Origin of the sequence: Acetobacter sp. DmW_136, from assembly GCF_008690365.1 — a bacterium.
GTDB classification, from domain to species: domain Bacteria; phylum Pseudomonadota; class Alphaproteobacteria; order Acetobacterales; family Acetobacteraceae; genus Acetobacter; species Acetobacter oryzifermentans.
The window spans coordinates 1-57671 of sequence record NZ_VHON01000008.1; the positions used below are offsets into that span (position 1 = coordinate 1).

The 57671-nt window shown below is 51.9% G+C and carries 51 protein-coding genes and 2 tRNA genes (1 of these 53 running past the window's edge); 36 read left to right on the plus strand and 17 right to left on the minus strand.

Going from position 1 to position 57671, the window contains the following annotated elements; translation table 11 throughout:
- Positions 1 to 365 precede the first annotated feature (365 nt).
- Entirely contained in the window at positions 366 to 929 is a 564-nt protein-coding gene (locus FKW31_RS04225) for a DedA family protein (protein WP_231621146.1), read from the minus strand.
- A gap of 368 nt (positions 930 to 1297) precedes the next feature.
- On the opposite strand from FKW31_RS04225, the gene FKW31_RS04230 reads away from it, so the two are divergent.
- Together FKW31_RS04230 and cysE are read left to right on the plus strand one after the other, a co-directional pair.
- Positions 1298 to 2548: a UbiH/UbiF/VisC/COQ6 family ubiquinone biosynthesis hydroxylase gene (locus FKW31_RS04230; RefSeq protein WP_081461448.1), complete on the plus strand. Its 1251-nt coding sequence runs from the start codon at positions 1298 to 1300 to the stop codon at positions 2546 to 2548.
- 2 nt (positions 2549 to 2550) lie between these two features.
- Positions 2551 to 3420: a serine O-acetyltransferase gene (gene cysE / locus FKW31_RS04235; RefSeq protein ID WP_003625733.1), complete on the plus strand. Its 870-nt coding sequence runs from the start codon at positions 2551 to 2553 to the stop codon at positions 3418 to 3420.
- 84 nt (positions 3421 to 3504) lie between these two features.
- Here the strand turns inward: cysE and FKW31_RS04240 are convergent, their stop codons facing one another.
- The gene (locus FKW31_RS04240) at positions 3505 to 3843 is read right to left on the minus strand and encodes a P-II family nitrogen regulator (RefSeq protein WP_003625731.1); all 339 of its coding nucleotides are present in this window, start codon (positions 3841 to 3843) and stop codon (positions 3505 to 3507) included.
- Positions 3844 to 4121: 278 nt separating this feature from the next.
- On the opposite strand from FKW31_RS04240, the gene FKW31_RS04245 reads away from it, so the two are divergent.
- A complete protein-coding gene (locus FKW31_RS04245) occupies positions 4122 to 5462 on the plus strand; it encodes a UDP-glucose/GDP-mannose dehydrogenase family protein (protein WP_006116447.1) in 1341 nt (446 codons plus the stop codon).
- 135 nt (positions 5463 to 5597) lie between these two features.
- Complete coding sequence (locus tag FKW31_RS04250) at positions 5598 to 5843, plus strand: hypothetical protein (RefSeq protein WP_035350564.1); 246 nt, start codon at positions 5598 to 5600, stop codon at positions 5841 to 5843.
- A gap of 90 nt (positions 5844 to 5933) precedes the next feature.
- Here the strand turns inward: FKW31_RS04250 and FKW31_RS04255 are convergent, their stop codons facing one another.
- Positions 5934 to 6185 (minus strand): hypothetical protein, encoded by a 252-nt coding sequence (locus FKW31_RS04255; RefSeq protein ID WP_035350566.1) that lies wholly within the window; start codon positions 6183 to 6185, stop codon positions 5934 to 5936.
- Positions 6186 to 6224: 39 nt separating this feature from the next.
- Positions 6225 to 6893, minus strand: coding sequence for a uracil phosphoribosyltransferase (gene upp, locus FKW31_RS04260; RefSeq protein WP_006116450.1), 669 nt, complete (start codon positions 6891 to 6893; stop codon positions 6225 to 6227).
- Positions 6894 to 6976: 83 nt separating this feature from the next.
- Here upp and FKW31_RS04270 point away from each other — a divergent pair, with 83 nt between their 5' ends.
- From FKW31_RS04270 to FKW31_RS04310, 9 genes are all read left to right on the plus strand, one after another.
- Positions 6977 to 8362: a glycosyltransferase family 1 protein gene (locus FKW31_RS04270; RefSeq protein WP_150177907.1), complete on the plus strand. Its 1386-nt coding sequence runs from the start codon at positions 6977 to 6979 to the stop codon at positions 8360 to 8362.
- A gap of 59 nt (positions 8363 to 8421) precedes the next feature.
- Positions 8422 to 8907 (plus strand): xanthine phosphoribosyltransferase, encoded by a 486-nt coding sequence (gene gpt, locus FKW31_RS04275; RefSeq protein WP_006116452.1) that lies wholly within the window; start codon positions 8422 to 8424, stop codon positions 8905 to 8907.
- 58 nt (positions 8908 to 8965) lie between these two features.
- Positions 8966 to 9042: transfer RNA gene (locus FKW31_RS04280), tRNA-Pro, on the plus strand.
- Between the two features lie 23 nt (positions 9043 to 9065).
- Complete coding sequence (locus tag FKW31_RS04285; RefSeq protein ID WP_035350573.1) at positions 9066 to 9371, plus strand: ETC complex I subunit; 306 nt, start codon at positions 9066 to 9068, stop codon at positions 9369 to 9371.
- A gap of 36 nt (positions 9372 to 9407) precedes the next feature.
- Positions 9408 to 9484: transfer RNA gene (locus tag FKW31_RS04290), tRNA-Arg, on the plus strand.
- 87 nt (positions 9485 to 9571) lie between these two features.
- A complete protein-coding gene (locus FKW31_RS04295; protein WP_193562041.1) occupies positions 9572 to 11320 on the plus strand; it encodes a glycosyltransferase in 1749 nt (582 codons plus the stop codon).
- Between the two features lie 187 nt (positions 11321 to 11507).
- Positions 11508 to 12254, plus strand: a complete 747-nt coding sequence (locus FKW31_RS04300) for a DUF4422 domain-containing protein (protein WP_081461449.1) — start codon at positions 11508 to 11510, stop codon at positions 12252 to 12254.
- A gap of 241 nt (positions 12255 to 12495) precedes the next feature.
- Positions 12496 to 13647: a UDP-galactopyranose mutase gene (gene glf, locus FKW31_RS04305; protein WP_063354306.1), complete on the plus strand. Its 1152-nt coding sequence runs from the start codon at positions 12496 to 12498 to the stop codon at positions 13645 to 13647.
- 154 nt (positions 13648 to 13801) lie between these two features.
- The gene (locus tag FKW31_RS04310; protein ID WP_150177909.1) at positions 13802 to 15976 is read left to right on the plus strand and encodes a hypothetical protein; all 2175 of its coding nucleotides are present in this window, start codon (positions 13802 to 13804) and stop codon (positions 15974 to 15976) included.
- 74 nt (positions 15977 to 16050) lie between these two features.
- On the opposite strand, the gene FKW31_RS04315 is transcribed toward FKW31_RS04310, so the two are convergent.
- On the minus strand, positions 16051 to 17877 hold the full coding sequence (locus FKW31_RS04315; RefSeq protein WP_150177910.1) for a glycosyltransferase family 2 protein: 1827 nt from the start codon (positions 17875 to 17877) through the stop codon (positions 16051 to 16053).
- Between the two features lie 279 nt (positions 17878 to 18156).
- On the opposite strand from FKW31_RS04315, the gene FKW31_RS04320 reads away from it, so the two are divergent.
- The 9 genes from FKW31_RS04320 to hflX all read left to right on the plus strand — a co-directional run bounded on the left by FKW31_RS04320 (position 18157) and on the right by hflX (position 29424).
- On the plus strand, positions 18157 to 19131 hold the full coding sequence (locus tag FKW31_RS04320; RefSeq protein ID WP_150177911.1) for a glycosyltransferase family 2 protein: 975 nt from the start codon (positions 18157 to 18159) through the stop codon (positions 19129 to 19131).
- A 61-nt stretch (positions 19132 to 19192) separates the two neighbouring features.
- Positions 19193 to 20347 carry a bifunctional 2-C-methyl-D-erythritol 4-phosphate cytidylyltransferase/2-C-methyl-D-erythritol 2,4-cyclodiphosphate synthase gene (locus FKW31_RS04325; protein ID WP_035350588.1) on the plus strand — a complete coding sequence of 385 codons (1155 nt, stop codon included), beginning with the start codon at positions 19193 to 19195 and terminating at the stop codon, positions 20345 to 20347.
- A gap of 84 nt (positions 20348 to 20431) precedes the next feature.
- On the plus strand, positions 20432 to 21502 hold the full coding sequence (dusB, locus tag FKW31_RS04330) for a tRNA dihydrouridine synthase DusB (RefSeq protein ID WP_006116461.1): 1071 nt from the start codon (positions 20432 to 20434) through the stop codon (positions 21500 to 21502).
- Entirely contained in the window at positions 21499 to 22608 is a 1110-nt protein-coding gene (locus FKW31_RS04335; RefSeq protein ID WP_006116462.1) for a nitrogen regulation protein NR(II), read from the plus strand. The genes dusB and FKW31_RS04335 overlap by 4 nt, the downstream gene beginning before the upstream one ends.
- 56 nt (positions 22609 to 22664) lie before the next feature.
- Positions 22665 to 24107 (plus strand): nitrogen regulation protein NR(I), encoded by a 1443-nt coding sequence (ntrC, locus tag FKW31_RS04340; RefSeq protein ID WP_006116463.1) that lies wholly within the window; start codon positions 22665 to 22667, stop codon positions 24105 to 24107.
- A 9-nt stretch (positions 24108 to 24116) separates the two neighbouring features.
- Entirely contained in the window at positions 24117 to 26381 is a 2265-nt protein-coding gene (locus FKW31_RS04345; protein WP_150177912.1) for a PAS domain-containing sensor histidine kinase, read from the plus strand.
- Positions 26371 to 27762 carry a sigma-54 dependent transcriptional regulator gene (locus FKW31_RS04350; protein WP_006116465.1) on the plus strand — a complete coding sequence of 464 codons (1392 nt, stop codon included), beginning with the start codon at positions 26371 to 26373 and terminating at the stop codon, positions 27760 to 27762. Before FKW31_RS04345 ends, FKW31_RS04350 begins: the two co-directional genes overlap by 11 nt.
- A gap of 77 nt (positions 27763 to 27839) precedes the next feature.
- Positions 27840 to 28124: an RNA chaperone Hfq gene (gene hfq, locus FKW31_RS04355; RefSeq protein ID WP_003624011.1), complete on the plus strand. Its 285-nt coding sequence runs from the start codon at positions 27840 to 27842 to the stop codon at positions 28122 to 28124.
- Positions 28078 to 29424, plus strand: coding sequence for a GTPase HflX (hflX, locus tag FKW31_RS04360; RefSeq protein WP_035350592.1), 1347 nt, complete (start codon positions 28078 to 28080; stop codon positions 29422 to 29424). Before hfq ends, hflX begins: the two co-directional genes overlap by 47 nt.
- Before the next feature lie 59 nt (positions 29425 to 29483).
- Here hflX and FKW31_RS04365 read toward each other — a convergent pair whose 3' ends face one another.
- The 3 genes from FKW31_RS04365 to FKW31_RS04375 all read right to left on the minus strand — a co-directional run bounded on the left by FKW31_RS04365 (position 29484) and on the right by FKW31_RS04375 (position 33683).
- On the minus strand, positions 29484 to 30116 hold the full coding sequence (locus FKW31_RS04365; RefSeq protein ID WP_150177913.1) for an NUDIX hydrolase: 633 nt from the start codon (positions 30114 to 30116) through the stop codon (positions 29484 to 29486).
- Positions 30117 to 30204: 88 nt separating this feature from the next.
- Positions 30205 to 32820 carry an ATP-dependent chaperone ClpB gene (clpB, locus tag FKW31_RS04370; RefSeq protein WP_150177914.1) on the minus strand — a complete coding sequence of 872 codons (2616 nt, stop codon included), beginning with the start codon at positions 32818 to 32820 and terminating at the stop codon, positions 30205 to 30207.
- Between the two features lie 254 nt (positions 32821 to 33074).
- The gene (locus FKW31_RS04375) at positions 33075 to 33683 is read right to left on the minus strand and encodes a superoxide dismutase (protein ID WP_063354301.1); all 609 of its coding nucleotides are present in this window, start codon (positions 33681 to 33683) and stop codon (positions 33075 to 33077) included.
- 194 nt (positions 33684 to 33877) lie between these two features.
- Here FKW31_RS04375 and FKW31_RS04380 point away from each other — a divergent pair, with 194 nt between their 5' ends.
- Positions 33878 to 34732 carry a squalene/phytoene synthase family protein gene (locus tag FKW31_RS04380; protein ID WP_150177915.1) on the plus strand — a complete coding sequence of 285 codons (855 nt, stop codon included), beginning with the start codon at positions 33878 to 33880 and terminating at the stop codon, positions 34730 to 34732.
- On the opposite strand, the gene FKW31_RS04385 is transcribed toward FKW31_RS04380, so the two are convergent.
- On the minus strand, positions 34681 to 35556 hold the full coding sequence (locus tag FKW31_RS04385) for an NAD(P)-dependent oxidoreductase (protein WP_006116471.1): 876 nt from the start codon (positions 35554 to 35556) through the stop codon (positions 34681 to 34683). The two genes, FKW31_RS04380 and FKW31_RS04385, sit on opposite strands and share 52 nt — an antisense overlap.
- Before the next feature lie 224 nt (positions 35557 to 35780).
- Here FKW31_RS04385 and FKW31_RS04395 point away from each other — a divergent pair, with 224 nt between their 5' ends.
- On the plus strand, positions 35781 to 36401 hold the full coding sequence (locus FKW31_RS04395; protein ID WP_150177916.1) for a sulfite oxidase heme-binding subunit YedZ: 621 nt from the start codon (positions 35781 to 35783) through the stop codon (positions 36399 to 36401).
- A gap of 64 nt (positions 36402 to 36465) precedes the next feature.
- Here the strand turns inward: FKW31_RS04395 and FKW31_RS04400 are convergent, their stop codons facing one another.
- Positions 36466 to 37923, minus strand: a complete 1458-nt coding sequence (locus FKW31_RS04400) for a SulP family inorganic anion transporter (RefSeq protein WP_150177917.1) — start codon at positions 37921 to 37923, stop codon at positions 36466 to 36468.
- Positions 37924 to 38107: 184 nt separating this feature from the next.
- On the opposite strand from FKW31_RS04400, the gene lpxB reads away from it, so the two are divergent.
- Positions 38108 to 39295, plus strand: a complete 1188-nt coding sequence (lpxB, locus tag FKW31_RS04405) for a lipid-A-disaccharide synthase (RefSeq protein ID WP_006116474.1) — start codon at positions 38108 to 38110, stop codon at positions 39293 to 39295.
- A 6-nt stretch (positions 39296 to 39301) separates the two neighbouring features.
- Here lpxB and hisI read toward each other — a convergent pair whose 3' ends face one another.
- The 5 genes from hisI to FKW31_RS04430 all read right to left on the minus strand — a co-directional run bounded on the left by hisI (position 39302) and on the right by FKW31_RS04430 (position 44400).
- Entirely contained in the window at positions 39302 to 39721 is a 420-nt protein-coding gene (gene hisI / locus FKW31_RS04410; RefSeq protein ID WP_006116475.1) for a phosphoribosyl-AMP cyclohydrolase, read from the minus strand.
- Positions 39718 to 40593: a folate-binding protein YgfZ gene (locus tag FKW31_RS04415; RefSeq protein ID WP_150177918.1), complete on the minus strand. Its 876-nt coding sequence runs from the start codon at positions 40591 to 40593 to the stop codon at positions 39718 to 39720. Before FKW31_RS04415 ends, hisI begins: the two co-directional genes overlap by 4 nt.
- Before the next feature lie 82 nt (positions 40594 to 40675).
- The gene (gene asnB / locus FKW31_RS04420) at positions 40676 to 42436 is read right to left on the minus strand and encodes an asparagine synthase (glutamine-hydrolyzing) (protein ID WP_150177919.1); all 1761 of its coding nucleotides are present in this window, start codon (positions 42434 to 42436) and stop codon (positions 40676 to 40678) included.
- Positions 42437 to 43498 (minus strand): glycosyltransferase, encoded by a 1062-nt coding sequence (locus FKW31_RS04425; protein WP_150177920.1) that lies wholly within the window; start codon positions 43496 to 43498, stop codon positions 42437 to 42439.
- Positions 43495 to 44400: a glycosyltransferase family 9 protein gene (locus FKW31_RS04430; RefSeq protein WP_193562042.1), complete on the minus strand. Its 906-nt coding sequence runs from the start codon at positions 44398 to 44400 to the stop codon at positions 43495 to 43497. The genes FKW31_RS04425 and FKW31_RS04430 overlap by 4 nt, the downstream gene beginning before the upstream one ends.
- A 148-nt stretch (positions 44401 to 44548) precedes the next feature.
- Here FKW31_RS04430 and FKW31_RS04435 point away from each other — a divergent pair, with 148 nt between their 5' ends.
- From FKW31_RS04435 to FKW31_RS04455, 6 genes are all read left to right on the plus strand, one after another.
- Positions 44549 to 44944 carry a hypothetical protein gene (locus tag FKW31_RS04435; RefSeq protein WP_150177922.1) on the plus strand — a complete coding sequence of 132 codons (396 nt, stop codon included), beginning with the start codon at positions 44549 to 44551 and terminating at the stop codon, positions 44942 to 44944.
- A gap of 156 nt (positions 44945 to 45100) precedes the next feature.
- A complete protein-coding gene (locus FKW31_RS04440) occupies positions 45101 to 45796 on the plus strand; it encodes a tetratricopeptide repeat protein (RefSeq protein WP_089179268.1) in 696 nt (231 codons plus the stop codon).
- A 4-nt stretch (positions 45797 to 45800) separates the two neighbouring features.
- Positions 45801 to 47198, plus strand: coding sequence for a PQQ-binding-like beta-propeller repeat protein (locus FKW31_RS04445; protein WP_150177923.1), 1398 nt, complete (start codon positions 45801 to 45803; stop codon positions 47196 to 47198).
- A 13-nt stretch (positions 47199 to 47211) separates the two neighbouring features.
- Positions 47212 to 48630 (plus strand): ribosome biogenesis GTPase Der, encoded by a 1419-nt coding sequence (gene der, locus FKW31_RS04450; RefSeq protein WP_193562043.1) that lies wholly within the window; start codon positions 47212 to 47214, stop codon positions 48628 to 48630.
- A 93-nt stretch (positions 48631 to 48723) separates the two neighbouring features.
- A complete protein-coding gene (locus tag FKW31_RS15990) occupies positions 48724 to 48900 on the plus strand; it encodes a hypothetical protein (protein WP_157884514.1) in 177 nt (58 codons plus the stop codon).
- Positions 48901 to 48930: 30 nt separating this feature from the next.
- Complete coding sequence (locus tag FKW31_RS04455; protein ID WP_063354290.1) at positions 48931 to 50322, plus strand: MFS transporter; 1392 nt, start codon at positions 48931 to 48933, stop codon at positions 50320 to 50322.
- A 35-nt stretch (positions 50323 to 50357) separates the two neighbouring features.
- Here FKW31_RS04455 and FKW31_RS04460 read toward each other — a convergent pair whose 3' ends face one another.
- Positions 50358 to 51767, minus strand: a complete 1410-nt coding sequence (locus FKW31_RS04460; RefSeq protein ID WP_006116485.1) for a glutamate--cysteine ligase — start codon at positions 51765 to 51767, stop codon at positions 50358 to 50360.
- Positions 51768 to 51836: 69 nt separating this feature from the next.
- A complete protein-coding gene (locus FKW31_RS04465; RefSeq protein WP_150177925.1) occupies positions 51837 to 52610 on the minus strand; it encodes a 16S rRNA (uracil(1498)-N(3))-methyltransferase in 774 nt (257 codons plus the stop codon).
- A 108-nt stretch (positions 52611 to 52718) separates the two neighbouring features.
- Here FKW31_RS04465 and ubiA point away from each other — a divergent pair, with 108 nt between their 5' ends.
- The 5 genes from ubiA to FKW31_RS04490 form a co-directional block, all read left to right on the plus strand.
- On the plus strand, positions 52719 to 53636 hold the full coding sequence (ubiA, locus tag FKW31_RS04470) for a 4-hydroxybenzoate octaprenyltransferase (protein WP_089179265.1): 918 nt from the start codon (positions 52719 to 52721) through the stop codon (positions 53634 to 53636).
- Positions 53637 to 53642: 6 nt separating this feature from the next.
- Complete coding sequence (locus FKW31_RS04475; protein ID WP_150177926.1) at positions 53643 to 54338, plus strand: outer membrane lipoprotein carrier protein LolA; 696 nt, start codon at positions 53643 to 53645, stop codon at positions 54336 to 54338.
- Positions 54339 to 54442: 104 nt separating this feature from the next.
- The gene (locus tag FKW31_RS04480) at positions 54443 to 55804 is read left to right on the plus strand and encodes a replication-associated recombination protein A (protein ID WP_150177927.1); all 1362 of its coding nucleotides are present in this window, start codon (positions 54443 to 54445) and stop codon (positions 55802 to 55804) included.
- Between the two features lie 16 nt (positions 55805 to 55820).
- The gene (locus FKW31_RS04485) at positions 55821 to 56807 is read left to right on the plus strand and encodes an RluA family pseudouridine synthase (protein ID WP_089179263.1); all 987 of its coding nucleotides are present in this window, start codon (positions 55821 to 55823) and stop codon (positions 56805 to 56807) included.
- A gap of 32 nt (positions 56808 to 56839) precedes the next feature.
- On the plus strand, positions 56840 to 57671 hold the beginning of the coding sequence (locus FKW31_RS04490) for an AsmA family protein (RefSeq protein ID WP_150177928.1). 1322 nt of this gene lie beyond the right edge of the window; only the first 832 of its 2154 coding nucleotides appear in the window; the start codon lies at positions 56840 to 56842; the stop codon falls past the right edge of the window.

The following is a 57671-nucleotide window of genomic DNA, read 5'->3' on the forward strand; positions in this document are numbered from 1 at the left end:
GTAACCTTCTTTTTTCCTGCATGGTGGCCTTTACCGCTGCCATGCACGCCGCCTTGGTAAGCCATGCCGCCAACGCAGAAGGCCCAGCCTCCTACTGTGCCTGATCCTTTTTCTCGGTAGCCAAACATCCATGTCGCAGGCAGTGGCGGTGCAAAAACTCTGTATTGTTGCCCCATGAATTTTCACGCTGCCAAGGTGACCATTTGTGGCCAAGAAGGCGACATATCAGGCGGGATCTAAACCATCTCATATTGTGTGCTTTCTTTACCTTACGTGTTTGCCAATGGAATTTGGAAAGCGTGCAGAGGCAAAGGCATTTAGGGTAAAAATTTATAATTTTCTAGGGTAGTATCAGCATACACCTTTCAGGCTGGGGGGAACTGGCCTGTCTTGGCTTCAGCAAGGGCGCGCTGCATAAGCTTTTTCTCGTTCTTTTTAAGGAAGATGGCGCTCCCGATAATGCAGATAATCCCAATAACGCCCACGCATGTTCCGACTGTTCCGGACAATTTGGTAATCTGATTGCCCAGAATGTACGTGCCAATAGCATAGCCACCAGCCCAGCAAGTGCCACCAAGGGCATTAAACAGCATAAAGCGCGGCCAGCGCAATTGGCAGGCTCCTGCAAGCAATGCCACAAACACGCGTGCAACAGAGATAAAGCGCCCAAAGAAAACAATGGCATCGCCATGATGGTGAAACAGATATTCCCCTAACAGGAGGCGATCTGCTGTCAGGCCAATTTTTGCGCCATGTTTCTGTAAAAGCGGTAGCCCAACATGGCGCCCGATCAGATAACCGAAATTATCTCCGATAATGGCCCCCAAAATCGCAGCCGCAGTAATGCCCTCAATACCCAGATGGTGGGTTTTAAGGCTGTAAAGCGCAGCCGTGATAATGCAGGTTTCTGCTGGTAAGGGCAGGCCCATGCTCTCCATCATGACAATGATGGTGATAATTCCATATCCATAATGCTGCAGCAGATAGTCGAGATGCTCAAGCAGGGGAAATAATCCTTAGAGTGTTCAATGAAGCGTGAAAAAGCTGGCAAACCATGATGGAATCCAAAAAAACGGGCTAGTGACTTTCGCGCATGGCAAGATTGCACCTTCAGCCATTATGGATTTGCTGGGTGTTATGTGGATTTTCAGGAGAACCTAACTACCTGTAATGTCATGACTTTTTTGGTTGTTTGATACAAATTCATTACAAGAGCAGGGGGCTGGTGTATAGACTGTTCCTGAATTGGAGAAGATGCGCCCCAACGTGTGGCGCTTATGAGCTAAGGAACGAACCTATGCATCAGACAGCCCATGCTGAGCCCGCAGCGGCAGCACACGCGCAGATGCCCATTTCAGATGTAGATGTCTGCATTATTGGTGCTGGGCCTGTTGGGGGAACCTTGGCGTGCCACTTGGCGCAGGCGGGTATCAAAGTGGCTGTGGTGGACAAGGCGGATCTGCCGCCCATGGAAGACCCAGATTTTGATGGCCGGGCCTATGCTATTGCTGCTGGCCCCAAAGCGTATCTGGAAGAAGCCGGTGTGTGGGAGGCTCTGCCTCTGCCATCCTGCCCGATTGAGGATATTCTTGTAACGGATGGGCGGCCGGGTGAGCCCGCATCACCGTTATTTCTGGAGTTCACGCGGGAAGATGCCAATCAGCCATTTGGATGGATGATTGAGGCACGCTCTTTGCGTGTAGCGTTAAACGCCAGCCTGCACACTACGCCAGAAATTACACTGCTGGCCCCGGCTGAAGCCAGTATTGTGCGGCATAAGGAAGGGGCAACAGTAACCCTGCATGACGGGCGCAGTTTTAAGGCAAAGCTGATTGTGGCGGCTGATGGGCGTAAAAGCCGTTTGCGCTCTCAGGCTGGCATTCCGCTTACGCGCTTGTCTTATGGGCAAACGGCTATTGTTTGCGCCATTGCGCATGAATTCCCGCATGATAACAGCGCGCTTGAGCATTTCCTACCCGCAGGGCCATTTGCGCAACTTCCTTTGCCAGGGAATGAAGAACACCCTTACATGTCCGCTATTGTCTGGAGCGATCATGATGGCTTGGCAGAGCGTTTTGCCGCATTGCCGGACGATGTGTTTGCCATGCAGCTTCAGCGCCGGATGGGCAATAATCGTTTAGGGCAGGTCAAGCCTGTGGGGCGGCGGTGGACGTATCCTCTGTCTGCCCAGTATGCCCAACGTTATACGGATACCCGCATGGTTCTGGTGGGAGATGCCGCGCATGGTATCCATCCCATAGCCGGGCAGGGGCTTAATTTGGGTTTTCGCGATATTATTGCGCTAAGCAAGATTTTGATTGCAGCACATCATCACGGCAAAGATCTGGGAGCGCCTGAGTTGCTGGCGCGTTATCAGGCAGAATGCCGCCCAGCCAACATGCTTATGCTTGCAGCAACCGATGTGCTGGACAGGCTGTTCAGTAACAATAATCCAGTTTTAAGGTTTGCGCGTGATGTGGGTATTGCGGGGGTGAACCGTTTGCCCGCCTTGCGTAAAGCCTTTGTAAAGCACGCTATGGGATTGTAAAAATGGATGCAGCAACGCATGACGGCGCTCAGGCTGCCGTTAAAGCCAGCCATTTTGATGAAGACAGCTCAATCTGCGCGCCTCAGCTAAATGTTCTGTGGCAACAGATGACACAGCAGGCCTGTGTTTGCCATGATCCGTTGGTGAAAGGGTTGCTGGCGACGGGCGTGCGTAGTCATTCGGATTTTTCTTCTGCACTGGCGGCGTTGATCGGGCGCAAGTTGGGGGATCGGTCTGTGGCATCCGATGCTTTGGCGGAGCTTGTTAAAGAAGGCTTTGATGCAGAGCCGGATATTGTATGTGCCGCCGCGGCTGATCTACTGGCGATTCGAGAAAGAGATCCCGCCTGCCCGGATTTTGTAACGCCGTTTCTGTTCTTTAAAGGCTATCAGGCAGTTCAAACATATCGGGTGGCGCATTGGTTGTGGGCAGAGGGGCGGCGGCATCTGGCGTTACATCTGCAAAGCCGCGCATCGGAGTTGTTTGCTGTCGATATTCACCCATCAGCGCGCCTTGGTCGGCGTATTTTATTCGATCACGGTACGGGCATTGTTGTAGGGGAAACCTGCATTATCGAAGATGATGTTTCCATTCTGCAAAACGTCACACTGGGTGGCACAGGCAAGCATTCTGGAGACAGGCACCCTAAGGTGCGGCGTGGCGTGTTGATTGGTGCCGGTGCCAAGGTTTTGGGGAATATTGAAATTGGTGAGGGTGCCAAAATTGGAGCTGGTTCCATTGTGCTGGAACCCGTGCCGCCCTTTACAACGGTTGTAGGTAACCCAGCCCGTAAGGTTGGTGTGCGCCATACCGGGCGCATGCCCGCCCTGAATATGGATCAGACACTGCCGCCAATTGATTATATTATTTGATTGGAAGCAAAAGGACATTACTGAAGGGAATATATTTTCCTTCAGTAATGTATTTTTAAAGTAACGTAGCGCGTGAAAACTTTCTTACAGAGCACTTTCGCCAGATTCTTTGGTGCGAATACGAACAGCGCGTGAAATATCACTTACAAAAATTTTGCCATCACCAATTTTGCCAGTATGCGCTGCTGTGGCAATGGCCTCCACAACCATGTCTTCCATGTCATCTTTGATAACAATTTCAACCTTGATCTTGGGCAGAAAACTGATGCGATATTCTGCACCACGATAAATCTCGGTCTGGCCGCGTTGCCGACCAAAGCCCTTCACTTCAGAAACTGTTAACCCCTGAATACCTAAAGGGGCCAGAGCTTCGCGCACGTCATCAAGTTTGAAAGGCTTGATAATCGCAGTAACCAGTTTCATGCGCTCTTTACTCCATTAAATGTCCGTCTATTCCGTTTCGATAGTGACATATTAAATTGACTTGCGCTAGGCGAATATTTGGTGAGCGTAAATGTGAAGGCTCCACTTGGCGTATAGGCGCATGCCTTTCATTTTTCGGGGTGTAAACGGGGTAAAGTAACAGACAAAAACCAATATTTACCTTTTCACATTGCGTATGTTGGCTGCACAGGGCATTGATGCCGCTGTTGAGTTCCCCTGATATTTGTACATAAAGCAGGGTGTGACCTTATGGCAGGATGGGAGAGTTGCTCGTGCGTATAGCCATGATTGGTGGCGGATATGTTGGACTGGTTTCCGGCGCATGTTTTGCTGAATTTGGGCTGCATGTTGCTGTGGTGGAAACAAATCCAGACCGCCTTTCTGCTTTGCGCGAAGGTCGTATCCCTATTTATGAACCGGGCTTGGATGTGTTGGTTGAAACCAATGCACGTGCCGGACGCCTGACTTTTGGGGATGATATTGCACAGGCTGTTGCTGGCGCAGAGGCTGTTTTTATTGCCGTGGGCACGCCGCCACGGAATGGGGATGGTGCAGCGGATCTGCAATATGTACACGCAGCGGCCCGGCAGATTGCACAAGCTCTTACCGGCTATGCCGTTATTGTCACCAAATCTACAGTGCCAGTGGGCAGTAGCCGTAGAATAGCTGAAATTATTCGCGCCACCCGCCCGGATCTGGATTTTGATGTAGCCTCCAATCCTGAGTTCCTGCGTGAGGGCAGCGCTATTGATGATTGTATGCGCCCAGATCGGGTTATCATCGGGTTGGATCAAAAACAGCCAGAACGCGCACGCCGTGCCGAAGCTGTTATGCAGCGGGTTTATGAACCGCTGAAGAAAATTGATGCACCATTGGTCTTTACCGGTCTGGAAACGGCAGAGCTGACCAAATATGCGTCCAACTCCTTTTTGGCCATGAAGATTTCTTTCATTAATGAAATGGCCGATCTGTGTGAAAAATTAGGGGCCAACGTGCAGGAGCTGGCTTACGGAATGGGGCTGGATGATCGTATTGGCAGCCGCTTTTTAAATGCTGGCCCCGGTTATGGTGGTTCCTGCTTCCCCAAAGATACGCTGGCTCTTTCCCGCATCGCGCAGGAAGCCCAAAGCGGGTGTCGTTTAGTAGAAACCACAGTGCAGGTGAATGAGGCTCGTAAAGCTGCCATGGCGGGCCGCATTATTGCGGCGTGTGGTGGTTCGGTAAACAATAAGACCGTGGCTGTACTGGGCCTGACCTTCAAGCCTGAAACAGATGATATGCGGGAATCAGCTTCCATTCCCATTTTGCACCGTTTGGCTGAGGGCGGGGCACGCTTGCAGGCTTATGATCCGGTTGGCATGGATGCCGCCAAATCTCTTTTGCCACCAGAAACAACATACTGTGAAAATGCGTTGGCAACCGCACAGGATGCTGACGTTTTGGTAGTTTTAACAGAGTGGGAGCAGTTCCGATCCATTTCACCAGATGCTTTGGCGCAACGTATGCGAAATAAAATTATTGTAGATTTGCGCAATATTTTTGATCCTGCTGTTATGCGTGAATCTGGTTTTTCGTATCTGTCTGTTGGGCGTCCGTAACGCCATACAGCAGCGCAATACTTAGAAAGCCGTGGCCTAGCGTAAGGGCCACGGCTTTTTTATGGAACCTATTTTAATTGCACTTGCAATTTTTATGTGAACAAATATAGAACAGAAAAAGCTGAGGAGGGTCTCATGTCTTTGTCTGAACATATCGTTTTTCAGCCATTTGTTTGGCGGGGCACGAAGTTAGAAGGTGGATCTGCCATTCTGTGCCGTAATCTGGAAGATGCGCATCGCCGGATAGAAAAGGTGCGAGCAGGCGTTCTTTCTGTGGCCGGAGCACTGGTGGTGCGTATGCAGGTGGATGAAGAAGCTGGTGATTATGGAGAACCAGAATTTTTGGAACGTATTGGCAGTGTGCCAGAAATTGATGAGTAAGTTTGGTAATAAATGAAAGCCCTATTCCAGTAAGACACAGAAGTTGCAGGAATAGGGCTTTATGAAAAGTGTAATGTAACCGTTGAGATATTACGGTGAGCCGCCAGCCCCCGTTCCCATGTAAGGCCCGCTTGCTTTAGATGAGTCTGGGCGGTAGCCATCATTTTCATCTAAGGCAGGGCCACCATGGGGGTTTTCATCTTCATCTTCAATAATGGGCGGAGGGGCCTTCTGGTGCGCCTTGTCATGGAACAAGGGGCTGCTGTCTGATGCTGGCTGTTCATGGCAGGCAGTAAGAGCAAGCAGAAGGCCAGCAAGAACGGTAGCGGATTTCAATTTCATATCACGTATCCACAAAAATGCATGCCAAGGGGCAAGCGCTTAACGTGTGCCAAAAAGGCGATCACCAGCATCACCCAAGCCGGGAACGATGTAACTGTGTTCATCCAAACCGCGATCAATAGAACATGTCATAATCTGCACGTCTGGATGCGCTTTTTGCAAGCAGGCAATGCCTTCTGGGGTAGAAAGCAGGCAGGTAAACAGTAGCTTGCGTGCTCCTTTTTCCTTCAACCGCGTAATGGCGGCTGCCGCGCTGTGCCCTGTAGCCAACATGGGATCAACAACAATACAGCGGCGGGAAGAAACCTGAGAGGGAAGCTTAAGATAATATTCTACAGCTTCCAGTGTTTCGGGGTCACGGTACAAACCAATATGGCCAACCGGTGCAAATGGCACCAAGTCCAGCATGCCATCTAAAAGCCCATTGCCAGCACGCAGGATGGAAATAAAGCACACATCTGGCCCAGCCAGTTGCTCACCCATCATGGGTTCCAGAGGCGTTTGGATTTCTACTGGCTCTAATGGCAACTCGCGGGTGGCTTCGTAGCACATCAGCAAGCTTAGTTCGCGCACAAGCCGACGAAAACCGGCAGTAGAGGTTTCTGCGCGTCGCAAATGGGTCAATTTGTGCTTGATAAGCGGATGATCCAGCACAAGAGGGGGGAGGGGAGTAACAGCATGACTTGTCATGCAACCCTCTATAATCATGGAAAAGCGCGTCTGCCACGTTTTCTTGCAGATGCAGAATATGTTTTATCCAGATCGTGCGGTTAGAAAAAAGGAAGGCCATCATGAAGCGTATCTGGATGGATGTGGAAGATCTGTTTGCCTTTGCACAAGCAGGTGCACGGCTTACGGGTATTCAACGCGTTGTGCTGGAAATTTGTGCAGCTTTTATGGTTGATCCGCGTATGGCTGGCCACATTGGTTTTGTGCGGCACACTATTCAGGGTACAGGCTTTGTGGTGGTGTCTTGGGCGCAGGTGCAGGCGGTTTGGCAAGCCCTGAGTGGGCAGGGGGCTGGGCAACCAGAAAGCATGCAGATACGCAGCCTTTCTACTTCACACCTTACAAACCAAAGTTTGCTTCAAAAATGTGGGCAGCATGTGCCAGTTTCTGTACGCGTTCCTGCTGGTAAGCTGATCAGAAATACCCAGAGTGCGATGCAGGCAGGAGGAATGCTTGTGCGCGGCTTATGGGAACTGGCTTCTCATAATTTGCACAAAAAAGATGATTTTAGTGCACAGGAACAAGCTTTTTCTCCTCAAAAGGGGGATATCCTGCTTTCGCTAGGGGCATCATGGTCTCATGCCATGTATCAAAAACTGTTGCGGCAGTGTCGGCAGCAATACGGCATGCGTATTGGGGTTTTGGTGCATGATCTGGTGCCGCTTTTGTGGCCAGAATGGTGCCAGCCCGGTTTGCCTGCTGTATTTCGGCGTTGGTATGAGCAGGTTGTGCCGGAATGCGATGTTATTTTTGCGAATTCCGAATCTACCCAGAAAGATGTGTTGTCTTATGCACAACGCAGCGGCAAGCCGCTTTCTGTTCCCGTTATTGTAGTGCCTATGGGGTGCGGGTTTTCTAAGGCAGATCCGGCAAGCGCACCTCCTTCTGTTCAAGAGCAGATAAAGCAGTTGGGGCCTTATGTTTTATGTGCTGGCACACTGGAAGTGCGTAAAAATCATGCGCTTTTAGTAAGAGTATGGCGGCGGTTGTTGCAGGAACGGCCAGCCAATACCGTGCCGAAGTTGGTGATTGCTGGCGGGCAGGGGTGGCTGGTGGACGATCTGTTGCAGCAGCTTGAAAATAGCGCGTGGCTGAATGGGCACGTTGTGTGGGTAGATAGGCCATCTGATAGCTGTATGGCGCAGCTTTATAAGCAGGCGCGGTTTACAATTTTTCCTTCATTTTATGAAGGCTGGGGCCTACCGGTGACAGAAAGCCTACATTGGGGAAAGCCCTGCTTGACGTCTGCTGCGTCTTCCCTGCCAGAAGCAGGGATGGGGCTGACAGAAATGTTTGACCCTGATAACGCATCGCAGGCATTGGAGCTTGTACGTAACGTTCTGGATCAGCCGCAGCGCCTGGCAGCTATGGAGCAACAGATAAAGACACGTTTTCGGCCCATAGGTTGGAGCCGAGCCGCCGAGACTTTGTGGCAAACAGTCATGTAATGACCCGACGGCACGACAGAAGCATTGTTTGCAGAATGGATGGAAAAGGGAACGCTTGAATGGCTGTGAATTATGCCACGGTAACATGGGATCAGTTGCATCGTGATGCACGTGCGTTAGCAGAGGCGCTGATGCCTAAAATGCCCATTAAAGGCATTGTGGCGGTAACACGCGGAGGGTTGATTCCCGCAGCTATTGCTGCGCGTGAACTAGGGTGCCGTCTGATAGAAACCATTTCTGTCGTGACGTATGATGAAGAAAATATGGGCAAGCCCCAGATTATTAAGGAGCCCGTTGCCGCCGGTGATGGAGAAGGTTTTCTGATTATTGATGATCTGGTTGATTCTGGTGTGACGGCCCGTGTGGTGCGTGAAAAACTGCCCAAAGCCTATTTTGCATGCCTGTATGCCAAACCTGCCGGTAAGGAACTGACAGATCTGTTTATTACAGAAGTGCCGCAGGATACCTGGGTTTTGTTCCCGTGGGATACGGCGCCTTTGTTTGTGCCACCGCTGGCAAAAAGCAAAAAAAGCATGGTTGACTGATTTTTTATCATCAGAGGGTTGCCATACTCCGAATAGGCGCTTAAACAAGCGCTCAGTTCGGGGCGTGGCGCAGCCTGGTAGCGCGCGTGTTTTGGGTACACGAGGCCCCCGGTTCGAGTCCGGGCGCCCCGACCATAAATAAAGCGGGAGGCAACATCATGCCAGCGCGTATTTATAGGCAGTCAAAGCCTGCTGGTCAGTCAGGTTTGGCTGGCACCAGAGAGTGGGTTTTTGAATACGGTCAATCTGCTCCACGTAAGCAGAGCGCCCTTATGGGGTGGACTGGTAGCGCAGATCCACAATCTCAAATACATTTGTATTTTGATAGCCGTGAAGCTGCGGAAGCTTATGCGCAACGCGAACACATTGCGTATGTGGTGGAAGAAACAGCACCGCGTATGCGTCGCCCCAAAGTATATGCAGATAACTTCCGTTATGATCGCATCCAAAACTGGACGCATTGATTTTCTTGCTTTTCCCTATTATGCGTAGGGCGTAAAGCGCCCTTAGCTCAGTTGGATAGAGCAACAGCCTTCTAAGCTGTGGGTCGCTGGTTCGAATCCAGCAGGGCGCGCCAATTTTTTCCTAAAATACAGGGTGCAGTAGGCGTTTGTGTGCGCTAAAGCCGGATGTGTCTTTTCACGCTCCGTTTGAAAGTGCTGTCATGCTTACGGTTTTGCATCGTCTTATCTTGCCAACTGAAGGGCTGGAGCAATGCGATGCAATGTACGCACGTCCTGCGCTGCCAGAGCGTGTGGCTGATACATCTTCCTCAGCCTTTCGGCTAAAGATGGGGCAGGCATTTACTTTTGATACATTTTACAATGCGTTTTCCGTAAAAAAGTGGAAACAGGCTGGTGGTGTAAGTCGCCTGCTGTTGAGCTTGCATATACGCGGGCAAGGTGAGGTAACGCTTTTTCATCGTTCCAAGGCAGATGTTGTCACACCTCTTTGGAGCAAAGAAATTGAGGGCGAAATACGCTGCGCAGAGGAAATATCAGCGTGGCCTACATTATCTGAAGGCCTGCTGTATTGTAGTGTAACGGCTCAGTCAGAGTGCACGGTAGAGGCCGTATATTTTGCAACATCCTCGCCCATGGTGCAGGCGCCTCAGTTGGGTGTTGTCATCACGCATTTTAATCGGCAACAATATGTACGTAATTCCATCCAGCGGGTGCAAAAGGCGCTTTTGCAAGATCCTGCCTATCAGGATGTGATCCATTTTATTGTTATAGATAATTCAGCCAACCTTGATCCGGCGGAGGTGCCGGGGGCCAAGGTTATCAAAAATCATAATTACGGCGGCAGCGGTGGTTTTGCGCGCGGCCTCTTATATCTGCATGAGCAAGGCACCTTTACCCACTGTCTGTTCATGGATGATGATATTTCCTGCGAGGTTGAAGCTATACGGCGTTGCTACGCTATGTTGGCTTACAGTGTAGATAGGCGCATCGGCTTGGCAGGTACCTTGCTGGACGATCAAAAGCCATGGAGTGTGCAGGAAAAGGGGGCTGAATTCTCAGCGGGGGTGTTTCGTCCTTTACATAAAGGTGAAGACGTTAGGCCTATAGAAAATCTGCTGAATCTGGAGCAGGATACAGGCAAGCCCGTTTATGGTGGATGGTGGTTTTTTGCGTTCAGGCTAGATGCCGTATCAGCCTATCCATTTCCCTTTTTTGTGAGAGGGGATGATGCGCTTTTTGGCCTGATGAACCGTTTTAATATTGTTACGGTAAATGGTATTGCCTGTTTTTCTGAACACTTTTTGAGCAAGGAAAGTGCTTTTACCCGTTACTTGGGTATGCGGGCATCCTTGGCTATCTACCTTATGGTGGGGCAAGGGCGCGCATTACCGGCTGTAAAAATGATGGGGCTCGCTTTTTTATGGTGTGCATTGTCATGCAGGTATCAAAGTGCGCAGGCTATTTTGCTGGCATTTCAAGATGTAAGCCAAGGGGCTGATTTCTGGCGGCAAAATCTGGATTTTATGCCCCTTGCCAAGCGTATCCAAAAAGAAGCTGTGCAATGTAAAGAACCTGCATATTTTCAATCACATCCGTTTCATTATGAAGGACAATTAGAAACAAAATTGAGGAGATGTGTGAGGCTCATGAGTTTAAACGGGCATCTTCTGCCAGGATGGGCTTTATATAAAAAACCGGTATATGTAGGAGAATACACGAGCGGGTTACTGGGGCTGACATTCAGACATCAGCGCATTGTTTATCGTAAATATGAAAGTTCAGATATTTTTGAGGTGGAACTTAACAGGTTCCGATTGTTGGCTCTTACATGGGCTTTTTTCAAAACAAGTATTATATTTATTTTGAAGACACCGTTTTTGAGGAAGTCGTATAGAAGTAAACTATCTACATTATGCAGTCGAAATTTTTGGATATCTGTTTATAAATAAAATAATTAATATTTGTATTTAATGTTGTTTACACATGAATGTATTATTTTTTATTTTGCGGGGCTTTTCGAAAAGGTTTTTGAGGGGGATCTTTTTGGAAATCAATGTACTTTACTGTTGATGGATTGAGTCTTTTAATATTTGCATTTTTCTATTATAAGATAAGATTTTGCTCATCGAGGTAATTATGAAAGTAACAATATACACCGCTTGCCACGATAACTTTCAAAATCCTATTGATAATATTTATACTCCAATGTTATGTGGGAAAAAGAATAAGAATATAGTAACAAATTTCATGGGTGATGATACAGGGCAAAATATATCTGATCTCAATTACTGCTTCTGTGAATTAACAGCCTTATATTGGATGTGGAAAAATGACAAAACGTCCGACATTGTTGGATTGAGTCATTATCGACGTTTTTTTGCAAAAAAAACGTATGGAAATAATCTGTTTTATAAGACCCCGTCTAATCCAGATGAAAAGATTGAAAGAGAAGAAATAGCCGCAGGGAATGATTTTGACTACCTTATGGGTGATGTCGATCTTGTGGTTTCTTTGAAGCAGGATGTAGGGAACGTTTTGCATAACTATAGATTGTACCATAATATTGATGACATGTTCCTTGTTGAAAGAATGATACAAAGATTGCACCCAGAATATATGGATGCGTATAGATTTTTCATGAGAGAGGAGTGTGCTATTTACCGATACAACATGTTTGTTGGTAAGAAAGCTGTTGTTGATAGATACTGTGAATGGCTTTTCTCAATACTTCTTCCTTTGGCTGATTTGAAATTTTTCAATAATTATACTGATTATCAAAAAAGAATTTTTGGCTTTATTTCGGAAAGAATTATGGGCGTCTGGTTGCTGCATAATAGGGACAAGCTCTTAATTGAGGAACGTCCTGTTGTTGAATTTCTTTAAGTTTATGTAGTTCTGCAGGAAAGGAGGCTCCATATTTATGGGGCCTCCTTTCCTATGACGTGCCACTTGCTTTGGTTATATTATAGGCTTGTTATATTATAGGCTTCATGTACGAAAAACTTTAACGCCTGATCAGCTTAGGCAAGTTGTTGGCCAAAGTGTGGTAAAGGGATATACATTCTTCAAAGATTAAACTGGTATTGTTTGTTGTTAAAGTTAGGGCTGAAGGGTTGAAAAACGTATGACATTTTGTGTTGTGGGCGCTGGATTTAGTGGTGCCGTTATTGCCCGTCATCTGGCAGAGCGCGGTCATAAAGTGGTGGTCGTGGATGAACGCTCCCATATTGGTGGGAATTGTTACACGGAGCGTGATGCTGAAACCGGTGTTATGGTGCATAAATATGGGCCTCATATTTTCCACACCGCAGATGAGCGTACATGGGCTTACGTGCAGAAATTTGGCACGTTCAAGCCTTATGTAAACCGTGTGAAAGCCATTTCTAACGAGCACGTCTATACGCTGCCTGTTAACCTGCTGACCATTAACCAGTTCTTCGGTACTACAATGGGGCCGAAGGAAGCGCGTACTTTTATTGAAAGCAAAGCGGATAAAAGCATTACTAACCCTCAGTCCTTTGAAGAACAGGCACTGAGCATGATTGGTCCGGATCTGTATCGGGCATTCTTTTATGGATATACGCGCAAGCAGTGGGGGCTAGAGCCTACGCAGCTTCCGGCTTCCATTCTCAAGCGCCTGCCTTTGCGCTTCAATTATGATGATAACTATTTCAACCATCCGTATCAGGGCATGCCAGAAGAAGGTTATACTGCCATTGTGCAGAATATCCTGAACGTTGAAGGCATTGATGTCCGGTTGGGCAGTTCTTTTGAAAGCCTGAAAGAAGATTTTCAGCACGTATTCTATACGGGGCCGATTGATCGGTATTTTGGTTTCCGTCTGGGCCGCCTAGGGTACAGAACGCTGGATTTTGAACGCTTTGTAGATGATGGCGATCATCAGGGCACCGCGGTTATCAACTACTGTAATGAAGAAGTGCCTTATACGCGTATTTCTGAACACAAACACTTTGCCCCGTGGGAACAGGACAAGTTCTCCAAAACGGTTTGTTTCCGTGAATACAGTCGTCTGGCGGGTGAAAACGATATTCCTTACTACCCGATCCGGTTGGTAAACGAAAAGAAGATGCTCGAAAGCTATATCGAGCTGGCACGTGCAGAAAAAGGCGTGTCCTTTATGGGGCGTTTGGGCACGTACCGTTATCTGGATATGGATGTTACCATCAAGGAAGCGCTGGCTGCGTGCGATGTGATCGACACGGCATTGCAGGCTTCGGAACTTTCACTTCCTGCGTTTTTTGTTGATCCTACCTGATAGTAATTTTCTGTAATATTTTATGAAACACCCATGCAATATATTTGTATGGGTGTTTTTTTATGCGGTTTCGTAAAATTTATTTAGTTTTTATTGATAATTTTGGCGCTTTCTGTTGAAAAAGAGAAAGGTATTCCATTTTTTTTGGTCTGATATGTCAAGAAACAATAGTTTCGTAAAAAACGGTTTTTTAGCTGTTTTTTACGCTTTGCTGGTGTCGTGCTTTGTGGTGGGGATATGCGAGGTTCGCTTTCCGTCCTTTTTTACCATAGATGATGCCCAGAACGAGTATCTGGGGTTTCTGCGCCAGTATGGGCAGACATGGTTATCTGGAGAAATTCCGTTCATCACCAAGAATATTTTTATTGGTGATAACGCAATGGTAGAATTGCAGCGTGGTATTTTTGCGCCGCAGAATATTCTGGCATCTTTGGTAACGTGCCTTACAACCAATCCGCTTATTACGGGGTGGTTTTATGCTTTATGTAACGTTTTTATCTGCTGCATTTCCGGTTATATTATAGGTCGCAGCTTGGAAATATCGCGCGATATTTCTTTGTTGCTTGGGTTTTCTATCGCAATCAACCCAGTATTTTTATATCAATATGCCGGGCCATGGTGGAACGCTGCTAATGGGCATGCGTGGTCTTTGCTGGCCATTGCAACGTACTGCCAATTGCGCCAACGTATGACCACAGGGGCAGTTATAGCTAATTTTGCTGCAACACTTGTGCTTCTGGCCTCTGGCTGGCCGCATGGGTTTATTGGTTATCTGGCTGTTGTGGCAGGCTTTAGTTGTGTGGATCTGGCATATGGAGATCCCATAAAGGTTCTGTTCCGGCGTTGTGTGCCTTTGTTATTGGCAGGCATAGCCGCCATTCCTGTGTATTCAGAATACGTGTATCTGCATCCGCTGCTTAACCGTGCAACAGGGTGGGAGAATGCAGATAATTTTATGGTGCCCAGCCTTTCTCAGTTACTGGTAACGTTCTCTCCAACTTATTATGAATTCATGAATTATTTTGGTGGGTATAAGTCTGTTTTTATACCTGTTGGGTTTTCCACACTGTTTGCGTTGCCGGTTGCAATTTTCTTCCGTACTTCTGTGCGTGATCGTATTCTGGCAGCCTGTTTGGTTATTTTGGGTATAACAACGGCTTTGGCTCTTATGCCTTCGCAAATGGGTATTTTACGTTGGCCTTTGCGTTTTGTGCCGTATGTTTCTGTATTTGCAGCAATTACGACATTCTATGTTTTTTCAAAAAAGGACATTGTTGAAAGTTCTGCGAGACGGAATGTATTTTTTGGAATTACCGCTTTGCTGTTTGTTGTTTCGGCTTCCAAAAATGTATTTGAGCGTCCCAAAGTTGTTGCTTTGGAGCTTTTAACAAGCATTGCGTTGGTAGCGGTGTGGTTTTTATATGCCAGAAGCAAGAAAATAACCGGCAAAGATATTGGGCTTATTATTCCAGCGGCTATACCAGTATTTTCCCTGTTGCTGATGCTCGCCAGCATGCCTTCTCTGGGGAGGATTTATTTGCCGGTGAATGTACTGCCTTCTCATGTTTCTGTTCCTGCCTCAGTGAATATGCAGGGTAATCTGCTTTCATTTGTGCCTTGGAGTAGAGAGCATCCAAAGGAAGCGGCAGATCTGCAATCAAGCTTGTTTGGGTATTACAATATCCGTGCGCTCAATGGTTATTCTCCCAATGGGCAGGATTATACCGATGCCGTTTTAACGCACGATACGTCTCATACCATTTTCAAACCGGATGATATTATTCCCAAACTGGCATCTGCTGTTATGCTGCCCGGTAATCCCTGTTTGTTTGATCTGTTTGCCGTTAGCAGCATGGTGGTGTCTTCCGATACCTATCAGAAATATCATCATGATTTTCTGGCCTGCGGATACCATAAGGTTGCTACAGCACAGTCTGGAATGCTGTATCTTTCTACGCCCAAAACGTATCCAGCCAATCTGGCGTATTCCACGCAAACAGGCGTGACAGTGGAGCGTGAGACAGCAAATAGCATGACGTTTTCTGTGCCAGCGCATACAGCGCCCATGCAGATGGTTTTGTCTCGCCAGTGGTGGCCGGGTTACACCGCGCAAGGTTTGAATTGTAAAGTAAACGTAAGTGGTTTTCAGGATGTTTTGGTGCAGGTGGATGTACCAGCAGGATGTTCTGGTAAGCTGACAGTTTCCTATTTCCCGCACACATGGCCGCTGGCTTTGGTTTGCCTGCTGATGGGGGTGTTAGGGTTGGTGGTCTTTTTGTGGCAACTCAGCAGAGAGCGAAAATTGCAGCTTATTCTGCAAATGCGCTGATACTAAAAAGCCCGGCAATATTTTTGCCGGGCTTTTTTCTGATACGTCAGATTAAGAAAAAGACTTTGATAAACTCAGCTCTTTTTTTCTTCTGTTGTCAGTTCATTTTTGTAAACATGGCGCCAGAAATCTTCAGTTGTCATATTCGGCAGCGCTTTGACATAAGCTTGTTGCAGGGCAGGCATGGCGCGCGCAAATTTTGCACACACTGCCAGCCCTTCTTTCCAGAGCTCAAAAAACAGTTTTCTGTTCTGAGTGGCGACATAACCCGTGCGCGTGGCTTCGTGATAGTAAAGCACGTGTTTAAAACGGAAGATATCACGGAAAGCCGCGTTAAAGTCTTTGAACTGGAAGCGCACATCATCCCGCATCAATACGGCTGGCAGAAGTGTACCATTGAGAGTGACAAGCCGTGCCAGGCGGCGGATACGTCCATCGTGATGATGATGGTGCAGAACCTCAATATCTTTCAGATCATAAGGCACCATTTTTTCACTGGGTGTCAGGGCGCCAATCTGGGCACGTACGTTAGCCATATCCATGTTGCGCACAAAGAATTCAGGCCCCTCCATCACGTGCTTCATGGCCATGATTAACGCTTTGGCGCTGGCGTAATTGTAGGAGAACAGAACGCCACGGAACCAGACCAGAAAAACATCCAGATACGGTTTGGACTTTTCTTCTCCATTCAGCATCATCAGTACCATGGTCGCGCGCAGGCCCAGATACCGCGTCATCGGGCTTTCCTTGACGCTGAAGTCTTCTGCCATGGAGCAGATGCCGTTCATCGTTATCAGCGGGAATTTGTTCTGGAGCGAGAATTCCGCGTCATCCCCGCGCACAAAGAAGGGGTAGGGGAAGTGGCGCACGGCAGAAATGGGAAAGGCAAAGAACCACCAGCCGCCGTAGTTGGCGGCGGAATCATCCATTTCTGAAAGCAAAAGGTGGTGGATATTGCGCATGTCCAGCATGTGTTTACGGGCAATCCACCGGCCTTTTACAAAACGCGCTCCGGCTTCGTGCAGCTGCCAAGGCACAGTTTCACGAAGCTGGCTGCCTACAATGGCAGCGCGATCTTCCGTGCTGTAGCTCAGCAGCATGTAGGCACGGCAAACGGCCTCAAAGTCACAGCTAGCATCATCATCCATGAACAGGCAGTGCGTAAAGCCGTGGTCTTTTGCGTACAGCAACCCGCGGGTAAAGCCGCCAGCGCCACCCAGATTCCGGTTAGGTATAACCAGCGCGCTTCCGGCTTCATCAGGTGTGACGTTTTGAGAGTTATCGACCACAATAACCTGCACCCGGTCTTTCCACTGTGGTGCATTCTTCAGGCCAGCTTCAAGCTTTTGCAGGGCAGGGAGCAGGTGCGGTTTACGGTTAAAGTGTGTGATAACAATAGCCATGCGGGCATCTCGCACTGGCTGCTGTGTGGTGGAAACATTGCCGCCGCGCAGATAACCATCTTCCAGCGCTTCCACCCACATATAAAGCAGGCCGCGTTCCAGACCAGCCCAGAATGGCAGATCCAGAGAGACCGGTGCGCCTTCTTCCAGTTCCACTGTGTGTTCAAACAACCACCGGTGGGGCAGGCCTAGCTGATGCAGCCCAAAGCGGACAATAAACTTGCCTTTGCCTTCCAGCGTCAGGCTCAGGTTCTCAATGGCACAGAGTTCACGCCACCGTTCAACGGTAATGCCGTTAAAGTATGTATCAAAGGCGGCCCGGCCGCCCGCATGAAATGAAAGTGTTTCTGGCGCAGCACGAAAAAGCTCAACCTTTTCATTCAGAGCCCGAAAATACAGATCTTCCGGGATAACGGACTGAAGAGCCGGAAAAATAATGTTCTGGAGCACCATAGGCGCATCCTTTACATTTTCTTTTAATATTTCTTGCGTGGCCATGAGGTAATATTATCCCTGAAAGAAGATATAAAGCGCCATATGGGGCTCTTTTAGTTTGCCACAGGCGGGATGCAAGCCTGAGAATGCCGTATTGGAGAGAATTTGCCGCACCCTGTTGCGGATTTGACAACAGCCTTTAGGCAAAATCTGTAGCACTTATTATTTAAGCTTTTTGTGCTTTGGTATCTGTATAAACTGGCAGCATGAAGCAAGCTCCAACATCTGATGGCTTGCTTGATTGAGATAGTCTTGTTCGATGCTGAATGAGAGGAAAAAATTTTGCCATCTGGTTTTTCGCCAGCGTTTAGCGTGGTTGTACCCTGTTATAATGAACAGGAAGTTCTGCCAATTTTTCACCAGCGGCTATCTGCCGTTATGGAAGGGATTGGTGCGCCGTGGGAGGTTGTTTACGTAAACGATGGCTCGCGGGATCAAACGTTGGCTGGCATGTATGCTCTGGCAGAGCAGGATGGGCGCGTAAGTGTTGTGAACCTTTCCCGCAATTTTGGTAAGGAAATTGCTCTAACAGCAGGGTTAGATCATGCACGGGGTACGCGCGGCATTATTGTAATTGATGCCGATTTACAGGATCCACCAGAAGTTATTGCCGATCTGGTAGCCGCATGGACAGATGATGTAGATACCGTTTACGCCCGCCGCAACACGCGGGAAGGGGAGACTATTCCCAAACGGCTGACAGCATGGATGTTCTACCGTGTCATGAAGCGGCTAGGCAACAAAGTGGTTATTCCGCCAGATACAGGGGATTTCCGGCTGATGAGCCGCAGGCTGGTGGATAGCCTGTTGCTGCTGCGTGAACGGCACAGGTTTATGAAAGGGCTGTTTGCTTGGGTTGGCTTTCCATCTCGCGCCGTTCTGTATGATCGCGCCCCACGTTCTGCGGGTAAGAGCAGTTTTAATTACTGGTCTTTGCGGAACTTCGCGCTGGAGGGAATCACCTCGTTTTCTGTGCTGCCGCTTCAGTTAAGCACATATATGGGGCTTGGTATTTCCATACTGGCTGTGTGCTACGGTATCTGGATTGTTGGGTGCACCCTGTTATTTGGTAACCGGGTGGCGGGTTACCCCAGCCTTATGGCGGTTATCCTGTTTTTAGGCGGTATCCAGCTTATGACAGTTGGCTTGATAGGCGAATATGTGGGCCGTATTTTTAATGAAACCAAAAAACGCCCGCTTTATCTGGTAGAAGCCTATCGCCCGGCGCAGGAAAAAAAGCATACGGCCCAACCCTAAAGCCGTGCTCTGCCTATTTTGAGGCTTGACGGACAAGGCAGGCCGCCCCATTGCTTCGTACATGCGAGTAGCCGCCATTCTTTTGGCTGCCGGTACGGGCAGTCGTTATGCCGCCACTACGGGTTCTTCCATTCCCAAGCAGTACGTGCTGCTGGCTGGACAACCCGTAATCCGTCATGCAGCGCAAGCTTTATTGCCTCATGTCACCTCTATTCAGCCAGTTGGAGATCCTGCCTCCTTGAACGAGGCGCTGGAAGGATTGAAGATTCTGCCGCCAGTAGCTGGGGGTGAAACCCGGCAAGCCAGTGTGCGCGCAGGGCTGGAGGCACTGGATAAACTGCCAGAAGCCGAAAAGCCGGATATCGTGCTGGTGCATGATGGGGCCCGCCCGTATGTGACCGCGCAGGTGATTGGCAATGTTGTTTCTGCATTGGAGCAGCATCCTGGGGCCATTCCGGCTGTGCCAGTGGCGGATACACTCAAGCGGGAAAAAGATGGTGTGATTGATGGCACCGTCCCGCGGGATCATCTTTATCGTGCCCAAACGCCACAGGGCTTCCGCTTTGGCCTGTTTTTAGATCTCCATCGTGGCGCTGCATCCGTGAGTGCAACGGATGATGCCAAACTGCTGGAAGATGCCGGGTTCAGCGTCGCGTTGGTGGCGGGTGATGAAGATAATATCAAGCTGACATATGAGGGTGATCTGGTGCGTCTGGAACGACTGATCGGCCCCACGCTTCTGCCGCGCGTAGGGCTGGGTTACGATGTGCATGCGTTTGAGGAAGGGCGTCCGCTCATCCTGTGCGGTATTACGGTGCCCCATACCAAAGGCTTGGCCGGGCATTCAGATGCCGATGTGGGTATTCATGCGTTGTGTGATGCCATTTATGGTGCGTTGGCCGAAGGTGATATTGGCCGCCATTTTCCACCCAGCCAGAATGAGTGGAAAAACGCAGATAGCGCCCGCTTTCTGGTGCACGCAGGCCAGCGTATCCGTGAACGCGGCGGCATGCTGGTAAATGCGGATCTGACACTGATTTGCGAGCGCCCTAAAATTGGCCCGCATTCTGAAGCCATGCGCAAACGTCTGGCAGATTTGCTGGAAGTGGATGTGGATCGGATTTCCGTTAAGGCCACCACATCCGAACGTCTGGGCTTTACCGGGCGTGAAGAAGGTATTGCCTGCACGGCTACAGTTTCTGTTCTGGTGCCCTAAGCTGGCGCCATTACGGTTTCTTATGTTGCGTAAGGCGCAGGGTGGCTGTATTTCTGCCTAAATCATAGGCAAACGGAAATAACAGTGCATACGCAACCCACCCTGCGTCCCATTACTCTGGGCAGTATCGTTTTGGATACGCCTGTCATTCTGGCCCCCATGTCTGGTGTGACAGATCTGCCGTTTCGGCGTCTGGCACGCAAGTTGGGGGCCGGTCTTGTTGTTTCTGAAATGATCGCCTCTTGGGCGATGGTGCGTGAAAACGATACCACCCTGCGTATGGCGGAGGTGGCGGATGCGGGTGGCCCAAATGCCGTGCAGCTTGCAGGGTGCGACCCGGACGCCATGGCAGAGGCCGCGCGTATTGCCGTAGGCCGCGGGGCAGATCTTATTGATATCAATTTTGGTTGCCCGGTTAAAAAAGTGGCTGTTGGCCAGATGGCCGGTTCTGCCCTTATGCGGGATGAAGGGGCTGCCGAGCGTTTGCTGGCTGCCGTGGTTAAAGCCGTGCCAGTACCCGTTACCCTTAAAATGCGCATGGGTTGGGACCATGAACACCTAAATGCCCCTGTGCTGGCGCGTATTGCGCAGGATGTGGGTATCCGCATGATTACGGTGCATGGCCGCACGCGCCAGCAGTTTTATAATGGCACGGCCAACTGGGCCTTTGTGAAAAATGTAAAGGACGCGGTGGATCTACCCGTTATCGTGAATGGTGACATTCTTACGGTTGGAGATGCGCGGGAGGCATTGGCGCAATCTGGCGCAGATGGGGTAATGATCGGACGTGGCTGTTACGGGCGTCCGTGGTTTTTGGCGCAGGTGGCACACGCTTTGCGTACGGGGCAGGAAATTCCCGATCCTGCTTTGCCGGAAGAAAAAGCCATTGTGCTAGAACATTATAATATGATGCTGGAGCACTTTGGCCAGCGCCCCGGTCTGCGTCTGGCACGCAAGCATGTCTCTTGGTATTCGGCAGGACTGCATGGCTCGGCATCATTCCGCGCAGCGTTTAATCGAGTGGAAACGCCAGAAGAAGCCATTGCCATGATTGCTGATTTTTACGATCAGCAAATTGCGGCTGGTGCGGTGCGAGAGCCGCGCGTTTCCCGTCATGCCATGGCGCAGCAGCAAGATCAGGTTCAGGCGGCGTGAAGGTAAAAGCAGCGCATGGGGTTGCTCAGCCCGATGCGGCGCTTGTTCTGGACAGTCTGCCCGTTCCGGTTTTGGAAATAGGGCCACAAAATACAATTCTTGCTGCCAATATGGCGGCAGAAGAGTTTTTTGGCATGTCTCGCCATCAGTTACGGCACGGTGGTTTGGCAGAAGTTGTTCCGCAGGACCATCCGGTTTACCTGCTGCTTCAGCATGTGCGCACCCGTGGTGGAAGTGTAACAGAGCATGAACTGCTGTTTAGTTCCCCACGCTTTCATCATGAAAGTGTCAGTGTGCAGGCCGCTGATGTGCCAGATTACCCGGACATCATTTTACTGACATTTCATGAACCTTCCGCAGCCCGTATGTTGGATCAGCAACTTGCCTACCGTTCTGCGGCCCGTAGCGTTTCCGGGCTGGCCGCCATGCTGGCGCATGAGGTGCGCAACCCGCTATCTGGCATTAAAGGGGCTGCGCAGTTGCTGGAACAGGCCGTAACAGATGCAGACCGTGATCTTGCCACCCTGATTTGTGATGAGGTTGACCGTATTGATGCGCTGGTTGACCGCATGGGCATGTTTGGTGAAGCCAATCTGGATTTCCGGGCACTCAATATTCACAGAATATTGGAACATGTGCGCCTGCTGGCCAGCAACGGTTTTGCCAAGGGTATCAAAATTATAGAGCGTTATGATCCCTCCCTCCCGCATGTATGGGGGGATCGGGACAGGTTGGTGCAGGTCTTGCTTAACTTAGTGAAAAACGCAGCCGAAGCCATACGCAATACCGATAAAGGCGGGGAGATCACGCTGCTTACCAGCTATCGCCCCGGTATTCGGGTGGCTGTGCCGGGCACGGCCCAATGGCGGCACCTTCCGCTGGTTGTTACTGTGCGGGATACAGGGCCGGGTATTTCCGAAACAGTGCGCCCTCATTTGTTCGAGCCCTTTGTATCCACCAAGGTAAACGGAAGCGGGCTGGGGCTTGCTTTGGTCGGTAAGGTGATGGACGACCACGGTGGCGTTATTGAGGTAGAAAGCCGCCGCGGCTGTACGGAAATCAGCTTGTTTCTGCCGATTGTCGACCATATGGGGCATTCGGGGTGAGATACCCTTTTGTGCAACAGTTCTGTTTTTCAGCTTTTTATCTGGTTTGAGACGTTATGACACCGCTGCCCACTATTCTTGTTGCTGATGATGATCGTTCTATTCGCACTGTGCTGGGGCAGGCATTGGGTCGGGCAGGCTATCAGGTGCAAACCACACCATCCGTAAACACACTCTGGCAATGGGTGCAGGAAGGTGAGGGGGATTTGGTGATTACGGATGTGATCATGCCAGATGGCAGTGGGCTGGATCTGGTTACGCGCATTCGCCAATTTCGGCCTGATCTGCGCGTCATTGTCATGAGCGCGCAATCAACTCTCACAACAGCGGTAAAAGCCACGCAACGTGGCGCGTTTGAATATCTGGCCAAGCCGTTTGATTTAAAGGAACTGCTGGCGGTTGTGGCAAGAGCGCTTACAACCCCAGTGCAGGAAGCCGAAAAACCAGCGGCCGATCAACCGCCAGAAGAACGCTTGCCTTTAATTGGGCAGTCCGTTGTTATGCAGGGGATCTATCGCAGCATTGCCCGCCTGACCACTTCTGATCTCACAGTCATGATTTCTGGGGAAAGCGGTACGGGTAAGGAACTGGTAGCTCACGCATTGCACGAATATGGTCGGCGCAGAAGTGGGCCTTTTGTGGCCGTCAATATGGCGGCTATTCCGCGCAAGCAGATTGAAAGCGAATTGTTTGGGTATGAACGTGGCGGCACGTTAGGCCGCATGCCCGGACGGTTTGAGCAGGCCACAGGCGGTACGCTATTTCTGGATGAAATTGGAGACATGCCGCAGGAGGCACAAACTCGTTTACTACGTGTTTTGCAGGAAGGTGAATTTACCACAGTAGGGGGCACAACGCCCTTGCGTGCAGATGTGCGCATTATAGCTGCTACGCATAGAGATCTGAGGCAGGCTATTCAGGCAGGTACGTTCCGTGAGGATCTGTATTACCGCCTGAATGTGGTGCCGTTGCGCCTGCCACCACTGCGGGAAAGGTTGGAAGATATTCCGCTGCTGGCGCGGCATTTTCTCTCTCAGTGTCGGGATGATGGCGGAACGTACAGAATCCTGGATGAAAGTGCCATTACAAGGCTTCAGGCCTGGCGCTGGCCGGGTAATGTGCGAGAATTGGAAAACCTCATCCGCCGTATTGTGGCCCTGTATTCTCAGGAAACCATCACCGGCGATGTGATTGATGCAGAACTGGCCGAACCTTTGGCGTATGATCCGATTCCCAACAGCGTTATGGCGGCGGAACCTTTGTCGGAATCTGTTTCTCGCCATATCGCCCGTTATCTGGAAGCCGGGCGGGATGGCGTGCCGCTGCATGATCTGCATGCCCGGATTATTGCAGAAGTTGAACGTCCACTTATCCAGATGACACTGGCCGAAACACGCGGCAACCAGATCAAAGCTGCTGCCATGTTAGGCCTGAACCGAAATACATTGCGGAAAAAAATTCGAGACCTTGAGATTCCTGTCGTTCGTGGCGTAGTCTGATCCTTAGGTATGAAGCAGCTTCTGTTCTCCCTAAGGCACCTTCTTTCCCGCACACGCCTGCATTGGCTTTTGCGTTCTCTGGAGCGTAAAACGGTTGCCATTACGCTTGCTGCGTTGGCGTTGTGTTTGGGGTTTGCCACGTTTGTAGTGCTTTCAGGGGGGATGTCCTTTGGGCATTATTCCCTGATTGAACCCTTGCTGCTGTTCCTGAATGGTATGGTGCTGGCGCTGCTTGTGGTGGCCTTGGCTATCCGTATCGGCCCAATGGTGCGCGAGCATCGGAAGGGGTTGGCTGGGGCGCGGCTGCATGTGCGGCTGGTTACGTTGTTTGGCATTGTGGCTGTGGCCCCCACGCTGGTTGTGGGCGCGTTTGCAACGTTGTTTTTCCATTATGGCATTCAGATCTGGTTTTCAGACCGGGTTAACACAGCGTTGAATGAAGCTTTGCAGGCTTCTCGCGGGTATCTGGTGGAACATAACGCCAATATCCGCACAGATGCGTTCTCGATGGCCAATTACATCATGAGCGCCCAGAATGAACTGGCGGCCAGTGGCATGGATCTGTTTCAGGATCACGATGCCTTGGCGCAAATGCTGGATAGTCAGGCCACCATGCGCGGGCTGACAGAAGCCTTGGTGTATGACCCCATTACCAACAAGGTTGTGGCCGCGGGCGGGTTGATGAGCCGCACGGGGTATTTGCAGGAACTGCCCCCTCCTGCGGCTACGGTTATGGCGCGCTCAAACGATGTGGCTATTCTGGATTCTCCAGATGAACGCACAGTGCGGGCTGTGGTGGAACTTTCTCAAACGCCAGCGCTTATGCTGGTCATTACCCGGCTGGTTGATCCAACTATTCTGGAGCACATGCATCGCACGGAAAAGGTGGTGGCGGATTACAAGCGGCTGAGCAACAACCGTGCCAAGATCCAGCTAACATTTGTCATGATCTTTGCGTTGGTGGCGTTGTTGGTGCTTGCTGCAGCAGCCTTGATCGGGCTGGCGCTTGCAAACCAGATTGCGCGCCCGCTGGGTTTGTTAAGCGTAGCTGCGCGCCGGGTAAGTGAGGGGGATTTGGGTGTTCATGTGCCTGAAAATGACAGGGATGATGAAGTTGCCAGTCTTTCCCGCGCTTTTAACCGCATGACAGAAGAGCTGGCTAGCCAGCGTTCGGAGTTGATGGCTGCATATGGGCAGATCAATGAACGTCGGCGGTTTACCGAGGCCGTGCTTTCTGGCGTTTCAGCCGGTGTGATTGGGCTGGACGTTAAGCAGAATATCGAACTGCCAAATCGTGCTGCCTGTGTTTTGCTGCAAACAGATTTAATGGATGCCATTGGTGAGCCCTTGGCCCAACGTGTGCCGGAATTTTCCGAGTTTTTGCAAGAAGCACGCACAACGCCAGATGCTGTGCTCACGCGGGAAATTCAGATAGGTCAGCAAGCTAGCCAGCGTACCTTGTTGGTGCGTTTGGGGGCCGAGCTACGGGGCACGATTACCGAAGGGTACGTGATGACATTTGATGACATTACGGCCCTGCAACAGGCGCAACGTAAAGCTGCATGGGCCGATGTGGCACGGCGTATTGCGCATGAAATCAAGAATCCGCTTACGCCTATCCAACTGGCGGCTGAACGGTTAAAGCGACGTTTTTTAAAAGAAATTACTTCCGATCCCGATACATTTTCGCAGTGTGCAGATACAATTGTGCGGCAGGTGGGGGATATCGGGCGCATGGTGGATGAGTTTTCGGCCTTTGCGCGTATGCCGCAGCCTGTCATGAAAGACGAGGATATTTCGCGTATTGTGCGTGAGGTGCTGATTCTGCAAAGAAACGCACACCCAGAAATTGCCTACCATCTGGATATTCCAGACAGAGGCCCCAAAGCACGATGTGATAGAAGATTGATAAGTCAGGCACTTATTAATCTTTTGCAGAATGCGGCGGATGCCATTGCCATGACAGCCAGACAGGGCGAAGCTACAGATCAAGCACCCGCTACCAAGGGTGAAGTGTCGGTTCGGATTATAGAAGGTGCAGAAGATATCGCCATAGAAGTGGCAGATAACGGAGTGGGACTTCCATCGGACGATAGAAATCGTCTGACGGAACCTTATGTGACGCACAAAGCCAAGGGTACTGGTTTAGGTTTGGCTATTGTGAAAAAGATCATGGAAGATCATGGTGGAACAGTGCGTCTGGAAGACAAAGCGGGAGAAAGAGGAACTGTGGCTACTCTGATTTTGTCGGTGAAAGACAACCATGGCGCATGAAATCCTGATTGTTGATGATGAACCCGATATCAGAATGCTGATTGAGGGCATTCTGAGTGATGAAGGTTATGAAACACGCGTAGCCGCCAGTGCAGATACCGCATTGGCCGCTTTTCGGGCTCGTAGGCCATCACTTGTTATTCTGGATGTTTGGCTACAAGGGTCAGACATGGATGGTCTGGCCATTCTTCAGGCCATGAAAGCCGAGGAATCTTCGGTTCCTGTTGTCATGATTTCTGGCCATGGCACAATTGAAACAGCCGTGGCGGCGCTTCAGCATGGTGCTTACGATTTTATAGAAAAGCCATTTCAGGCAGATAGACTGCTGGTTATTGTACGGCGTGCGCTGGAGGCTTCGCGGCTGGCGCGTGAGAACGAAGAACTGCGCATAAAAGCCGGGCAGGATACGGAACTGTTTGGTAACAGCGCCCAGATTGCAGCCGTTAGAAACCAGATAGAAAAAGTAGCTCCCACAGGCTCACGCGTACTTATCAGCGGCGGGCCGGGGGCAGGCAAGGAAGTGGCTGCCCGTATGATCCATGCTCGCTCCAAGCGGGAGGACGGCCCTTTTGTTGCGCTCAACTGCGCCACGCTGGCACCAGGACGGTTTGAGGAAGAACTGTTCGGGCTTGAAGGCGGCACAGAAGGCGTGGGTCGCCGTACCGGGGTGCTGGAACGCGCACATGGTGGCACGCTTTTGCTGGATGAAGTGGCAGATATGCCGCTGGAAACACAGGGCAAGATTGTAAGGGCCTTGCAGGATCAGACATTCGAACGTCTGGGTGGTGATGCCCGCGTTAAAGTGGATGTGCGCGTGCTGGCTACCACAAACCGTGATTTGCAGGCTGAAATTATGGCCGGGCGTTTTCGGGAAGACCTGTATTATCGGTTAGCAGTTGTGCCGCTGCGTATGCCCGCGCTACGAGAAAGAAGGGATGATATTCCCGGGCTTGCGGCCATGTTTTTGCGCCGCGCAGCAGAAATGGCTGGTTTGCCTACGCGTGAACTCTCGCCCGATGCCGTTGCCGCCCTTCAGGCCTATGATTGGCCGGGTAATGTGCGAGAATTGCGCAACCTCATGGAACGTGTGCTGATTATGCAGCCCGGGAGCAGCCAAGAGCCCATTCGGGCAGATATGCTGCCCTCTACTGTGGGGGAAAGTGCGCCTGCATTGCTGAAGTTTGATGCCTCAACAGATGTTATGGCATTGCCCTTAAGAGAAGCGCGTGATCTGTTTGAAACCCAGTATCTGCAAGCTCAGCTTTTGCGTTTTGGCGGCAATATCAGCCGTACAGCGCTGTTTGTGGGCATGGAGCGCAGCGCTTTGCATCGCAAACTTAAGCAGCTTGGTGTAACATCTGAGGAACGAGGCGTGGGCTGACATGTTTCAAGGTTGCAGGCTTTAGGCAGGCAGTCCGGCTAAAATATAATAATGAGAACGGAATAGGGCCTCACACTGTGGAAAAAGAGAGTGCATATAACGTGCAGGATGCGTTCCTGAACCAGATCCGGCGCTCACGCGCCGCTGTTACGGTGTTTCTGGTTAACGGCGTTAAGTTACAGGGATTTATTACATGGTTTGATGATGAGGTTGTTCTTTTACGGCGTGATGAACAAACCCAGCTTATCTACAAGCATGCCATCAGCACGGTAATGCCCAGCATTCCTGTCAATATTTCCGATTCCAACACTGCCGATGCGCAGGCAGACAGGGACCTTTCTCTTGGCGACGAGTTTCTCTGAAAAGAAAAAGAAAGTAGCAACCCGCGCGGCAGTTATCCTGCCGTGGGAGCGTTCTGCTCACGGGCAGGATGTGCGGGCTGCAGAGGCACGGTTAGAAGAAGCCGTGGGACTAACAGCCTCTATTGGGCTGGTTATTGTGCGCAAGGATGTATTGCTTCTGCGCAGCAGGCGTTCTGCCACCCTTTTAGGTAAGGGGCAGGTAGATTCCCTGCGTATTGCAGTTAAGGCAGATCAGGTTGATGTGGTGGTGGTGGATGCAAAGCTTAGCCCCGCCCAACAGCGTAATCTGGAAACAGAATGCGGTTGTAAGGTTATAGATCGTACCGGCCTTATTCTGGATATTTTTGGTGCCCGTGCCGCCACAAAGGAAGGCACCTTGCAGGTTGAACTTGCGCATCTGGAATATCAGCGTTCCCGCCTTGTACGCCTGTGGACCCATCTTGAACGCCAGCGCGGTGGTTTTGGCTTTCTTGGTGGCCCCGGTGAAACCCAGATTGAAGCCGACCGGCGTATGATCGGTGATCGTATTGTGCGGCTTAAAAAAGATCTGGAACAGGTGCGGCGCACACGCGGGTTGCATAGGCAGGCACGTAAGCGCGTACCATTCCCGGTGGTGGCTTTGGTGGGGTATACCAACGCAGGTAAATCCACGCTGTTCAATGCGCTTACGGGTGCCACTGTGTATGCGCAGGATCAGCTTTTTGCGACGCTAGATCCTACCATGCGCGCGATTGACCTGCCTTCTGGCCGGAGGGTTATTCTGTCTGACACGGTAGGATTTATTAGTGATCTGCCAACGGAGCTGATTGCGGCCTTCCGGGCTACGTTGGAAGAAGTGGCAGAGGCAGACATTATCCTGCATGTGCGCGATGTGGCGCATCCAGATAGCGCAGCCCAGAAAAAAGATGTGCTGGGTGTTCTGGAAGGTATGGCGAAGGATGACATGCTGGAGCAGGATTGGCCGGAACGCATCATTGAAGTGCTGAACAAGGTTGATCTGCTGGGTGGCCCAGAAGCTATTCCGCAAACAGAAGATACCATTGCTATTTCCGCCATTACAGGGGATGGCTTGGAAACACTTCTAGCACGTATTGATGCGCGTATTACACAAGGTATGGAAACGGTGCGTTACCGTTTGCCGTTGGCAGATGGAGCAGCCTCGGCTTGGCTTTATCAGCACGGTGAAGTTGTTGCGCGGGAAGACAAGGATGAACAGACAGATATTACTGTTCGCCTTTCAACAGAGGATCGCGCCCGGTTTGAACGCCAGTTTTCCCACATCCAACCGATGCTCGCTTAAAAAGAAAAGCTCTGACATCAGGATAAATACCTTTAAAATCCTGATGTCAGATTTTTTATTCAGTCAAAATCTGTAGGCAATTCGGGGTCTGCTTGATGTGCAAAAAGCCGGGTAATTTCGTGCGGTGTAATGCGCCCGGTTGAAATATCCTGCGGGATATTGTTCTGTGCAAAAAAGCCAACTTCGCTTGTTTCAATACTGGTGGTAGCTTCCCCTCCAGTTATTTCGCCCAGAAAAAATAGCTTGGTGACAGAAAAAGGTTCTGGCGGCATATGCCCTTGGCGCGCGCGATCCAGCGCCATGGCTAACTTGGTAATCCGCACTGTATAGCCAGTTTCTTCCCACACCTCTTTGGCCGCACATTCAGATGCGGTCAGGTTTACATCTGTCCAGCCACCGGGCACGGTCCAGCGGTTGCTGTCCAGCACTTCGCGCACCATTAACAGGCGGTTCTGGGCATCAAACACACCAATGCGCACTTCCAGCTTGGGCGTGGCGTAACCTGATTGCTGGCTGAACAGGTTTTCTATTTTTTGCACATCTACATGGCTGCCTTCGGCCATCATTTGCGCGGCCAGATTGCGCAGCATTTCATAGCGTTCTTTATCAAACGGGTCTTGCACATAGGTAAGCCCTGTCTGGGCAATGGCCTGAATTTCTCTGGCCCATACCAGCCAGACAGGTTCCGACATTCTACATTCCTTTGATCAGCAAGTTTCATAAAAAACGGGAAGGCCTAAGCCTTCCCGTTCTGTGTAACACACTCTGCCAAGGCAGAAATTACATGGCTGCTTCTGTTTGTGCTGCGGTTTTACCGTTGATCAGCAGGCCATCACCATTGGCGGAGATATTAACCGTTTCTCCATCAAGGATATTACCTTCCAGAAGCTGTTCTGCCAGCGGGTTTTGCAGCGTGCGCTGAATAACCCTTTTAAGCGGGCGGGCGCCGTAAATGGGGTCATACCCTTCATTCGCCAGCCATGCTTCGGCCAGTTTATCCAAGTGCAGACTGATTTTGCGATCATCCAGCAACTGCTGCAAGCGAGCAATCTGGATATCCACAATCTTGGTCATATCCGCTTTCTGCAACCGCGAGAACAGGATGATTTCATCCAGACGGTTCAGGAACTCAGGGCGGAAGTGCTCACGCACAACCTTCATCACCTGTGCCTGCACCATGTCGGGAGATTCCCCATCCGGCAAGTTGGCCAGATATTCAGAACCCAGATTGCTGGTGAGAATGATAAGGGTGTTGCGGAAGTCTACCGTGCGGCCCTGCCCATCCGTTAGGCGGCCATCATCCAGCACCTGAAGCAGAATGTTGAACACATCTTCATGTGCTTTTTCTACTTCATCAAACAGGATGACCTGATAAGGGCGACGGCGCACAGCTTCTGTCAGCACGCCACCTTCTTCATACCCCACATAACCCGGAGGGGCACCAATCAGGCGGGCCACTGCGTGCTTTTCCATGAACTCACTCATGTCGATACGCAGCAGGGCTTTATCATCATCAAACAGGAAACGGGCCAGTGCTTTGGTCAGCTCTGTTTTACCAACACCTGTTGGGCCGAGAAACAGGAAGGAACCAATCGGGCGGTTGGGGTCCTGCAAGCCAGCACGGGCACGACGCACCGCGTTGGAAACAGCTTTAAGAGCTTGTTCCTGACCAACCACGGATTTACGCAGTTCGTCTTCCATACGCAGCAGCTTGGCGCGTTCACCTTCCAGCATCCGGTCAACCGGCACGCCAGTCCAGCGAGATACAACAGAAGCCACGCCCTGATCCGTAACAGCTTCGGAAACCAGATCATCTTTCTTAGCGGTTTCTTCTTCTGTTTTCTGAGCTTCCGCGATCTGGCCCTGCAAGTTGGGGATAACGCCATACATCAGTTCAGATGCGCGCCCCAAGTCACCTTTACGCTGTGCCACTTCTACATCAGAACGTGCTTGATCAAGCTGTTCCTGCAGTTTCTGAATGGTGTTTACGCGGTTCTTTTCCGCATGCCATGCGGCACTAAGCGTGTTGGACTTTTCTTCCAGATCAGCCAGTTCAGATTCTACGGCTTCCAGACGATCCTTGCTGGCCGTATCATCTTCCTTCTTCAAGGCTTCACGTTCGATTTTTAGCTGAATGATGCGGCGGTCCAGCTCGTCCAGTTCTTCGGGCTTGCTGTCAATCTGCATACGCAGGCGGCTTGCGGCTTCATCAATCAGATCAATCGCTTTATCGGGCAGGAAGCGGTCTGTGATGTAGCGGTTGGAAAGTGTGGCTGCTGCCACCAACGCACCATCGGTAATACGCACACCATGATGGAGTTCGTATTTTTCCTTAATACCACGCAGAATAGAGATTGTATCCGCAACAGAAGGCTCACCCACAAATACCGGCTGGAAGCGGCGGGCAAGGGCTGCATCTTTTTCAATATACTTGCGGTATTCATCCAGCGTGGTGGCGCCAATGCAGTGCAGTGTGCCACGGGCTAGTTCCGGCTTGATGAGGTTAGAGGCATCCATCGCACCATCGGTGCGGCCAGCGCCAACCAGCGTGTGCATTTCATCAATAAACAGGATGATCTGGCCTTCGGCGGATTCAATTTCTTTTAGAACAGCTTTTAGACGTTCTTCAAATTCACCGCGATATTTGGCGCCAGCAACCAGCGCGCCCATATCAAGGGAAAGCAGTTTTTTGTTTTTCAGCGCTTCGGGCACATCGCCATTAACAATACGTTGGGCCAAGCCTTCCACAATAGCGGTTTTACCCACACCGGGTTCCCCAATCAGAACCGGGTTGTTTTTGCTGCGGCGGGCCAGAACCTGAATGGCACGGCGGATTTCTTCATCACGCCCAATAACGGGGTCTAGCTTGCCTTTAAGGGCAACTTCCGTGACATCACGGGCATATTTTTTAAGTGCATCAAAATTGGCTTCAGCGTTTTCGCTGGTCACTGTGCGTCCTTTGCGAATAGTCGTAATGGCTTTTTCAAGTGTATCAGCAGAGGCACCGTTTTCTTTTAATGCACGGCCTGCTGGCGTATCAGATGCGGCAATAGCTACAAGCAGTCTATCCTGTGCAACAAAGCTATCACCAGCTTTCTGGGCGGTTTGTTCTGCATTATCCAGAATACGCACCAGTTCCGGTGTTGCTGCTGGCTGCCCTGCACCGCTGCCCTGAACTTTTGGCAGTTTTGCCAAAGCCTGTTCGGTTGCGGCTTTTACAGCTTCCGGATTGCCAGCCGCACTGCGAATAAGTGAGGAAGCAGCTCCTTCATTATCATCCAGCATAGCCTTGAGCAGATGCTCTGGTGTAAGCTGCTGGTTAAAATCACGTAAAGCTATTGTTTGCGCAGCCTGCAAAAAGCCGCGTGAACGATCTGTAAATTTTGCAATATCCATTATAATCCCTCTTGTCCCTTTTACATCAGGCGACTGAAGGCCCTGCTGGCACCCCATGTAGGCAATGTCAGCGTGGTCTCATTCTTCATAAATTGAGATTGGAACGTTGAGAGAGACAATCAAGGGGGCGTGATGCGTTTTCGTGCATGGGTGATAGATGGTGCGGGCAGAACACCTTGAAGCAGCAGAGTTTCCAATAAAAAAGGCAGCACCCGGTAAGGTGCTGCCTTTAGTGTTTTCCCGGTAAGGAAAACTTACGCCGCGTTCAGCTGGGCTTCAGCGAATTCATAATTCGCCAGCTTGTCCAGGAAGTTGGTGACGTAGTCTGGACGACGGTTGCGGAAGTCCAGGTAGTAGGAATGTTCCCACACGTCCACTGTCAGCAGGGCCTTGCCCTGACCTTCGGCCAACGGGTTGGTGCCGTTAGGCGTTTTGGTGATGGCCAGCTTGCCATCCTTACCCAGAACCAGCCATGCCCAGCCAGAACCGAACTGAGAAACAGCAGCCTTGCGGAATTCTTCCTTGAAGGTGTCAATGCTGCCAAAATCGGCGGCAATTTTTGCAGCCAGCTTTTCTGGAATCACACCGCCATTGGGGGAGAGGCAGTTCCAGAAGAAGGAATGGTTCCAATGCTGGCCAGCATTGTTAAACAGGCCGGTAAGATCTGCTTTGCCGTGGGCAGCCAGAATGATTTCTTCCAAAGACTTACCCTGAAATTCGGGCTTGTCTTCCAGCAGCTTGTTCAGGGTGTTGACGTAGGCCAGATGATGCTTGCCATGATGGTATTCAAGCGTTTCTGGGCACATGCCACGTGGGCCAAGTGCGGTGGGTGCAAAGGGGAGGGCAGGCAGTTCAAAAGCCATTTTAATACTCCGTATTCTAAAGGCGGGGCGTGTGAGGGAACACACCTGAGTTCCAGAGCTATGGGCGCAGGGCAGATGCGTCAAGGGAAAGGCGCATGACATGTGCCTTGCGCAGCCATACTCACGGAAACTTGCCTTGCCAGCAGGGCTTACAATAAGGGCCTTCCGTTAGGAAAGCGGGATTATTCAAACGCATGGGCCATGCACAGGTTTCCTGCACATCAAGCTACGTTTGGGTAAGGGGGATATCGGAGCCAATGGCGCAGCAGGAACATCAGCCTCTTGCAATGGAAGTGCAAAAAGCTGTGCAGGCAGACCCAGACCGGGCGTTGTGTTTATGGTTTCTGCCGGCTTCTGTGCGTGATGCCGCTTATGTTCTTCTGGCTTTCCATAATGAGTTGATTCGCGCTTTGGCTCCCGCACGTTCTGCATCTGTGGCAGGGCCAATGGCTGGGTATATTCGCCTGCAATGGTGGCGAGAGGTGCTGGAGCAGCAACGCAAGCCAGAACATATTTTGGCCCCCGCCCTTATGAGGCTTGTGGAATCCGGACAAGTGCAGCGTGAAACGTGCCTGAGAATGATTGCTGCGCGAGAAATGGAACTGGAGACCACGCAAGAGGTAGAGCGCTGGGTGCTTATGATGCGCGATGGCGCTGGTGCTTTCCAACAGGCGATAGGCGAACTTCTGGGTGTGCAGGATTCTGATAAGCTACAACGCTTGGCAGCCGGAGGGGCGGCTTACGGGGCAGGCTCCATGTTAAGACATTGGCCGTTGCTTGCAGGGAGTGGCCGTTTTTTGTTTCCCGGCACGCAGGAACAACTCAGGCAGGCTGGAAAGACATTTTTGCAAGAATGTGATTTTGCAGCTTTGGAGCCACAATGTCGTAAAACCGCTTTACCTGCGGTGTTGGCAAAGCGTGATCTGGCGCGTGGAAGCGAGCAGGCAGGCCTGCCCCGCGGAATAGGGGACAGGCTTGCTGTATGTCGCGCTGGTATTCAGGCGTCGTTGGCGACAATTTTTTCCATCACGCCAATCAGAACCGAATAATCAGCATTTTCTGCCGCGCGGCGGGCAAGGGAAAGTTGCTGCGTAACGGCTGCCAACGTAGGTGCGGGCACTGCCAGACGAGCTGCGGCATCCATGAGCAGGCGCATGTCTTTTTGCATGAGGCGAGCAGGGAACTGGGGGGAGAAATCTCCTGCCTTGGCCATTTTGATCTTGCGCTTGTGGTGCGGAGAAATAACAGCCATTTCATCCAGCGCATCAAACAGCATGGAACGATCCAACCCAGCGGCCAGCCCGTAGGCAATACCTTCTGCCACAGCGGCCAACCCGGCACCCATAATGCCATTGATCACCAGTTTAAGGCGCGCACCGCTGCCAGATGGCCCTGCATGAATGGTAATGCGGCCAATTTTATCAAAAATGGGCTGAGCACGCGCAATAGCGGCATCATCTCCACCGGCCAGAATAACCAGATTGGCAGATTCTGCTTCTGGTGTGCTGCCAGATACCGGACAATCTATAACGCAGATCTTTTTTTCCTGTCCGGCTTTTTGCAGGGCATCTGCGGCTTCTGGGGAAACGGAACTGGCATTCAGCAGCAAACCATTTGCCTTTATGCCTGCCAGAACGCCTTGTGGCCCGTACATGCTGGCGGCAAGGGCTTCATCATCCGGTACGCAGGCCAGAACAATATCTGCCTTGCTGGCCACTTCTGCCGGAGTGGGCAGAAAACGGGTTACGCCATCTCCCCCCTTGCCAGAGGGAGTATAGGCAAGGGTTGCATATCCGGCTTTTTCCAGATGAGCAGCCATACGGCTGGCCATGGCACCAAACCCAATAAAACCGATTGTCTGCTGAGTTGTCATGCTGAATGAACCTTCTTGTTTGTATGAGCAGAATTATAAACCTGAATAGCAAGATATGTCTTGGATAGGTTTGGGAAACACTGTTCGCGTTTACGTGTCTGGGCGTGATGTAATTTGTTACGATTGCACAGTATTCTTGCGCAATAAGGCTGATTTTGTAAGGGTAATCATGCACTCAGCGTAAGTGGCTGCGGTGCCTCAAACAGTGGAGAACAGAAAACCCCATGCCATTGTCCACCCCAGACCGAAGCCGGCGGTTTCGCCTTTCTCCCCTTACGCGGCAGGTATTGCTGTATGTGCTGTTCATGCTGCCAGCAGTCTCTTATCTGGCTGGTGCTTTTTCGGGGGATCTGGGGCCAAATCCATTTAAGACCTGTTTGCATGAATTTGGGCGTTATGCATTTCGGTTCTTGCTTATTTCTCTTATGATTTCGCCGCTCAAGCGGTTTTTGAAAATTGATTTAATGGTTTACCGCCGCCCGCTTGGGCTGTTGGCTTTCAGTTACGCGGCTTTGCACGTTACGCTTTATTTCTGGTGGGCACGCGGGTTTGATGTCCAGCGGATATGGAAAGACTTTTTAACACGTCCATTCCTGACATTCGGGCTCCTTGCATTTTCTATTTTGATTGTGTTGGCAGCAACATCCACACGCAAATCCATCATACGGTTGGGTAAAAAATGGGCGCGTTTGCATCGTCTGGTATATGTCGCCATGGTTTTGGCATGTATCCATTACGCCATTGCATTTAAGCAGTGGTATATTGAACCTTTTATATATGCAGCCGTAGCGGTATGTGTGTTGGGTTTACGGCTTTTGCCAAAACCCGGGCTTAAAAAATCCTGAAATAAAAAGGAGGCATGAATTTTTCATGCCTCCTTTTTGAAAGTTGTTCTGTTGTATAAATGGCCTAGGCCAGCAAGGTATCATGACCCAAAGAAGCTAGAAGTTTTTCTGCCCGTTGATCAGCATGGATAATGGAAACTGTTTTCCCGCGTGTTTTTAGGCGAGATGCAATTTTTTCCAAGGCATCTGCTGCGCTGATATCCCAGATATGAGCATCTTCAAGATCAATTACGATAGTTGAAGCTGTGTCCTGAAAATCCACGGCATCGGCAATAACACTGGCTGAGGCAAAGAACATTTGCCCATGCACGTAGTAGGTGCGCGTGTTGTGGCTTTCTGAAAACGTACTGCTTACTTGAACAAGTTTCATAACCTGGAAAGAGAAAAACAGCCCGTTCAATAGCACACCGCAGGCTACGCCTGCTGCCAGATCATGCGTTAACACCACCACCAAAACAGTAGCCAGCATGACGGTAGAAGAAAGGCGTGGATGCTTTACCAGATCTCGTAGGGAAGACCATGAAAATGTGCTGACAGACACCATAATCATAATGGCCACCAGCGCAGCAACAGGCACTTGGGCTACAAAGCGGTGCAACACAACCAGCAACAGCAGTAAAAATGCCCCAGCCGTAAAGGTAGAAAGTCGGCCACGCCCGCCATACCGCAAGTTGCCAACTGTCTGCCCAATCATACCGCAACCAGCCATGCCGCCGAATAGGCCCACCATGATGTTGGAAAAACCAAGCCCGGTGCATTCCATGCGTTTGTTGCTGTGCGTGTCTGTTAATTCGTCCACCACAGTGGCTGTCATGAGGGATTCCAAAAGGCCCACCATGGCCATGGCAAACGCATAAGGCAGCACAATTTTAAAAGTTTCTGCCGAAAAAGGCACATTTGGCAAAGTAAGATGCGGCAGGCCGGAGGGGAGTTCTCCCAAATCAGACACCACATGCACAGGTATAGGTACCGCAAAAGTAATGCCTGTTAGCACAAGAATACAGATTAAAGGGGAAGGTACAGCCGTGGTGATGCGCGGCAAAAGGTAAACAATAGCCAGCCCAAGTGCGATAAGTGCATAAGTATGCCACGTAACGTGCAGCATCTGCGGTACCTGCGCGGAAAAGATAAGAATACCCAGTGCGTTTACAAATCCAGTTTCCACTTCGCGCGAGACAAAGCGCATCATGCTTTGCAAACGCAGCAAACCGAAAATAATCTGGAATGCACCAGCCAGCAGTGTGGCCAAAAGCAGATATTGCAGGCCGTGGCTATGCACGAGCTCGGCTGCCACAAGGGCAACAGACCCCGCAGCCCCGGAAATCATGCCCGGCCTGCCACCCGTAATGGCAATGGCAATACTGATAACGAACGAGGCGAATAGTCCCACAGAGGGCGCAACCCCAGCCACATAAGAAAAAGCAATAACTTCTGGAATAAGTGCAAAAGTGCCCACCATGCCAGCCAGAACATTGCGGACGGGCTGGTCTGTCCATTCATGAATATAGGTTTTAACTGTCACGAGAAACAAGTTGTCCCTTGGTTGAGTGTGGAGTGGCGTATTAATCGGGCATCAAAAGTGTTTCGGGGCAAGAAAGACTTTTGAGGCATTATTTGTAAGATATACATGCCTTGTTAACGATATCCTACCGTAATGCACAGACAAGATGATTGTGCTCTGTGTTGCGGCGTTTTATGCGTGATGCATGGTTTCTCCTTCTTCTTCCCCTCTTGTCTGGATTCTGGCTGGTGAGGCCAGTGGCGATGTATTGGGCGCACGCCTTATGCATGCTTTGCGCACCCGTATGCCCAAGATGCGCTTTGCAGGCGTAGGGGGCGTGCGTATGCAAGAGGAAGGGCTGGCAAGCTTGTTTCCCATGCGGGATCTGGCTGTTATGGGGCTGGTGGAAGTTTTGCCCCGCGTGCGTCAGCTTTCTGCTCGGCTGGATGAAGCTGCGCAGGATATTGCAGCCCAAAAGCCGGATTTAGTGATTACCATAGATAGCCCCGGCTTTGCCCTTAGGCTTCTTAAAAAAATAAGCGGTTTAGGCATTGCGCGCGTGCATTATGTTGCACCGCAGGTTTGGGCATGGCGGCAAAAAAGGGTGAAGGAATTTCCCGGTTTATGGGAAGAGTTGTTGTGCCTTTTACCGTTTGAGGAAAAGTTTTTTAGCAAGCATGGTCTAAAAACCCGCTTTGTAGGTCACCCGGTTTTACAATCCGGCGCAAAGGATGGAGATGCGGCGCGTTTTCGTATCCAGCATGGATTGCCACAGAGCGCCAAAATACTGGTGCTTATGCCCGGTAGCCGCCGTTCAGAAGCGCCGCGTTTGCTGCCAGTTTTTGGGCAGATGTTGCGTCTGCTTAAAACATCCATGCCAGACGTGGTGCCTGTAGTGCCAGTTTCTCCAGTTGTGGCAAATGTAGTGGAACGTGCCACGCAGGATTGGCCCGTAAAGCCGATTATCGTTACGGATATTCATGACAAGCATGATGCCTTTGCCGCAGCCGGGGCCGCGTTAACCAAATCAGGCACATCTACCTTGGAACTGGCTCTGGCCGGTGTGCCAATGGCTGTGACGTATCGGGTTAACCCCATAACAGCCTTTTTTGCCCGTCGGCTTATTAAAGTGCCATTTGTAGCTATGGTGAATTTGTTAGCAGGCCGTGCTGTGGTGCCCGAACTTTTACAGGAGCAATGCCGCGCAGATGTGTTGGCGCGTGAAGTGCAAATTCTGTTTGAAAATACAGATGTGGCACACGCTCAGAAACAGGCTTTTGCTACGGTTCTGCACGGGCTGGAAGGGCCACAGGGCCAACTGCCAGCCGATGCTGCAGCAGAAGCTGTTTTGGAGGTTCTTAACCGTAAAAATACGGCTAAGACGCTCGGTTAAACGTGTTTAATTGTGTTTGTGATAAAGCTGGTTGGGGTCAATTTCCGGCTTTGTCAGCTCTTTTAGGCCGTCTGGTGTAAACGCCCGGTAAAAGCAGCTACGGCGGCCGGTGTGGCATGCTACGCCAATCTGGTTCACAAGCAGCAGCACAGCATCTGCATCACAATCCAGCCGGGCTTCAATAAGGTGCTGGATTTGGCCAGATGTTTCACCCTTACGCCAGAGTTTCTGGCGACTACGGGAATAATAGCAGACGCGCCCATTTTCCAATGTTTCACGCAGGGCTTCACGCGTCATCCATGCAATCATCAGCACTTCGCCGCTGTCGTGCTGCTGAGCAATGGCGGCAACCAGACCAGAGGCATCAAATTTTACAACATCCAGCATGGCATCCAGTTCTGCTGCTGGTGGGGCAATATAAGTCATGGTTTTTCCGTAGGATTAGAATCAGAAGATGTTTGAGGTTTAAGTGCTGTTTCCAGCCACGTAGGTAGGCGAACGACAAGCGGATGCTCGGCACAGGTGAGTTGGTTATTGGCGGCTTCTGTTTTTAGTAATGCCAGCCCAACATGATCTTGGGATGAGCGCAATGTGCCCACCTCTACACCATTGCACAGCACGGATGTTCCGGGTGCGGGCAGGGGGGATGTGGCTGCAACAGGCATCAGGCGGCGCTTTACCAGTGTGCGGTAATGCATGCGGGCCGTAACTTCCTGCCCCATATAACAGCCTTTTTTCCACGATACGCCGCCCAGAAGGTCCAGATTGGCTTCGGCTGCCAAAGTGCGGCCTACTTCGCAATCCTGCACACCATCCGGCAGCCCCAATATGATGCGGTGCAGATTATAGTCCTGTTCTGTAGCAGTTATTGGAGTATCCGGCGCGGCATCAATAAGCCGCCAGCCTGCGTCTTCTAACCGAGGGTCCCGAAAGCTAATGGCGTTTTCCAACACACTGTCTGGCGGTGGGTTTCCCCACGCCACATGTACGGGCAGGGCGGTGAGTTCTAGCTGAACATCTGAACGCAGGCGAAAGCGCCGAAGAGTGGTCTTCAGGTTTTCGGCCTGTTCTGTGGCGCAATCTAACAGCAGGCAGGTATCATCAGGATCTGAAACCACAAAAAAGTCTGCTTGCCAGCGGCCCTGGGGGGTCAGGCAAGCGCTCCATGTGGCATCACCCGGTTCCAGCGCAGCAATATCCGCCGTAACCAGACCTTGCAGAAAACGCACGCGGTCAGCACCAGAAAGCTTGAGAACAGTGCGGTTTTCAAGCCGGGTGATATGTGTTGGGGAAGGCATTTACATTCTCCCATAAAAGAACAAAGGCTTCCCGAAGGAAGAGAGGGGGCTTTTGAGATAAGGAACAGAAACTGTTCAAACCTTACTGACTTAGGGCGGAAAACACATCGCCTTCTGGCGGAAGATTGCGAATATGTGTCCGATGCCACAAAGCGTAGAACAAAAGTGTCCATGCGGCTGCACCCGTTCTGCGGTTATCTGCTGCGCGAAATAGGGCTTTTACTCGGTCTGGTCGGGCAATTTCTGCAATACATTCCTGCCGCGCCATCAGGTCTCCGAGGTGCGTACCTTTTTGCCGGATCCATGTGCCAATCGGCACAGTAAAGCCTTGCTTGGGGGCAAAGGGGCGTGCAGCAGAATTGTGTCGTTGTAACCATTTGCGCAAAAGCCATTTCCCTTTGCCATCACGTAGGCGCATGGAATCGGGCAGGCGCCATGCTGTTTGGGCCACAATGGGGTCCAGCAACGGTGTGCGCCCCTCTAACCCATGCGCCATAAGGCACCGATCCAGCTTGATAAGCAGATCATTTGGCAGCCATTCTGCAATATCCACAGCTTGCAGACGGGAAAGTGGTGTTGAGGCATCTGCGGCGGCCATTTCTGCAGCGGCTATGCCATCACGCCAATGGGCTGGGTGGTGGCGCAGAATATTCATGTTATCAAAAATACCACGCCGCCACATGCGCCGTTTGCCTTTCCACCAAGGGCGGCTGGCAGAGCGATAACGTCCATAACCACAGAACAGTTCATCCCCCCCTTCACCCGAAAGGATAACGGTAACGTCCTGTGCAGCTTTTTGAGCTAAAAACCATGTTGGAATAATGGCGTAATCCGCAACCGGATCATCCATGCTGGCCACAATGGCAGGCAGGTGCTGCCACACCATATCTGCTGTAATGCGCAAGGTTTCGTGCTCTGTGCGGGCGTGCTTGGCCAATGCGCTGGCGGCATCCGCTTCATCCGCTGCACCCGGCGCATCAAAAATAGCTGTCCATGTGCGTAAAGGCGTGGTGCGGGGGAGACGGCTCATGGCCGTTAACAGACAGGCGCTATCTATTCCGCCAGAAAGAAACAGCCCAAATGGCACATCTGCACGCTCATGCGCATACACGCTGTCCATCAAGGCTGTATCAAGATGGTTCAGAGCTTCGGCCTCAGAGGTAAATAAAGGCGCGTGGGCCGGAATGGGTGATTGCCGTTGCCTGTCCAGAATGCGCCCTTGGTTAATGCGCAAGGTTTCTCCCGGCATAACGCGCTGAATACCGGGAAAGATTGTTTCCCACCCAGTGGTGAACTGAAGTTGCAGCAGTTCATCGCGCACAGCAGGTGCAATAGCACGCGGGGCAAGGCCAGAGGCGATTAAAGGGGCAGGCTCGGATGCAAAGGCAATACCGCCTGAAAATTCGGTAAAATAGAGTGGTTTGATTCCAAATGGATCGCGCGAGAGTAAAAGCTCCTGCTGGGCTTTATCGTACAGCCCAATGGCATACATGCCACGCAGCCCGCGTGTATAGGTGCATCCATTACGCTCCCATAAAAGCAAGGGAGATTCGCAATCACTCCCGGTTTGAAAATACTCTGGCCCGATCTGCTGGCGAATTTGTGGGTCGTTATAGATCTCACCATTGGCAACAAGCGTACCATCACCACTGGTTAAGGGTTGGTCTCCACCTTCCAGATCAATAATGGCTAAACGTGTATGCACCATATCTGCACGGCCCAATCGGGCAATATGTATCCCATTGGGGCCACGATGGCCTAAGGCCTGCGCCATACGTTCCAGAACCGATTCGGAACATGGCTGCGTGCCGGGCGTATAAATCAGCCCCCCAATGCCGCACATTTACCCAGCCTCCACCGTGGACAAAAACTTATGCCACGCATCCAAAACGGGTGTGACAGCATAGGTTGCTTCATAATCCCTGCGGCCGGCCTGCGCCATACGGGTTGCTAGGTCTGGTGTTTCCAGTGCAGTGCAGATCTGTGCTGCCAGAGCATTTGCATCTTCTACCGGAGCTAGTAGGCCGTTTTCACCATTACGGATGAGTTCGCTTGGCCCTTGAGAGGCAGCCGCAATAACCGGTTTGCAGGCCGAAAATCCTTCAATTACAACATTGCCCAATGGCTCGTGCCGGGAAGGGCAGATCATGGCAGAGCAGGCGCGCAACAGGCCTCCGGGTTGGTTGGCCCAACCGGGCATAAATACGCGTTCAGCCACACCTTCCTGCTGGGCAAGCGCTTCCAGCGCTGCGCGCTCGGGCCCTTCTCCGGCAATAACAAGTGGAATATGAGGCACATGCTTCATGGCACGGATCAGAACGTCAAAAGCCTTGTTCTTATGTAGCCGCCCTAATGCCAATAGAAAGGGCGTACCCTGCGGCAAAAATGTGGGCCATACAGGCGGTATGGCAGCAAGGTCCGTGGCAAAATTAGGCAGGTAATGCGTGGCGTTGGTGGGCCAGCCTTGCTCACGCATCCAGCGTACCAGGCCATGCGTATTGCCGATAAGATGAGAACAACGGCGATAATTGGAAAGATCATAAAATCCCCCCAACCGCCCGGCCAGCACCCAATTGCCTTGGGGGGCAAAGCGTGCGGCACGGTTCATCCATGCAACGGCAACGCGAGGGGAAAACTCTTTAAGGGCAGAGCGCAGGCCCATGCGGGTGCGTATATCCAGCATGTTGCCAAAAGGCAGTTCCACCGGCGCAAGGTTGCCTGCACGTAAACGTTGGCTACGTTCCGGATTGGTGCGGATAACAGGCAGAACAGAAAGCCCGGCGGCAGCCTGTGCAATACATAGGCGCTCAAAAAACAGTTCTGCCCCGCCTGTGGGGGCACCGGCCATAATATGCGCAACTTTCAAGGGCTGCGAGTTCAGCCTGTTGGCAGTACCATTCATCATATGCCGGTTTCCTTAAGAAGGGAGAGCGCTGCTGTGGCCACATCTGCAACATCCAACCCGGCTATGGGGGCTTCACCCTCTGGGCCGGGGGCGGCAATCCAGCGCGCATTTTTGCCAGAAGGTGCGTATTCCGATGCACGAGATGGTCCAAAAAGTCCCAAAGTGGGTGTGCCCGCTGCGGCAGCCAGGTGCATCAAACCTGAATCATTGCCAATATACAGGTGGCAACGAGCCAGCATGGCAGCAACTTCCGTAAGGGAAAAATGGCCTCCAGCATCAATGGCATGGGGCAAAGCTTCCAGAACAGGGCGCGCCAGCGCAGCTTCCTGCTCACCCGGGCCATAGAAAATGGCAGGCCGAATCTGTGGGTATGCAGCGCAAAGGCGTTGCCACAAGGGCAGGTAACGCTCTGTTGGCCAGATTTTTCCTGTCCAGTTTGCCGTAGGGCCTAAGGCAATAATGGGCGCGGTATCAGGAATAATGTGCTGTGCTTTTGCGCGATCAGCCGGGCTGACCCAAACAGTAGGGAGCGGAGGGGGGGAAAGGTTTAGGGTGCTTCCCAAATGTGTAATGCGTGCGCCTGCACGGCGGCCTCCGCGCATAATAAACCGTCGGCCAGAGCGTAAAAGAAAAGTAACGGCAGAACCGCGCAGATCCACCGTGATGTCCCATTTCAAAGGTGCGCAGGCTTTCCACAGATCAAACCAGTGCAGATCATAGGGACGTTTTTCCATTACAATGGTGCGTTCGAGTCCGGGAAACGCACTAAACAGCCCGGCAGCAACAGGCCCACATGCCATGGTGAACCGCGCATCTGGCCAGCGTTGGTGCAGATATGCCAGCAGGCCTGTAGAAAGCACGGCATCGCCCAGACGTGTAGCCGTGATGAAAAGAATGCGCATTATCGCGCCTATACTGTCTTCCGGTTTTTTTTCCAACCCAGTGCGCGCAGGTGTGGACATTTGCGCTGCCTGTGCAAGAAGCGTTTGCTGATGGTAGAGTTATAAACTGGGCAGAAAAATATCTCTGCTCTGAATCGGGGATACAGGAATGATTAGGAAAGGTTTTTATCTTATCGCCGGGCTTGCAGCGGCGCAGTTGTGCGGCATACTTGTCCTGCCTGCTCAGGCAGCAGACAAGATGTGGACAGCCAGCGCCTGTGGCGCAGAACCTGTTGCACCTTCTGTAGAAGTGTCTTCCGTTGATAAATATAACGCCAGCGTTGATAAGGTAAGTGCGTACGAAAAAGCAGCACGCACCTATAATAGCTGTGTAGCCAAGGCTGCCGTTAAGGAAGAGACAGCTATTAGCAACGAAGCGCGTGAAAAAATTGCCCATATCCATGAGGGCAGCAGCACCGTGCAAAAACGTATTGCTGGTAATTTCACCAAGTTAACCACGGCTCTCAAGGCTGGTGGCAGCAAATTACAGAAGGCAGAGCACTAAAGTTTTCGGCAGGGCGGCTGTTTTCTGGTACAGCAGTAAAAGAGCCGCCATCAGGCTGATTGCCTGTATGACTTGTATGATACCCCCGGCTGAGGCAGATAGACGGTAACACAAAGCCGTCAGGCAGAACGCCAGCAGACAGGAACAGGCCAGACCGTGGCAGAGGATCTTTTCAAGGAAGTTGATGAGGAAATGCAGGCCGAGCGCCTGCGTATGGCAGCAAAGCGCTATGCCGGTGCTGGCCTTGGGCTGGTTGTGGCCGTGCTTGCAGGCATTGGTGCGTGGTCTTGGCATGTTTCCAACCAGAAATCTCAGGCGTTGGAAGCCACAGGAACGTATCTTACGGCCTTGCGGCAGACAGACCATCTGCCCTCAATTCCTTCTTCAGGCACGGTAGATCTTACCACTACCGCGCAGGCGGGCTTGGCCTCGTTGCAGAAATTAGCATCTTCCGATGCAAAAGGTGTGGCTGTTCTGGCCCGTTTGCAGGAAGGGGGCGTGCAGGCAGCGCGGGGTGATGTAAAAGGGGCGCTGGCTGCGTGGGATGCCGTACAGAAGGACCCCAATGCGGATTCTGCACTGCGTGATCTGGCAACCTTGTTGTGGTGCCAAAAACAGTTGGATACGGGAGAGCCCGCTACGCTGCGTTCTCGCCTTGCGCTGCTTACTGGCAAAGGTAAGCCATGGAATGGTTTGGCCATGGAAGCCTTGGCAGTTCTGGATGTGCGCGAAGGACATGTGGCAGAGGCGCGGCAGAAATTTGCAGCGCTACAGGCTGCGCAGGATGTTCCTCAGGGCGTACGCAACCGGGCGCAGGATATGATGCAGGCCCTTGATCCGACAGCAGGCTAGTAGAATGAGCAGCAACAAGAAATCCAGCGCAACCAGACGTTCCGGACTTTCACGCCGTGCCCTATTGGGAGGGGCCGCTTTGGCCCCCGCGCTAGCTGGGTGCACTATGTTTGAGAGTGATAGAAAGCCCATTCTGGCTGGGCACCGTACGGATATTCTATCTTCCGGCTCTGGGCTGATGGTTGATCCGGACGATCATACGCCCATTACAATACCTGCCCCTATGAGTGTTTCAGAATGGCCTATTTGTGGGCGTGTTTCAGCCCATACTGGCAGCAATTATGCGTGGGGTGGCCTGCATAAAAGGTGGAGCAAGGATATCGGGGCCGGTATCTCTCAGCCAGATTTCATGGCATGGGCTGCACTTGGCACTTTGGGCCGCGGGCTTATTCCTGCGCCACCCGTTGTGCAGGATGGTCGCCTGTTTGTTATGGATGCCCAAGGTGTTGTGCGGGCTTTTTCTTGGCCCGGTATGCGCCATATTTGGACGTATAACCCACGGCCCAAAAAGTCTTACTCTGCCAATATGGGCGGCGGTTTGGCTGTAGATGGCGGTGTTGTTTACATTGTAGATGGCATTTCCCAAACCATGGCGGTGGATGCGGCAACCGGCAAAGTAAAGTGGAAAACCACCAACGGCGCACCGGGCCGTTCTGCCCCAACAGTTGCTGGTGGGCGTGTTTTCTTTGGCACGATTGATGAGCGGTTTTTTGCGCTGGATTCTGCCACAGGCCGCCAGTTGTGGGCATATACTGCTACATCTGTGGAAACCACCGTATTTGGCCAGCCTGCTCCTGCTGTAGATAACGGCATTGTGGTGGCCGGATTTGGTGGGGGTGATCTTGTTGCTTTCCGAGTGGAAAGTGGTGAGGTTGTCTGGAGTGACATGATGGGCAACGTCAACAGTCAGGCCAGTACGTTGGATCTTTCCTGCGTGCGTGGCTTGCCTGTTATTGTTGATAGCATTGTGTATGCCGTTAGTATGGCGCAGGTGTTGGCTGCTATTGATATCCGCACAGGCCGCCGTGTGTGGGAACGCTCGGTTGCCAGCCAGAACAGCCTGCTTTGCGTGGGGGATTGGCTTTTTGTGGTCTCGCTAGATCAGCAGATTGCATGTATTGACCGTCTTTCCGGCCATGTGCGCTGGATTACGCAACTGCGGCGCTTCCGGCGTGTGGATGTGCACAAAGATATCGTAACCTGGTTTGGCCCCATGCTGGTGGGCGGCGAACTGGTTTGTCTCAGCTCCTTGCCAGAAAATGGTATGGTGCGGATTAACCCGGCAACAGGTGCAATTATATCAGTAGACAGCATGGATGCCGTTTCTTTCGTGCCGCCAATTATCGTAGATAACCAAATGCTGATCGTGACAAACGACGGGAACCTTTGCTCTTATGGCTGATCGCCGCAAATCTATGCGCCCACCTCCGCCGCTTCCTACGGGGGATATGCCTGTTGTTGTTATTGCAGGTCGGCCAAATGTTGGTAAATCCACGCTGTTCAACCGCCTTGTCGGGCGTAGGCAGGCGCTTGTGGCGGATACGCCCGGCGTAACCCGAGACCGCAAGGAAGGTGTAGCCCTTATTCGTGGGCGCTATGTGCGGTTGATTGATACAGCCGGCTTGGAAGAAGCTGCCCCCGAAAGCTTGTTTGGACGGATGCGCTTTTCTTCTGAAAGCGCTGTGCGTGAAGCAGATTTGGTACTGTTTTGTGTAGATGCGCGCGCCGGTATTACGCCAGCGGATGAGCATTTTGCGCAGTGGATCCGGCGTCAGAACCGGCCTGTGCTGTTGGTTGCCAATAAAACCGAAGGGCGGCTTGGCACGGCTTCTGCAATGGAAGCCTATGCGCTGGGTTTGGGTGAGCCTTTGGCGCTTTCTGCCGAACACGGTGAAGGTGTGACCGATTTGATGTGGGAAATTGCCGATAGGCTGCCCGCAGAGCCGGAGCATAAGGCAGAACCTGAAATCGAAGCAGAAGATGATTTTGCTGTAGAAGAAGGGGAAGAACCTCCGCGTCCTACAGGCCCGCTGCGTGTGGCTATTGTGGGGCGGCCCAATGCGGGTAAATCTACCCTCATGAACGCCCTTTTGGGTGAAGAACGTATGATTACCGGCCCGGAAGCAGGGCTAACCCGAGATTCCATTGCCGTAACGCTGCGAGATGGCGATGATACGTTTGAAATTGTAGATACGGCGGGTTTGCGCAAAAAAGCGCGCATTGATGAATCTCTGGAAAAAATGTCCGTTTCGGCTGCTATCGAAGCGCTGAAAATGGCAGAAGTCGCCGTACTGGTTCTGGATGCTACATTGGGTGTGCATGAGCAGGATTTGCAGATTGCTCGCTTAATTGAACGTGAAGGCCGTGCCTGCGTATTGGCCCTGAATAAATGGGATGCCGTGCAGGATCGGGTAGCCACGCGCAATGCTATTCTGGACCGCCTGAGCATTTCTCTGGCGCAGATGCGGGGCGTGCCAGTTGTTACTTTTTCTGCACTCACCGGGGCTTCCATTCACAAGCTGCTGCCCGCAGTGCGTGATGCATGGACAGTATGGAACGCACGTGTGCCAACAGGTGCCCTCAATCGCTGGTTTGAGGAAATGCTGGAACGCCATCAGCCGCCATTGGTGCAGGGGCGTCGGTTGAAGCTGCGGTATATTACGCAGGTTAAATCTCGTCCGCCAACGTTTGTCATATTCGGTACGCGGGCAGAGCAACTGCCGGATGATTATAAGCGCTATCTCGTAAATGGCCTGCGTGAAACGTTTGACCTGCCGGGTGTGCCTATCCGCCTGCAAACGCGCGGCACCAAAAACCCTTACGCAGATTCCTGATCTGATAGGTGTCGTCTCGCCTTCTCGTCAGAGCAGTATTGGCAGCCACTATAAATACTGTTCTGACAAGATGAGGATGAAAGCATAGGCTCCATGATTGCTGCATGGTTTCTTGTTGCATGGGGCACTGCATCAGGTAGTGCCCATATTGTTTTGCCTATGGCGTCTGAACTGGCGTGCGAGGCTGCGGCTCATACATTGGCTGTGCAAGGTGGGTGGGAGAAACATGCCTGCGTGCGTTCTGGTTTCCCAGAAAAAGCAGGTAAGTAACGCCTTGCAGGCAGAAGGACGTTTTGTTCCATGACACAGCTCCCCACTTCTCAGTCAGCACCCGTGGTGGATGGGCTGCATGGAGCTGCCCGCAATATGGCCATGCTGGCTGTGGCGCTTTCTGTTTTTCTGGCATTGCTGGATTACGCCATTGCCAATGTTGCGCTGCCCGATATTGCGCGAGATTTAAACGCATCCTCATCTTCATCCATCTGGGTTGTAAATGCCTATCAGATGGCCAGTCTGGTTTCTCTTCTGCCGTTGGCAGCATTGGGGAGCAGGGTAGGGTTTGCCCGGCTTTGTCAGGTTGGGATTATCATTTTCATGGTATCATCCCTGTTCTGTGCTACGGCCACCAGCTTGCCTATTTTGGCGGGTGCGCGCGTGTTGCAGGGCATTGGCGGCGCCTGTATTATGAGTGTGAATATCGCGCTGGTGCGTTTTATTTACCCGCATGCAGAAATAGGGCGCGGCATTGCCCTTAATGGCGTTGTGGTAGCGCTTGGTGTGGCATTAGGCCCTACGGCTGCTGCGGCTATTCTCACTATTGGGTCTTGGCCATGGTTGTTCTGGATTAATTTGCCGTTTGGGGCTTTGGCCTTGGGCATGGCTTTTTATGCATTGCCTACAGTACCGCGCACTTCTGGCAAGTTGGATATTACAGGCAGCATATTGTGTATGCTAGCTTTTGGTGCCTCCGTAATGGGAGGAGATGGGCTGGCGCATTCCCAAAACACAGCCATTTCCTGTGCATTGCTTCTGGCTGGGCTTGCCGCCGGAGTGCTGCTGGTGCGGCGTGAGGCAGAAGCTCCGCAACCAATTTTGCCGGTTGATCTGCTTGAAAATCCAGAATTTGCAGTGGCTTTTATCACCGGGTTCTGTGGTTTTGTGGCCTCTAATTTCTATATCGTTTCCATGCCGTTTACGTTGCACAACACTCTTGGCCTTAGTTCGGCTGCAACGGGTTTGCTGATTACCCCTTGGCCGTTAGGCATTATGTGCGCTGCTCCGCTTATCCGGCGGGTGGCGGATAAGGTTTCTGCTGGTGTGTTGTCTTCCATCGGACTGAGTACAACGGCATTGGGGTTCTTTTTGTTGTGGCTGCTGCCTGCTCATCCTTCTGTGTGGGATATTGCATGGCGTACCGGTGTAGCAGGCTGGGGGTTTGGTTTTTTTCAGCCCCCCAATAATCGGGCCATGATGGTGGCTGCACCTCATAACCGCGCGGGCGGGGCCAGTGGTATGGTGCAGGTTGCGCGCCAAGCGGGGCAGACCTTGGGGGCTATGGGGGTTGCGGCCTTTTTTACGTGGTTTGTGCATGGGGCCACGCAAAAATGCCTGCTTATGGCCGGATGTGTTGCGTTATTTGCCGCCACGTTAAGTGCAAGCCGTTTGTTTCTGAATACAAAAAAAGCAGCCTGACGCTGCTTTTTATTGGTCGTATTATATGCGGTCGTTCAGACTTCAGCTTCTAGGAAGATGCGGTTTACATCACCCATCCATGCGCCGTAATAACGTTCCAACCAACGTTCGGCCTGTGTGGGGGCACCAGCCACCAAAGAGGTGAGGGGGGCGAGGTAAACCCATTCCGTTTGCCCGCTTTCATCCGTCATGTCTCGTCCCTGTAGGCCGTCCATGGCAATGGCAATCATTTGTGCGGCCAGATCGCGCACTGTGCCTTCGCCCCAAGGCGTATCCAGCCCCATAAGTGGCACAATATCCCGCAGTTTCACGTAGTCTTCCCACGGATGAGACTTAACGAGTTCCCAAGCGGATTCTAAGGCTGCATCATCATACAGCAGGCCTGTCCACAAAGTGGAAAGAGCCAGCATCATTTCAGGTGAGCCAGCATCTGCCCCGCGCATTTCCAAAAACTGCTTGAGCCGCACATCGGGGAAGGCTGTTGTAATGTGGTCTTCAAAATCCCCAATGGTGGGGGTTACATCTTCCAGACCATCCTGCCGTTCCCCATTCATCCATGCGCGGAAGGAGCGGCCCGCCACGTTGCGCATCTTGCCATCACGCATAATGAAATACATGGGCACATCCAGCACCCATTCCACATAGCGTTCAAAACTGAAGTCATCTTCAAACACACATGCCAGCATGCCAGAGCGGGCGTTGTCCGTATCTGTCCAGACCTGCGCGCGGTTGGAAAGAATGTTGTTGGGCTTGCCTTCTACAAAAGGAGAATTGGCAAACAGGGCTGTAGCTACAGGTTGTAGCGCCATGGAAACACGCATTTTGCGCACCATGTCCTGCTCAGACCCAAAATCCAGATTAACCTGCACGGTGCAGGTACGCTGCATCATGTCCAAACCCATTGAGCCAACTTTGGGCATGTATTCACGCATAATGGCGTAGCGGGATTTTGGCATCCACGGCAGTTCTGCCCGTGTGGCAGTGGGGTGGAAGCCCAAAGGGGCAAACCCCAGCCCAAGTTCACGTGCAATAGGGCGTACTGCATCAAAATGGGCTGTCAGTTCTTCTGCTGTTTCGTGCAACGTGCGCAAAGGCGCGCCAGAAAGTTCAAACTGCCCAGCAGGTTCAAGGGAGATAGCAGCCCCTGCGGCTTCACCACGCCCTTTCAGGCCGATGATGTTGTTGTTATCGAGAACAGATGTCCAATCATCCGGCTCAAACTTTTGCAGACCTTTGAGCAGCGCTTCAATACCATTGGGGGCATAAGGCGGGGCAGAATAAGCTTTTTGCCCTTCTTTTACGGATTCTGGACGCAGAAAGCCGAATTTTTCGTGTTCCGTGCCAATCCGCCATGCGTCACGCGGCTTGCATCCCTGCGCAAGCACTTCGGCCAGCTGTGCAACGGTGCGGGCAGGGGTTTCATCTGATGCGCCGGGGTTGGACATGGGGTATCACAGATCCTTGAAAAACAGAGAAATCGCACTCTGCGCCAGCAAAGCGAAGATATGGAAGCGTTATTGTGACAAAACCGCAGCCGAACGCAAGCCACAGCCTATAAGAGCAAGCCCAGCAGCAACGGCTGTATCAGCCCGCAACACCAACGGGCCTAGGGATATTGGGGTGATGCAGGAATATTTCAGCATCATCTGACATTCTCTATCACTTAGGCCACCTTCAGGGCCAACTAAAAAACCATCACCTGCATGTGCATCGGGTAGCAGCGCGGGGGTATGTATTGCCCGGTTCTCTCCACGTTCTATGCCTGCAAATAGGCGGTGTTCCTGTGGCCAGCTTGCCAGAAAATCTGTGAATGACTGTGGGGACTCTATGTGTGGCACATCAAAGCGCTCACATTGCTCCGTGGCTTCGGTGGCGATGGCGTGCAGGCGGTCTGGGTTGATGCGGTGAGTATTGGTACGTTCGGTTATAAGGGGCACAAAGTGCGTGACACCCAGTTCCGTGCCCATGCGCAAGGCCAAGTCTGTGGCATCACGCTTTAATAGGGCAAAAGCCAGAACCAAAGCAGGTTGTGGCGTGGGGGAGCGCAATTGGTGTTCTAGCGCAAAAAAACCTTTGTCCTTCCGGATTTCCGTAATGCGGGCCAGCCATTCTCCACTTTTTGCGTTGAAGATGCGCACATGGTCTCCGGCTTTTTTGCGCAGCACGGTGCCCAGATAGCGGGCCTGATCTGGCGCGATGGGCAGAGTTAGGCCTGTTTGGGCGTCTCCCAACGTTTCTGGAGCATTGTAAAGGCGCGGAAGGTGCGCTGTGGCATCTGTTACAACCATGGTTACCGGGTCTGTCTAAGCTGAAAGGTGTAAGTGATTCCCGCTTTGTGGCATAGAACACCAGCCCTTAACACCATATGCCTTTCTGAACAGGATACGTGAGCAGCCGTGTCAGTTTCTTCCAGCCATACAGATATCCGCATTACAGGGTGGATTGCCCATCTACCACCAGCATTGCAGGCCTATGCTTTGCTTGCACGGCTGGATAGGCCCATAGGTACGTGGCTTTTATGGCTGCCGGGCATGTGGGGCATTCTGCTGCCTCAGGGTGTTGCTACTTTCGAGCGTATCCGGCTGATTGTGCTGTTTGGTATTGGCAGCCTTGTTATGCGGGCCGCAGGCTGCGTTGTAAACGATATGTGGGATAGGGACATAGACCGGCAGGTGGCGCGCACAGCGGGGCGGCCACTGGCATCTGGCGCGTTGAGCATGAAGCAGGCGACACTGTTTTTGGTGCTGCTTTTGCTGGCAGGCTTGGCTGTTCTGGTGCAGTTAAACAGCCTTTCGTGGGTGTTGGGTGTGTCATCCCTGCTGTTGGTAGCGCTTTACCCATTGGCCAAGCGGTTTACGTGGTGGCCACAGCTTGTCATGGGCTTTACCTTTGGGTTTGGCGCTCCCATGGGGTATGCGGCAGCCGCAGGGCATTTATCTTGGGCGCAGGCAGCTTTGTATGCGGCAACCATCGTTTGGCAACTGGGGTTTGATACCATCTACGGCTTTCAGGATATGGAAGACGATGCCCGTATTGGTGTAAAATCCACCTCTCGCCTTATGGTGGGTCGGGCACGTGGGTTTATTGGCGCCTGTTACGGGCTGATGCTTGTTTTGTTGGCTCTGGCGGCTGTTTTGGCGGGGGCTGGCCCGTTGTTTTGGGTGGCTTTGGTGGTGCCTGCCATATTGTTGTGGCAACAGGCCCTTAAGGTAGACCCCACAAGCCCCGCTTTGTGCTTGGCTCAGTTTCGGGCTAATCGAGAAATTGGCTTGGCCGTAGCGCTGGCGCTCGTTGCTGGGTTGATAGCTGTATAAGCCTGCATGTTTCATATGAAAGAAACCACGTTCATGAAATCCACTTTCCGGGCTGTTCTGCCAGCGGCTATGGGGTTGGTTCTGGCTGGCAGCCAAGCTTACGCACAGGATGATACCGGTGAAACGGCTATTCCCGTGGCATCTTCTTCCGCACCGGCTGCTGTGGCGCTTTCTGCATCAGATAAAGCATGGCTGAAGAGGATTGAGCAGGCGCTCAACCAATCCAAAACCTTTCAGGCCCGCATTCAGCAACTGGATGCAGAGGGAAAGCGCACCACCGGCACCGTATGGATGAAGCGTCCCGGCCAGATGCGCCTGGCGTATGATCCACCATCCCCACTGCTTCTGGTGGCAAATGGCGGGAAGGTTGTGTTCCGGGATAACCAACTGGATCAAACCACGGTTATTCCCATTGAGCGCACACCATTGGGCCTTTTGCTGCGCCCCCATGTGAGCCTGACAGATGATGTAACAGTTACGGGCTTTCAGCATGATAACGGGTTGGTGCAGGTAACGCTTGTGCGCACGTCTTCTCCCGGTGATGGCAGTCTGACACTGGTTTTTTATGAAACACCAGTTGCTCTGCGATCATGGAGTGTGCTGGATGCGCAGGGGCGGGAAACCCGCGTAACCTTGTTTGATGTGCATGCAGGCGCAGATATTCCAGCCAGCACCTTCGTACTGCCAGCAGAGAACGATTAAACTGTGTTGAAAGCAGCTTTTTCCTCCTCTCTTCTGGAAAAAGCTGCCGTGCGGGCCGATATATTCATACAGATTGAGACAGATTAAAGTGAGGCACGCAGGCCATGGCCGCAGAGCGTGAACCCCCGATAATGGGTGATGATCTTTTTGGGCTTTCTCCTGAGCCATCGCAGGAGGGAAGCGCGGACGCACGTAAAAAGCCAGCGCCCACACAGCCATTGGCCGACCGTTTGCGCCCGCAGCGGTTGGAAGATGTGGTAGGGCAAGCGCACCTGTTGGGGCCAGAGGGTGCGCTAACGCGTATGCTCGAACGTGGTTCTCTTGCCAGTCTGATTTTGTGGGGTGGGCCGGGTGTAGGTAAAACCACTATCGCGCGCCTGTTGGCCCAAGCTGCGGGGCTGAAATTTGTGCAGCTTTCCGCTGTGTTTTCTGGTGTGGCGGATCTGAAAAAAGCGTTCGAGAACGCACGCAGGCAAGCAGAAGCTGGTGGTGGCACACTGCTGTTTGTAGATGAAATTCATCGCTTCAATCGTGCGCAGCAAGATGGCTTTTTGCCTGTTGTGGAAGACGGCACCGTTGTGCTGGTAGGCGCTACAACCGAGAATCCTTCCTTCGCGCTTAACTCGGCTTTGCTTTCTCGCTGTCAGGTCATGGTGCTGAATCGGCTGGATGATCCTGCCTGTGAAGCCCTTCTGGTAAGGGCGGAGGAAGAAACAGGCCGGCCCTTGCCGCTTACGGAAGATGGACGCGTAACCCTCCGCGCCATGGCGGACGGTGATGGTCGTTATCTGCTGAACATGGTGGAGCAGCTTTTAAGCCTGAAAACAGAAAAGCCGCTGGATGCGCAGGCACTTTCCCGCCTGTTGGCAAAACGCGCCATTTTGTATGATCGGGATAGGGAAGAGCATTACAATCTTATTTCCGCGCTGCATAAATCCATGCGCGGATCAGATCCAGATGCGGCCCTCTACTGGTTTGCCCGCATGCTGGAAGGGGGGGAAGACCCACGTTATCTGGCCCGCCGTATGACACGCTTTGCCGCAGAAGATATAGGCATGGCAGACCCACACGCCCTGCCATTGGCTGTGGCTGCGTGGGAAACATATGAGCGCCTAGGCTCACCAGAGGGGGAGCTGGCTTTGGCTCAGCTTGTGGTACATCTGGCCACAGCCCCCAAATCCAATGCAGTTTATAAAGCCTATGGTGCTGCGCGCCGTGCCGCCAAGGCCACAGGCAGCCTCATGCCGCCTGCACATATTCTAAATGCCCCCACAAAGCTGATGCAGGATATCGGCTACGGTAAGGGCTATCAGTATGATCATGATGCGGAAGAAGGCTTTTCTGGTCAGAATTATTTTCCCGACGGTATGAGGCGGCAGAACTTCTATAATCCAACGGGCAGAGGCTATGAACGGGAGGTTCGTCACAGGCTAGAAACGTGGTCCCGCTTGCGGGATCGGCGTTAGTCGTGAATATCGGCGCATGAGTGTTGTCAATCGTACCGTAAGCGAAGACGAAGATGGTATTCGTCTGGATCGCTATTTTCGCCGCCATTACCCGCATCTTACGCAGGGGGCGCTTCAAAAACTGTGCCGCACAGGCCAGATTCGTGTTGAGGGCAAAAGGGTAGAAGCTTCTACTCGGCTGGAGCCGGGGCAAACGGTGCGTGTGCCCCCTATACCCATGGCCGCTAAACCCGCGCGAGATATGCCGCGCCCGCTGGATGAAAAACTGGCGCGCGAAATCCGCAAGATGGTGGTGTATCAGGACAAGCACGTTATTGTTCTTAACAAACCCGCAGGGCTTGCCGTGCAGGGTGGCCCCGGCATTACCAAACATATTGATATGATGCTGGATGGCCTGCGGGAAGAAGATGACCCGCGCCCACGGCTGGTGCACCGGATTGATAAAGATACTTCCGGCTTGCTGCTGTTAGCTCGCACACCCGGTGTGGCTGCCAAGCTGGCCGCATCTTTCCGTGGCCGGGATGTGAAAAAAATCTACTGGGCGGTTGTGGTTGGGCGGCCCGACCCACTTTCGGGTGAAATAGACCAGCCATTGGCGCGTTTGGGTGCAGGCCCCGGTTCCATAACCGTGGCGGCAGACCGCAAGGATGCCGATGCGCAATTTGCACGTTCTGTTTACGAAGTGCTGGATTCGGCTGCGCGCAAGTTTTCTTGGCTGGAGCTTTCACCGCTTACCGGGCGTACGCATCAGTTACGTGTGCATTGCGAGTCTTTAGGTACGCCTATTTTGGGTGATCCCAAATATGGTGGGGCGGCTGCACATCCTTCCGGTTTTACAGATAGGCTGCATCTGCATGCCCGTATGCTGGATATGCCTCATCCGGCTGGTGGGCGCTTAACCGTAAGTGCCGAATTGCCGCCGCATATGCGTGAAACCTTCCGAACCCTTGGGTTTGTGCCGGGCACTACACCACCACCGTCACGCCGTGGTGGCCAAGGATAAGGACGGTTTAAGTTGAAACAGGAGAAACGCACATGCGTCTGAAATGGAAAATCGGCCTGTTGGCGGGGGCCGCTGTTCTGGCGCTGGGCGGTGCCACGATTGTATCTGCTACACAGGATGCAGATTGGCTTAAAACACGGTTGGCCGATGCCGTGGAAAGTAGCACAGGCCGTCACCTCACAATCGGCCAGTTGCATGTGTGGATTCTGCCTTTTCCATGGGTGGAAGCAAAGGGCGTCAAACTTTCCAGCGTGGCGGAAGATGGCGTAAATATGCTGGATATCGGGCAAGTCCGTGCCCGGCTGGCATTGTTGCCGCTGTTTTCGCACCGCATTGCGTTTGAAGATGTCAGCCTGATCAGCCCACAAGTGCAGTTGCGGCGTTTGGCGGATGGGCGGGCAAACTGGCACTTCACACCGCAGGAGCGTCAGAGCAGCGGTGGAGGGACTTCTTCCAGTTCCGGTAAGATGCACTGGAATCTAACGGTCTCAGACCTTTCACTCACGCAGGCGCAGGTAGCTTGGCTTGATGCAGTGCATCATCGTTCCGGTGCGTTTCAGGTTGCCGAAGGCAAGGTTAAAGGGCTTTCAGGTAACGCACCTGATTTTGACGTAAAGCTGCGTAAAGGGGCTGGTCAGTTAGCGCTTACCGGGCAAACTGGGCCTTTGTTGCCAATGTCTGCCCAGTTGCCAATGCAGCTCAGAATTTCCCTTACCGTTAATGGTCATCCTGCTGGGTTGGCCCATATAGATGGGTCCATCACAGATCCACAGGGCCAAAAGGTTTATGCGTTGCAGATTGGTGGCTCTGTTGCGCAACTACGTGATCTGAATGTCTTTTTTCCGCATGCAAATCTGCCAGATG

Excerpts from the sequence above, each read along its gene's own strand:
- FKW31_RS04225 (WP_231621146.1), bottom strand. The coding sequence starts at position 929 with ATGGGCCTGCCCTTACCAGCAGAAACCTGCATTATCACGGCTGCGCTT.
- FKW31_RS04230 (WP_081461448.1), top strand. The coding sequence starts at position 1,298 with ATGCATCAGACAGCCCATGCTGAGCCCGCAGCGGCAGCACACGCGCAG.
- cysE (WP_003625733.1), top strand. The coding sequence starts at position 2,551 with ATGGATGCAGCAACGCATGACGGCGCTCAGGCTGCCGTTAAAGCCAGC.
- FKW31_RS04240 (WP_003625731.1), bottom strand. The coding sequence starts at position 3,843 with ATGAAACTGGTTACTGCGATTATCAAGCCTTTCAAACTTGATGACGTG.
- FKW31_RS04245 (WP_006116447.1), top strand. The coding sequence starts at position 4,122 with ATGGGAGAGTTGCTCGTGCGTATAGCCATGATTGGTGGCGGATATGTT.
- FKW31_RS04250 (WP_035350564.1), top strand. The coding sequence starts at position 5,598 with ATGTCTTTGTCTGAACATATCGTTTTTCAGCCATTTGTTTGGCGGGGC.
- FKW31_RS04255 (WP_035350566.1), bottom strand. The coding sequence starts at position 6,185 with ATGAAATTGAAATCCGCTACCGTTCTTGCTGGCCTTCTGCTTGCTCTT.
- upp (WP_006116450.1), bottom strand. The coding sequence starts at position 6,893 with ATGATTATAGAGGGTTGCATGACAAGTCATGCTGTTACTCCCCTCCCC.
- FKW31_RS04270 (WP_150177907.1), top strand. The coding sequence starts at position 6,977 with ATGAAGCGTATCTGGATGGATGTGGAAGATCTGTTTGCCTTTGCACAA.
- gpt (WP_006116452.1), top strand. The coding sequence starts at position 8,422 with ATGGCTGTGAATTATGCCACGGTAACATGGGATCAGTTGCATCGTGAT.
- FKW31_RS04285 (WP_035350573.1), top strand. The coding sequence starts at position 9,066 with ATGCCAGCGCGTATTTATAGGCAGTCAAAGCCTGCTGGTCAGTCAGGT.
- FKW31_RS04295 (WP_193562041.1), top strand. The coding sequence starts at position 9,572 with ATGCTTACGGTTTTGCATCGTCTTATCTTGCCAACTGAAGGGCTGGAG.
- FKW31_RS04300 (WP_081461449.1), top strand. The coding sequence starts at position 11,508 with ATGAAAGTAACAATATACACCGCTTGCCACGATAACTTTCAAAATCCT.
- glf (WP_063354306.1), top strand. The coding sequence starts at position 12,496 with ATGACATTTTGTGTTGTGGGCGCTGGATTTAGTGGTGCCGTTATTGCC.
- FKW31_RS04310 (WP_150177909.1), top strand. The coding sequence starts at position 13,802 with ATGTCAAGAAACAATAGTTTCGTAAAAAACGGTTTTTTAGCTGTTTTT.
- FKW31_RS04315 (WP_150177910.1), bottom strand. The coding sequence starts at position 17,877 with ATGGCCACGCAAGAAATATTAAAAGAAAATGTAAAGGATGCGCCTATG.
- FKW31_RS04325 (WP_035350588.1), top strand. The coding sequence starts at position 19,193 with ATGCGAGTAGCCGCCATTCTTTTGGCTGCCGGTACGGGCAGTCGTTAT.
- ntrC (WP_006116463.1), top strand. The coding sequence starts at position 22,665 with ATGACACCGCTGCCCACTATTCTTGTTGCTGATGATGATCGTTCTATT.
- FKW31_RS04345 (WP_150177912.1), top strand. The coding sequence starts at position 24,117 with ATGAAGCAGCTTCTGTTCTCCCTAAGGCACCTTCTTTCCCGCACACGC.
- FKW31_RS04350 (WP_006116465.1), top strand. The coding sequence starts at position 26,371 with ATGGCGCATGAAATCCTGATTGTTGATGATGAACCCGATATCAGAATG.
- hflX (WP_035350592.1), top strand. The coding sequence starts at position 28,078 with ATGCGCAGGCAGACAGGGACCTTTCTCTTGGCGACGAGTTTCTCTGAA.
- FKW31_RS04365 (WP_150177913.1), bottom strand. The coding sequence starts at position 30,116 with ATGTCGGAACCTGTCTGGCTGGTATGGGCCAGAGAAATTCAGGCCATT.
- clpB (WP_150177914.1), bottom strand. The coding sequence starts at position 32,820 with ATGGATATTGCAAAATTTACAGATCGTTCACGCGGCTTTTTGCAGGCT.
- FKW31_RS04375 (WP_063354301.1), bottom strand. The coding sequence starts at position 33,683 with ATGGCTTTTGAACTGCCTGCCCTCCCCTTTGCACCCACCGCACTTGGC.
- FKW31_RS04380 (WP_150177915.1), top strand. The coding sequence starts at position 33,878 with ATGGGCCATGCACAGGTTTCCTGCACATCAAGCTACGTTTGGGTAAGG.
- FKW31_RS04385 (WP_006116471.1), bottom strand. The coding sequence starts at position 35,556 with ATGACAACTCAGCAGACAATCGGTTTTATTGGGTTTGGTGCCATGGCC.
- FKW31_RS04395 (WP_150177916.1), top strand. The coding sequence starts at position 35,781 with ATGCCATTGTCCACCCCAGACCGAAGCCGGCGGTTTCGCCTTTCTCCC.
- lpxB (WP_006116474.1), top strand. The coding sequence starts at position 38,108 with ATGGTTTCTCCTTCTTCTTCCCCTCTTGTCTGGATTCTGGCTGGTGAG.
- hisI (WP_006116475.1), bottom strand. The coding sequence starts at position 39,721 with ATGACTTATATTGCCCCACCAGCAGCAGAACTGGATGCCATGCTGGAT.
- FKW31_RS04415 (WP_150177918.1), bottom strand. The coding sequence starts at position 40,593 with ATGCCTTCCCCAACACATATCACCCGGCTTGAAAACCGCACTGTTCTC.
- asnB (WP_150177919.1), bottom strand. The coding sequence starts at position 42,436 with ATGTGCGGCATTGGGGGGCTGATTTATACGCCCGGCACGCAGCCATGT.
- FKW31_RS04425 (WP_150177920.1), bottom strand. The coding sequence starts at position 43,498 with ATGATGAATGGTACTGCCAACAGGCTGAACTCGCAGCCCTTGAAAGTT.
- FKW31_RS04430 (WP_193562042.1), bottom strand. The coding sequence starts at position 44,400 with ATGCGCATTCTTTTCATCACGGCTACACGTCTGGGCGATGCCGTGCTT.
- FKW31_RS04435 (WP_150177922.1), top strand. The coding sequence starts at position 44,549 with ATGATTAGGAAAGGTTTTTATCTTATCGCCGGGCTTGCAGCGGCGCAG.
- FKW31_RS04445 (WP_150177923.1), top strand. The coding sequence starts at position 45,801 with ATGAGCAGCAACAAGAAATCCAGCGCAACCAGACGTTCCGGACTTTCA.
- der (WP_193562043.1), top strand. The coding sequence starts at position 47,212 with ATGCGCCCACCTCCGCCGCTTCCTACGGGGGATATGCCTGTTGTTGTT.
- FKW31_RS15990 (WP_157884514.1), top strand. The coding sequence starts at position 48,724 with ATGATTGCTGCATGGTTTCTTGTTGCATGGGGCACTGCATCAGGTAGT.
- FKW31_RS04455 (WP_063354290.1), top strand. The coding sequence starts at position 48,931 with ATGACACAGCTCCCCACTTCTCAGTCAGCACCCGTGGTGGATGGGCTG.
- FKW31_RS04460 (WP_006116485.1), bottom strand. The coding sequence starts at position 51,767 with ATGTCCAACCCCGGCGCATCAGATGAAACCCCTGCCCGCACCGTTGCA.
- FKW31_RS04465 (WP_150177925.1), bottom strand. The coding sequence starts at position 52,610 with ATGGTTGTAACAGATGCCACAGCGCACCTTCCGCGCCTTTACAATGCT.
- FKW31_RS04475 (WP_150177926.1), top strand. The coding sequence starts at position 53,643 with ATGTTTCATATGAAAGAAACCACGTTCATGAAATCCACTTTCCGGGCT.
- FKW31_RS04480 (WP_150177927.1), top strand. The coding sequence starts at position 54,443 with ATGGCCGCAGAGCGTGAACCCCCGATAATGGGTGATGATCTTTTTGGG.
- FKW31_RS04485 (WP_089179263.1), top strand. The coding sequence starts at position 55,821 with ATGAGTGTTGTCAATCGTACCGTAAGCGAAGACGAAGATGGTATTCGT.